General features: G+C 63.3%; 53 protein-coding genes and 1 pseudogene (2 of these 54 running past the window's edge). 38 read left to right on the top strand and 16 right to left on the bottom strand.

Annotation, left to right across the window (positions count from 1 at the left end):
• Window positions 1–813: the 5' portion of an NAD(P)/FAD-dependent oxidoreductase gene (locus tag G9Q80_RS03210; RefSeq protein ID WP_088716496.1), read on the bottom strand. The gene continues 387 nt to the left of window position 1, outside the view; the window shows 813 of its 1,200 coding nt (coding positions 1–813); it begins with the start codon at window positions 811–813; the stop codon falls past the left edge of the window.
• Window positions 814–904: 91 nt separating this feature from the next.
• On the opposite strand from G9Q80_RS03210, the gene G9Q80_RS03205 reads away from it, so the two are divergent.
• The 11 genes from G9Q80_RS03205 (at window position 905) to G9Q80_RS03155 (ending at window position 9,705) form a co-directional block, all read left to right on the top strand.
• On the top strand, window positions 905–1,876 hold the full coding sequence (locus G9Q80_RS03205; protein WP_198550031.1) for a creatininase family protein: 972 nt from the start codon (window positions 905–907) through the stop codon (window positions 1,874–1,876).
• 3 nt (window positions 1,877–1,879) lie between these two features.
• Entirely contained in the window at window positions 1,880–2,686 is an 807-nt protein-coding gene (locus G9Q80_RS03200) for an ABC transporter ATP-binding protein (protein WP_069211757.1), read from the top strand.
• Entirely contained in the window at window positions 2,667–3,530 is an 864-nt protein-coding gene (locus tag G9Q80_RS03195) for an ABC transporter permease (protein ID WP_088672476.1), read from the top strand. The genes G9Q80_RS03200 and G9Q80_RS03195 overlap by 20 nt, the downstream gene beginning before the upstream one ends.
• A gap of 5 nt (window positions 3,531–3,535) precedes the next feature.
• Window positions 3,536–4,726, top strand: coding sequence for an amidohydrolase family protein (locus tag G9Q80_RS03190; RefSeq protein WP_088716542.1), 1,191 nt, complete (start codon window positions 3,536–3,538; stop codon window positions 4,724–4,726).
• Window positions 4,723–6,087 carry an FAD-binding oxidoreductase gene (locus G9Q80_RS03185; protein WP_088716498.1) on the top strand — a complete coding sequence of 455 codons (1,365 nt, stop codon included), beginning with the start codon at window positions 4,723–4,725 and terminating at the stop codon, window positions 6,085–6,087. Before G9Q80_RS03190 ends, G9Q80_RS03185 begins: the two co-directional genes overlap by 4 nt.
• Before the next feature lie 22 nt (window positions 6,088–6,109).
• Window positions 6,110–7,120 carry an ABC transporter substrate-binding protein gene (locus G9Q80_RS03180; protein WP_088716499.1) on the top strand — a complete coding sequence of 337 codons (1,011 nt, stop codon included), beginning with the start codon at window positions 6,110–6,112 and terminating at the stop codon, window positions 7,118–7,120.
• Between the two features lie 22 nt (window positions 7,121–7,142).
• Window positions 7,143–7,736, top strand: a complete 594-nt coding sequence (locus G9Q80_RS03175; RefSeq protein ID WP_088716500.1) for an NAD(P)H-dependent oxidoreductase — start codon at window positions 7,143–7,145, stop codon at window positions 7,734–7,736.
• A 25-nt stretch (window positions 7,737–7,761) separates the two neighbouring features.
• Entirely contained in the window at window positions 7,762–8,391 is a 630-nt protein-coding gene (locus G9Q80_RS03170) for a TetR family transcriptional regulator C-terminal domain-containing protein (RefSeq protein ID WP_069211760.1), read from the top strand.
• Complete coding sequence (locus G9Q80_RS03165) at window positions 8,388–8,780, top strand: RidA family protein (protein ID WP_043144469.1); 393 nt, start codon at window positions 8,388–8,390, stop codon at window positions 8,778–8,780. The genes G9Q80_RS03170 and G9Q80_RS03165 overlap by 4 nt, the downstream gene beginning before the upstream one ends.
• A 12-nt stretch (window positions 8,781–8,792) precedes the next feature.
• A complete protein-coding gene (locus tag G9Q80_RS03160; RefSeq protein ID WP_043144468.1) occupies window positions 8,793–9,116 on the top strand; it encodes a 2Fe-2S iron-sulfur cluster-binding protein in 324 nt (107 codons plus the stop codon).
• Window positions 9,117–9,429: 313 nt separating this feature from the next.
• Window positions 9,430–9,705 carry a hypothetical protein gene (locus G9Q80_RS03155; protein ID WP_133065825.1) on the top strand — a complete coding sequence of 92 codons (276 nt, stop codon included), beginning with the start codon at window positions 9,430–9,432 and terminating at the stop codon, window positions 9,703–9,705.
• On the opposite strand, the gene G9Q80_RS03150 is transcribed toward G9Q80_RS03155, so the two are convergent.
• Window positions 9,702–10,439 (bottom strand): GntR family transcriptional regulator, encoded by a 738-nt coding sequence (locus tag G9Q80_RS03150; RefSeq protein ID WP_069086710.1) that lies wholly within the window; start codon window positions 10,437–10,439, stop codon window positions 9,702–9,704. The genes G9Q80_RS03155 and G9Q80_RS03150 overlap by 4 nt on opposite strands.
• Window positions 10,440–10,571: 132 nt before the next feature.
• Here G9Q80_RS03150 and G9Q80_RS03145 point away from each other — a divergent pair, with 132 nt between their 5' ends.
• The 14 genes from G9Q80_RS03145 (at window position 10,572) to aptA (ending at window position 25,407) form a co-directional block, all read left to right on the top strand.
• Entirely contained in the window at window positions 10,572–11,609 is a 1,038-nt protein-coding gene (locus G9Q80_RS03145) for a transporter substrate-binding domain-containing protein (protein ID WP_043144467.1), read from the top strand.
• A gap of 87 nt (window positions 11,610–11,696) precedes the next feature.
• Window positions 11,697–12,863, top strand: coding sequence for an amino acid ABC transporter permease (locus G9Q80_RS03140; protein ID WP_088670940.1), 1,167 nt, complete (start codon window positions 11,697–11,699; stop codon window positions 12,861–12,863).
• Between the two features lie 4 nt (window positions 12,864–12,867).
• The gene (locus G9Q80_RS03135; RefSeq protein ID WP_043144465.1) at window positions 12,868–13,953 is read left to right on the top strand and encodes an amino acid ABC transporter permease; all 1,086 of its coding nucleotides are present in this window, start codon (window positions 12,868–12,870) and stop codon (window positions 13,951–13,953) included.
• A gap of 11 nt (window positions 13,954–13,964) precedes the next feature.
• The gene (locus G9Q80_RS03130; RefSeq protein WP_088716501.1) at window positions 13,965–14,705 is read left to right on the top strand and encodes an amino acid ABC transporter ATP-binding protein; all 741 of its coding nucleotides are present in this window, start codon (window positions 13,965–13,967) and stop codon (window positions 14,703–14,705) included.
• A gap of 9 nt (window positions 14,706–14,714) precedes the next feature.
• The gene (locus G9Q80_RS03125) at window positions 14,715–15,647 is read left to right on the top strand and encodes an aminotransferase class IV (protein WP_379862608.1); all 933 of its coding nucleotides are present in this window, start codon (window positions 14,715–14,717) and stop codon (window positions 15,645–15,647) included.
• The gene (gene betC / locus G9Q80_RS03120; RefSeq protein ID WP_088716502.1) at window positions 15,644–17,182 is read left to right on the top strand and encodes a choline-sulfatase; all 1,539 of its coding nucleotides are present in this window, start codon (window positions 15,644–15,646) and stop codon (window positions 17,180–17,182) included. The genes G9Q80_RS03125 and betC overlap by 4 nt, the downstream gene beginning before the upstream one ends.
• Window positions 17,179–18,069: a dihydrodipicolinate synthase family protein gene (locus G9Q80_RS03115; RefSeq protein ID WP_088702402.1), complete on the top strand. Its 891-nt coding sequence runs from the start codon at window positions 17,179–17,181 to the stop codon at window positions 18,067–18,069. Before betC ends, G9Q80_RS03115 begins: the two co-directional genes overlap by 4 nt.
• Before the next feature lie 52 nt (window positions 18,070–18,121).
• Entirely contained in the window at window positions 18,122–19,360 is a 1,239-nt protein-coding gene (locus tag G9Q80_RS03110; protein ID WP_088670938.1) for an NAD(P)/FAD-dependent oxidoreductase, read from the top strand.
• A gap of 10 nt (window positions 19,361–19,370) precedes the next feature.
• Window positions 19,371–20,072 (top strand): SDR family oxidoreductase, encoded by a 702-nt coding sequence (locus tag G9Q80_RS03105; protein ID WP_088670937.1) that lies wholly within the window; start codon window positions 19,371–19,373, stop codon window positions 20,070–20,072.
• Between the two features lie 8 nt (window positions 20,073–20,080).
• Entirely contained in the window at window positions 20,081–21,553 is a 1,473-nt protein-coding gene (locus G9Q80_RS03100) for an aldehyde dehydrogenase family protein (RefSeq protein WP_088716503.1), read from the top strand.
• The gene (locus G9Q80_RS03095) at window positions 21,550–22,305 is read left to right on the top strand and encodes an SDR family NAD(P)-dependent oxidoreductase (protein ID WP_088716504.1); all 756 of its coding nucleotides are present in this window, start codon (window positions 21,550–21,552) and stop codon (window positions 22,303–22,305) included. The genes G9Q80_RS03100 and G9Q80_RS03095 overlap by 4 nt, the downstream gene beginning before the upstream one ends.
• Window positions 22,306–22,309: 4 nt before the next feature.
• The gene (locus G9Q80_RS03090) at window positions 22,310–23,044 is read left to right on the top strand and encodes an SDR family NAD(P)-dependent oxidoreductase (protein ID WP_088716505.1); all 735 of its coding nucleotides are present in this window, start codon (window positions 22,310–22,312) and stop codon (window positions 23,042–23,044) included.
• Window positions 23,045–23,053: 9 nt separating this feature from the next.
• On the top strand, window positions 23,054–24,067 hold the full coding sequence (locus G9Q80_RS03085) for a proline racemase family protein (RefSeq protein ID WP_088716506.1): 1,014 nt from the start codon (window positions 23,054–23,056) through the stop codon (window positions 24,065–24,067).
• Window positions 24,068–24,090: 23 nt separating this feature from the next.
• Entirely contained in the window at window positions 24,091–25,407 is a 1,317-nt protein-coding gene (gene aptA / locus G9Q80_RS03080) for an omega-aminotransferase AptA (protein WP_088670969.1), read from the top strand.
• A gap of 71 nt (window positions 25,408–25,478) precedes the next feature.
• Here aptA and G9Q80_RS03075 read toward each other — a convergent pair whose 3' ends face one another.
• The gene (locus tag G9Q80_RS03075) at window positions 25,479–26,354 is read right to left on the bottom strand and encodes a LysR family transcriptional regulator (RefSeq protein WP_246870456.1); all 876 of its coding nucleotides are present in this window, start codon (window positions 26,352–26,354) and stop codon (window positions 25,479–25,481) included.
• Window positions 26,355–26,505: 151 nt separating this feature from the next.
• Here G9Q80_RS03075 and G9Q80_RS03070 point away from each other — a divergent pair, with 151 nt between their 5' ends.
• The 5 genes from G9Q80_RS03070 to G9Q80_RS03050 are packed head-to-tail and all read left to right on the top strand — an operon-like array spanning window position 26,506 to window position 33,170.
• Window positions 26,506–27,660: a pyridoxal phosphate-dependent aminotransferase gene (locus G9Q80_RS03070; RefSeq protein WP_232788302.1), complete on the top strand. Its 1,155-nt coding sequence runs from the start codon at window positions 26,506–26,508 to the stop codon at window positions 27,658–27,660.
• Between the two features lie 12 nt (window positions 27,661–27,672).
• Window positions 27,673–29,175 (top strand): L-piperidine-6-carboxylate dehydrogenase, encoded by a 1,503-nt coding sequence (amaB, locus tag G9Q80_RS03065; protein ID WP_088716508.1) that lies wholly within the window; start codon window positions 27,673–27,675, stop codon window positions 29,173–29,175.
• On the top strand, window positions 29,175–30,440 hold the full coding sequence (locus G9Q80_RS03060) for an NAD(P)/FAD-dependent oxidoreductase (RefSeq protein WP_088716509.1): 1,266 nt from the start codon (window positions 29,175–29,177) through the stop codon (window positions 30,438–30,440). Before amaB ends, G9Q80_RS03060 begins: the two co-directional genes overlap by 1 nt.
• A gap of 19 nt (window positions 30,441–30,459) precedes the next feature.
• A complete protein-coding gene (gene hglS / locus G9Q80_RS03055; protein WP_088716510.1) occupies window positions 30,460–31,821 on the top strand; it encodes a 2-oxoadipate dioxygenase/decarboxylase HglS in 1,362 nt (453 codons plus the stop codon).
• The gene (locus G9Q80_RS03050) at window positions 31,818–33,170 is read left to right on the top strand and encodes an FAD-binding oxidoreductase (RefSeq protein WP_088716511.1); all 1,353 of its coding nucleotides are present in this window, start codon (window positions 31,818–31,820) and stop codon (window positions 33,168–33,170) included. Before hglS ends, G9Q80_RS03050 begins: the two co-directional genes overlap by 4 nt.
• Window positions 33,171–33,257: 87 nt before the next feature.
• Here G9Q80_RS03050 and G9Q80_RS03045 read toward each other — a convergent pair.
• Window positions 33,258–33,738: pseudogene (locus tag G9Q80_RS03045) on the bottom strand (ISKra4 family transposase); the annotation flags it as partial.
• A 138-nt stretch (window positions 33,739–33,876) separates the two neighbouring features.
• On the opposite strand from G9Q80_RS03045, the gene G9Q80_RS03040 reads away from it, so the two are divergent.
• The 3 genes from G9Q80_RS03040 to G9Q80_RS03030 all read left to right on the top strand — a co-directional run bounded on the left by G9Q80_RS03040 (window position 33,877) and on the right by G9Q80_RS03030 (window position 36,434).
• A complete protein-coding gene (locus tag G9Q80_RS03040) occupies window positions 33,877–34,368 on the top strand; it encodes a MarR family winged helix-turn-helix transcriptional regulator (RefSeq protein ID WP_088716512.1) in 492 nt (163 codons plus the stop codon).
• On the top strand, window positions 34,365–35,795 hold the full coding sequence (locus G9Q80_RS03035) for a sulfatase family protein (protein WP_088716513.1): 1,431 nt from the start codon (window positions 34,365–34,367) through the stop codon (window positions 35,793–35,795). The genes G9Q80_RS03040 and G9Q80_RS03035 overlap by 4 nt, the downstream gene beginning before the upstream one ends.
• Window positions 35,796–35,906: 111 nt before the next feature.
• Window positions 35,907–36,434 (top strand): HutD/Ves family protein, encoded by a 528-nt coding sequence (locus tag G9Q80_RS03030; RefSeq protein WP_088716514.1) that lies wholly within the window; start codon window positions 35,907–35,909, stop codon window positions 36,432–36,434.
• Window positions 36,435–36,545: 111 nt separating this feature from the next.
• Here the strand turns inward: G9Q80_RS03030 and hisC are convergent, their stop codons facing one another.
• Genes hisC through G9Q80_RS03015 form a run of 3 tightly spaced genes read right to left on the bottom strand, consistent with a single transcriptional unit; the run spans window position 36,546 to window position 40,671 of the window.
• A complete protein-coding gene (gene hisC, locus G9Q80_RS03025; protein ID WP_088716515.1) occupies window positions 36,546–37,655 on the bottom strand; it encodes a histidinol-phosphate transaminase in 1,110 nt (369 codons plus the stop codon).
• Between the two features lie 14 nt (window positions 37,656–37,669).
• On the bottom strand, window positions 37,670–39,055 hold the full coding sequence (locus G9Q80_RS03020; RefSeq protein ID WP_088716516.1) for an FAD-binding oxidoreductase: 1,386 nt from the start codon (window positions 39,053–39,055) through the stop codon (window positions 37,670–37,672).
• A 56-nt stretch (window positions 39,056–39,111) separates the two neighbouring features.
• Window positions 39,112–40,671, bottom strand: coding sequence for an ABC transporter substrate-binding protein (locus G9Q80_RS03015; protein WP_043144445.1), 1,560 nt, complete (start codon window positions 40,669–40,671; stop codon window positions 39,112–39,114).
• 156 nt (window positions 40,672–40,827) lie between these two features.
• Between G9Q80_RS03015 and G9Q80_RS03010 the strand changes: the two genes are divergently transcribed.
• The 3 genes from G9Q80_RS03010 (at window position 40,828) to G9Q80_RS03000 (ending at window position 44,056) form a co-directional block, all read left to right on the top strand.
• Window positions 40,828–41,754, top strand: coding sequence for a LysR substrate-binding domain-containing protein (locus G9Q80_RS03010; RefSeq protein ID WP_052244654.1), 927 nt, complete (start codon window positions 40,828–40,830; stop codon window positions 41,752–41,754).
• Window positions 41,755–41,838: 84 nt separating this feature from the next.
• Window positions 41,839–42,879, top strand: coding sequence for an aromatic ring-hydroxylating dioxygenase subunit alpha (locus G9Q80_RS03005; protein WP_043144443.1), 1,041 nt, complete (start codon window positions 41,839–41,841; stop codon window positions 42,877–42,879).
• A gap of 1 nt (window position 42,880) precedes the next feature.
• Complete coding sequence (locus G9Q80_RS03000) at window positions 42,881–44,056, top strand: 2Fe-2S iron-sulfur cluster-binding protein (protein ID WP_088716517.1); 1,176 nt, start codon at window positions 42,881–42,883, stop codon at window positions 44,054–44,056.
• Between the two features lie 35 nt (window positions 44,057–44,091).
• On the opposite strand, the gene G9Q80_RS02995 is transcribed toward G9Q80_RS03000, so the two are convergent.
• The 3 genes from G9Q80_RS02995 to G9Q80_RS02985 are packed head-to-tail and all read right to left on the bottom strand — an operon-like array spanning window position 44,092 to window position 47,539.
• On the bottom strand, window positions 44,092–45,717 hold the full coding sequence (locus G9Q80_RS02995; protein ID WP_043144441.1) for an ABC transporter ATP-binding protein: 1,626 nt from the start codon (window positions 45,715–45,717) through the stop codon (window positions 44,092–44,094).
• A gap of 2 nt (window positions 45,718–45,719) precedes the next feature.
• Window positions 45,720–46,577, bottom strand: a complete 858-nt coding sequence (locus G9Q80_RS02990) for an ABC transporter permease (RefSeq protein ID WP_043144440.1) — start codon at window positions 46,575–46,577, stop codon at window positions 45,720–45,722.
• Window positions 46,578–46,582: 5 nt separating this feature from the next.
• Entirely contained in the window at window positions 46,583–47,539 is a 957-nt protein-coding gene (locus tag G9Q80_RS02985) for an ABC transporter permease (RefSeq protein WP_043144439.1), read from the bottom strand.
• Between the two features lie 136 nt (window positions 47,540–47,675).
• Here G9Q80_RS02985 and hutC point away from each other — a divergent pair, with 136 nt between their 5' ends.
• Window positions 47,676–48,365 (top strand): histidine utilization transcriptional repressor HutC, encoded by a 690-nt coding sequence (gene hutC / locus G9Q80_RS02980; RefSeq protein ID WP_043144438.1) that lies wholly within the window; start codon window positions 47,676–47,678, stop codon window positions 48,363–48,365.
• A 42-nt stretch (window positions 48,366–48,407) separates the two neighbouring features.
• Here hutC and hutU read toward each other — a convergent pair whose 3' ends face one another.
• Genes hutU through hutI form a run of 4 tightly spaced genes read right to left on the bottom strand, consistent with a single transcriptional unit; the run spans window position 48,408 to window position 53,609 of the window.
• Window positions 48,408–50,072: a urocanate hydratase gene (hutU, locus tag G9Q80_RS02975; protein ID WP_043144437.1), complete on the bottom strand. Its 1,665-nt coding sequence runs from the start codon at window positions 50,070–50,072 to the stop codon at window positions 48,408–48,410.
• On the bottom strand, window positions 50,069–50,869 hold the full coding sequence (gene hutG / locus G9Q80_RS02970) for an N-formylglutamate deformylase (RefSeq protein WP_088716518.1): 801 nt from the start codon (window positions 50,867–50,869) through the stop codon (window positions 50,069–50,071). Before hutG ends, hutU begins: the two co-directional genes overlap by 4 nt.
• On the bottom strand, window positions 50,866–52,404 hold the full coding sequence (gene hutH / locus G9Q80_RS02965) for a histidine ammonia-lyase (RefSeq protein ID WP_088670916.1): 1,539 nt from the start codon (window positions 52,402–52,404) through the stop codon (window positions 50,866–50,868). Before hutH ends, hutG begins: the two co-directional genes overlap by 4 nt.
• Window positions 52,401–53,609 (bottom strand): imidazolonepropionase, encoded by a 1,209-nt coding sequence (gene hutI, locus G9Q80_RS02960; protein ID WP_088670915.1) that lies wholly within the window; start codon window positions 53,607–53,609, stop codon window positions 52,401–52,403. Before hutI ends, hutH begins: the two co-directional genes overlap by 4 nt.
• A 48-nt stretch (window positions 53,610–53,657) precedes the next feature.
• On the opposite strand from hutI, the gene G9Q80_RS02955 reads away from it, so the two are divergent.
• The gene (locus G9Q80_RS02955) at window positions 53,658–55,058 is read left to right on the top strand and encodes a formimidoylglutamate deiminase (protein ID WP_088670914.1); all 1,401 of its coding nucleotides are present in this window, start codon (window positions 53,658–53,660) and stop codon (window positions 55,056–55,058) included.
• 264 nt (window positions 55,059–55,322) lie between these two features.
• Here G9Q80_RS02955 and G9Q80_RS02950 read toward each other — a convergent pair whose 3' ends face one another.
• Together G9Q80_RS02950 and G9Q80_RS02945 are read right to left on the bottom strand one after the other, a co-directional pair.
• The gene (locus tag G9Q80_RS02950; protein WP_088716519.1) at window positions 55,323–56,222 is read right to left on the bottom strand and encodes a cupin domain-containing protein; all 900 of its coding nucleotides are present in this window, start codon (window positions 56,220–56,222) and stop codon (window positions 55,323–55,325) included.
• An 8-nt stretch (window positions 56,223–56,230) separates the two neighbouring features.
• Window positions 56,231–56,474 carry the 3' end of an HpcH/HpaI aldolase family protein gene (locus tag G9Q80_RS02945; RefSeq protein ID WP_088670913.1) on the bottom strand. Its footprint extends 536 nt past the window's final position, so 244 of the gene's 780 nt are visible here — the last part of the coding sequence; its start codon lies off the right edge, out of view — the gene reads right to left on this strand; the stop codon is at window positions 56,231–56,233.

The raw sequence follows: 56,474 nt of genomic DNA, 5'->3' as shown, positions 1-56,474 counted from the left end.
GGCCCAGATATTGCGGTCCGATGTTCGCCCGTACTTGTCCACTACAATGCCGCCATCACAGGGCAATCCTGCGTCCCGGGCCAAAGCGTCGTTGGGCTCGATGCCGATCCCGACGATGACGAAATCAACCTCCTGCGCTGTGCCATCCGAAAAGCGCGCGGTTATTGTCTTGTCGCGTTCAAGTCTGTCCAGTCCGATCCCTTCCCGGATATCGACCCCTCTGGTCTGATGCAGTGTCCGGAAGAAATCCGAGGTTTCGGGTGCCGCCACCCGTTGCAGGATGCGCGGTGCCATTTCGACCAATGTCACCGACAGGTCCGAATTCGCGGCAACGGCGGCCGCTTCGAGCCCGATATAGCCGCCGCCAATCACTAGAACCCTGCGCCCGGCCTGAAATTCTGGCGCCATGCGGTCCACATCCTGCACGTTGCGCAGATAGTAGACACCAGGCAAATCCCCACCGACTGCAGGCGGAAGGCGCCGTGGACGTGCGCCCGTGGTCAAGGCAAGCTGATCATATGCGAAGGCCTGGTTGTCGAGGAGGAGGCGCTTGGCGTCCCTGTCGATTTTCCTGGCCGAATGCCCACGGATCAAGGTGATACCCTGATCAGTGTAATAGCCCTCGGGCCTCAGGTAGAGCTGTTCGCGCGCCATTTCGTTTCGCAGGTATTTCTTGGACAAGGGCGGGCGTTGATAGGGAAGGTCCGGTTCTTCGCAGATCAGTGTGATCTCGCTGTCAGGGCACAGGCTTCGGGCCTTGGCCGCCAGTGCGAAGCCTGCCTGGCCGCCTCCGGCAATAACCAACTTCTGCATGTCTTCCTCCCGGGTGGTTTCCAGATTGGTTGCGTTCCGCTTTGCGCGGCATCGAGCCGCATGCGGAGCGTCGCGGAAATGGAAACCCGCAGTGATTCGCGGGTTTCGATGTTCATCATTCTGGAAAGATCTTTTATTTACAGAATGTTACATACCTTTACCAAATAGTTTGACCAATTGCTATGTTTTTCTCTACGCTTCGATGGAGGGAGGACAAAATGATCAAGATCAAACTGAGGCCTGTCAGACAGGGGTCCGCGAGATGAAGCGGTACTGGGCGGATTATTCCAGGCGCGCATTCGCGGAACTGGAACACGAACGCATCATCGCGGTTCAACCAATCGGGGCGATCGAGCAGCACGGCCCGCATCTGCCCATGTCCGTGGATGCCTGCACCGTCGATAACCTCGCAAAAAGACTGGCCCGGGCATTGCCGGATGACAGCCCGGTGCTGATCCTCCCGACACAGGCCGTCTGCAAGAGTGATGAGCATATCGACTTTCCAGGTACGCTGACCCTGACAGGCGAAACCTTTGGGCGTGTCCTGACCGAGATCGGGGCCAGCGTCGCACGCGCCGGAGTGCGCAAGATGGTCTTTCTCAACGGTCACGGCGGGAATATTCCTGCCATGGATCAGGCCGCGCGGGAGTTGCGCGTGTCGCAGGGGATGATGACCTTTTCATGCACCTGGGTCGGATTCGGAATGCCGGAGGGGATCTATTCCGCCGCAGAACGCGCCCACGGGATCCACGCGGGCGACATGGAAACATCGGTCATGCTGGCGCTTGACCCTGACAATGTGGACATGGGGCTTGCCCGTGATTTTCGGTCTCGCGGCCAGGATCTGGCTGAAAAGACTGACAATATCGGTCTTGGACGCGCTGTCAGGCCGGGTTGGAAAACACAGGACTTGAACACGGCAGGCGCCTGCGGCGAGGCACATCTCGCCACGGTCGAAAAGGGGGAGGCCACCCTTGATCACGCTGTGTCCGGTCTGGTCGCAGCAATGGCCGAGATCGACAGCATCCCGTTGTCCTGGCTGGACCGCAAACCGGAGACGTGAACGATGAATGACCTATCCAACCGGCCGGAAACGCCGGACCTGATCGATATCCGTGACGTGGACAAGACCTTTGGCAATGGCACCGTTGCCGTGCGGGACATGTCGCTGGGCATCAAGCAGGGCGAATTCGTCAGTTTTCTTGGCCCGTCGGGCTGCGGCAAGAGTACGGCGCTCAAGATGATCGCGGGGCTGTTGTCCGTGTCGGGCGGCAAGATCACCGTCAATGGGCATCCAGCCGGCCAAAGCAGCGACGGCAACGACATCGGTTTCGTCTTCCAGGAAGCAACTCTGATGCCCTGGGCGAACGTCTACGAAAATGTCTACCTGCCGCTGAAACTGCACGGGCTGAGCAAGTCCGAGGCACGCGAGCGGGTTGAAGAGGCGCTGTCGATGGTCGGGTTGGCCAACTTCGCCAAATCCTATCCGCGGGAACTGTCAGGCGGGATGCGGATGCGCGTGTCGATTGCGCGTGCAATGGTGACACGGCCCAAGCTGCTGTTGATGGATGAACCCTTTGCCGCGCTTGACGAGATGACCCGCGCAAAGCTGAACGACGAAGTTCTTGCCCTGTGGGAAAAGCACGGTCTGACAGTGATCTTCGTGACGCACTCGGTCTTTGAATCCGTCTACCTGTCCAGCCGCGTTGTCGTGATGGCGGCCCGGCCCGGGCGCGTGGTCCACGATATTCCATTGTCCGGCGGGTACCCGAGAAACGCGGAATACCGCATGACCACCGAATACACCGAGACCTGCAAGCGGGTCAGCAACGCCTTGGAAGGGACCATGACCAATGTCGATCTCAACCATTGATCCCCAGGCCGGCACCAAGCCGGTCAGCCCCGCCGTCGATCCGCGTGTCCTGCACGCGCGGCGCGAACGTCGCCTGCGGATCCTGTTACCGATCCTCGCGCTGACGCTGGCCATCGGCCTGTGGGAATTCCTGGTGTGGTACAACGAAGTGCCGCACTACCTGATCCCTGCGCCAAGCTTGATCGCCGAGACCCTGATCACCGACTGGGCATCTCTGATGCAAAGCGCGGCCTTCACCGTAAAGCTGACGCTGCTGTCTCTGGCGCTGGCCATTATTGGCGGCGTCAGTCTGGGTATGCTTTTTGCCCTGTCCCGACCGGTCGAGATGAGCCTGTTTCCCTTTGCGGTCATCCTGCAAGTGACGCCAGTCGTCGCGATCGCGCCGCTGATCCTGATCTATGTCAGCAACACTTTCGTCGCTTTGCTGATCTGTGCATGGATCGTCGCCTTTTTTCCGATCCTCTCGAACACAGCCATCGGGTTGCGCAGTGCCGACCACAACCTGCGTGACCTGTTCCGCCTTTACCAGGCCACGCCCTGGCAGCGGTTGCGGCATCTGCTGATCCCTTCGGCACTGCCCTATTTCATGGCCGCGCTGAAGATCGCGGGCGGCCTGTCCCTGATCGGCGCCGTGGTGGCAGAGTTTGTCGCGGGCACCGCCGGTCAGAACACCGGGCTGGCCTCACGTATCCTCGAATCCAGTTTCCGCAACGAGATTCCGCGGATGTTCGCGGCTCTCTTCCTCGTTTCCCTGCTGGGCGTCATCATCTTCCTGATCACCTCCTGGCTGTCCCGCGCCGTGCTGGGTCACTGGCACGAGAGCGAGATCAAGCGCGAAGGTTGATGGTGATGAATGCTCCTCAAATCCAGGGCGGAACCCTGACCGGCCTTTCGCTGGCCGGCAGGGACGGGACCTGGGACCTGACACACCAGGATGGCCGCATCGTCGTGCTACGGCCATCTACAACGACCGGCGGCGGCTTCGTGATGCCGCGCTTGGCGGACATTCACGTCCACCTCGACAAGACTTTTACCGCCGACCGGATGCCGCACCGCGCCCAGTCGCTGTTCGACGCCATCGACATGATGGCGGCTGATACGGCCAACTGGACGGTGGATGACCTGAAAAAACGGGCCGAAACCGGGCTGGCGCGGGCCTATGCCCATGGCACAGCGCTCATGCGCAGCCATGTAGACTGGCACGGCAAAGAGGCGCCCCTTGCCTGGAGCGTCCTGTCGGACATGGCACGGCAATGGCGCGGGCGGGTTGACCTGCAGCTGGCTTCGCTCACGCCGCTGGATGATCTGGTCGAGATCGGTGCGTCCGTGGCGAGGACCGTGCGAGAAGACGGCGGCGTTCTTGGCGCCTTTGTCTATCGCAACGAGGATCTTTGCCAAAAGATCCGCACGGTTTTCGACCTGGCCGAAAAACATGGACTCGATCTCGATTTCCACGTCGATGAAGGGTTGGAGCCTGAGGCGTGCGGCATTGATACGATCATCGCGGAAACGGCGCGGCGCAGCATGGCGGGGCATGTCTTGTGCGGACATGGATGCGCCCTGGCCGTGCGTGATCCGGATGAAGTGCGCCTCGTTCTGGAAAAGGGGGCCGAGGCCGGCGTTGGACTGACAGTTCTGCCCGGGGCCAACAGCTATCTTCAGGATGGCGGCCCAGGCCGGACGCCGCGCTTGCGCGGGCTGGCGCCCCTGCACGAGGCGAGGGCCGCCGGTATCCCGGTGATGATCGGTTCGGACAATGTGCGCGACGGTTTCTATCCCTATGGCGACTATGACCTCTGGGATGTCTACCGACTTGCGGTCCTGAACGGACACCTGCCGCATCACGACTGGCTGGAATCGATCAGTGCTGGGCCCGCCCGCTGGATGGGTCGCGATCTCGGTCTGCGCGAGGGCGCTCCGGCCTCGTTCATCCGGTTCGATGCACGCGGACCGGGCGACGCGTTGAGCCGGGCGGGCGCCAGGCGCGAGGTTTGGCAAAACGGCAGGCTGATTCCGGAATTTCAAGGAGATGACAGATGAACACGACCTGGGATCAGGCGGCTTTTGCAGCGGATCTGAACGGCATTCGCGCATACGACGATGAGAAATACCTAGCGGCGCGGTCGCATGACTATTTCTGGTACAGCCCAATCCTGAACGAGGAACTCAAGGACCTGCGGGGTGAGTTCCTGGTGATGCCGCAGACACTGGATGAGGTAATGCATGTCGCCTCTCTGGTGGCCCGGCACCGGGTGCCGCTGACTCTGCGCGGCGGCGGGACAGGGAATTATGGCCAATGCGTGCCGCTGGAAGGCGGCGTGATCATGGACCTGACACGCCTCGACAAGGTGATCGAGATCAAGCCCGGCCATGTCAGCGTGCAGGCGGGGGCTCGCATCTCGCGGCTGGACGATGCGGTACGTGAAACCGGGCAGGAACTGCTGATGTACCCCTCGACCCGGCAAATGGCGACAATCGGCGGCTTTCTCGCCGGCGGATCGGGCGGCATCGGATCCTTGCGGCACGGTATGCTGCGCGATCCCGGCAATGTCACCCACGTCAAGGTCGTCACGGTCGAACCTGAACCGCAGATCATCGAACTGCACGGTGACGAAATCCAGAAAGTGCAGCATGCCTATGGTACCAACGGCATCGTGGTCGAGATCGGCCTGGCCCTGACGGAGGCGACTGACTGGGTTCATACTGCCGCTCTCTTTGATGGCTATGACAAGGCGCTTGAATTTGCCACGAGGGCGCAGGGCGAAGGGTTCGATTGTTACCTGCTGACGGCGGTGGAGCGCCGGTTTGCCCCATATTACAAGAAGTTCGGCGATCTCTTTCCCGATGACCGCGATGCGATCTTTGCCATGGTTGCGCCAAGGGAAATGGCACGGTTCCAGGCCGAGGCCGAGCGCATGGGTGGGCGTATTTCCTTTGCCATGACCAAGCCCGAGATCCGCAAGGCCGGGCTGCAACCGGCCTATGAATGCGGCTGGAACCACACCACATTGCAGGCGCTCAAGGTCGACAAGGGGTGGACCTACCTGCAGGTCGCCTATCCGCGCCCCTTCGATCCGCAACTGGTGATGCGACAGATGGCACGCTACGGCGACGAGCTTTTCTGGCACCACGAAATGGCGCGCATGGACGGCGAGATCCAGATCTTTGCCCTGCCGCTGGTCCGCTATCGCGGCAAGGAAGAGACATACGAACTGATCCGGGAACTCGAGGAGATCGACGGTTGCACGATCTTCGATCCGCATGTCGTGACCATCGAGGACGGCGGCATGAAAGAGATCGACGACACGCAAATCGCCTTCAAGAAGCTGGCCGATCCCTACGGCCTGATGAACCCGGGCAAGACACGCGGCTGGAGCGCCGATATGGCGCGCGCCGACTGACAGGACCAACAAGGAGGAAACCATGAAAACGATGAAAACGGCCCTTGGAGCCCTATGCGGTATCCTGACGGCGGGCGCCGTCTGGGCAGACGATAAAGTGGTGTTTGGCACCAACTGGCTGGCGCAAGGTGGGCACGGTGGTTTCTACCAGGCCCTGGCCGACGGGACCTATGAGAAATACGGGCTCGACGTCGAGATCCGCCCGGGTGGTCCGCAGGTCAACAACCGCCCGATGCTGTCTGCCGGACGGCTGGATTTCTTGATGGCGGGCAACCTGCTCCTGTCTTTCGACAACGTGCGCAACGGCATTCCGACAACCGTCGTCGCGGCCTTTTTCCAGAAGGACCCGCAGGCGCTGATGGCCCATGCCGGGCAATACGAGGATTTCGCCGCGCTTGCGTCCGCGCCGACGGTTCTGGTTTCCAAGGACGGGCAGTTCAGCTTCTGGCAGTGGCTGGTCGACGAGCATGACTTCCAGGACGAACAGCTGCGTCCCTACGGCTTCAACCTGGCGCAGTTCCTCAATGACGAGGCGCTGGTACAGCAGGCCTACGGCACGGCAGAGCCGATCTATGCCGCCAATCAGGGGGCGGAGGTGGATACCTTCCTCCTCGCGGATCACGGCTGGAGCACTTACGCGACCACCATCGAGACCCGGCAGGAGCTTGTGGATGAGAACCCCGACCTGGTCCAGCGTTTCCTGGATGCCTCCATCGAAGGTTGGTACAACTACCTCTACGGGGATCGCACTGCGGCCTATGACGCCATCATCGCGGCCAACCCGGAAATGACCGTCGCCAAGTTGGACAAGGAAATGGCCCAATTCGACAAACTGGGCATCATTGATGTCGGCGAGGCGCTGGACCTGGGAATCGGTGCGTTGAGCTCCGAGCGGATTCAGGCCTTTCATGACCTCGCCGTGGAGTCGGGCATCATCGAAGCCGGAGCCGTGGATCTGTCAAAAGTGGCTGACACCAGTTTTGTCAACAAGGGCCATGGTCTGGACATCAAGTCCGCACTGACCGGCAACTGATCCACTCCGAGGAGCGCGGCCAATGCGGACACTCATCGTCTTTGCGCATCCAAGTGCCGAAAGCTTTGGTGCCGCGCTCCTCGACATGGCATGCTGGACGCTGGCGGGACAGGGGCACGACCTGCATGTGATTGACCTGTATCGCGAGGGGTTCGATCCGGTCCTGTCGACGGAGGACTGGTCGCTCTACCAATCACAGCCCGATCGCCTCGCCGACAAACTCCGCACACATGTCGACGCAATGCTTTGGGCTGAAAGCCTGGTATTGATCTATCCGACATGGATGTACGGCCCGCCCGCGATCCTCAAGGGCTGGCTGGAACGGGTCTGGCTGCCGGGCGTCGCTTTCGGCATTCCTTCGGCGAAAGGCAAGCGGCCCAGTGGCAATTTGCGGAATATCCGACGGTTCACTGTTGTCACAACCTCGGGGTCTCCCTGGTGGTGGCTGCGCATCATCCGTGACCCGAACAGATCGCTGATGATGCGGGGGTTCCGGATGTTGTTCAATCGCATGTGCCGGGTAACCTGGCTTCAATTGCATAGTATGAACCACAGGTCCAAATCTGACCGAGAGGCATTCCTGGGCCGGGTCGAACGTAAACTGGCGCGCATCTGATGCGCGCAAACCGAGGCGATAACAAATGAATGTCGCACAGAAAAAACGCACGCTGATGCGCGATACCATTCGCGACGCGGCCATTCGGGAATTTGCGCGCAACGGTCTGGCCGGCACGTCAACCCAGGCGATTGCCGATGCCGCGGGTATATCCAAGGCGCAACTGCACTACTACATTTCCAGCAAAGAAGACCTCTACCAGGAGGCTCTGGGGTACATCCTGTCCGAATGGCGCGAGATCTTCTTTTTGTCCTCCAGCCGCGACGATCCGGAAACAGCGATCCGAGCCTATATCGAACGCAAGATCAGGCATGCACTGGAGCATCCTGACAGTTCGCGGCTCTTTGCCAAGGAAATGGCACGCGGCGCACCGGAAATGGCCGACCACTGGCCCGGGTTGCGTGCGGCGGTCGACGACGCGTCGGATGTGATCCGGGCATGGATCGACGAGGGCAAGATTGCCCCGGTCGACCCCCTGCTGTTCCAGATCAACATGTGGGCGGTGACGCAGCACTATGCCGAATACGAGGTGCAGACACGTATGTTGATGGATGCCGAGCCGGATACACCTCTCGATGCGGACCGCATCGCAAATGAAGCCATCCAATTGTTCCTGACCCGCTGTGGTCTTGCTGAACCCGGAGAGAAAGAATGAAAGCACTTATCCCAGGAGCCCTGCCGTCGCCTTTCGGGGCCTATTCCCATGGTGCAGCGGAGGGGGGGCTGATCGTGACCTCCGGGCAATTGGCGCTGGCCAAGGATGGCACCATTCCGACGGATGTGCGGGCGCAGGCCGAGCTTTGTTTCGATTACATTGATGCGATCCTTGCCGAGGCAGGTGCCGATGTATCCCATGTGTTGCGGTTTTCCGCATTCGTGACACGGCGTGAGGACATGGCGGCCTATATGGAGGCACGCGATGCGCGGGTCGCGCATCTGCCCGTCAAACCGGCCTCTACCCTGGTGATCGTCAGCGGGTTTACCCGTCCGGAATTCCTGGTCGAGGTCGAGGCCCTGGCGCAACTCCCGGCCAAGTCGAGCTGAGGATTACAAAACATGGTTGAAGTGACCTTTGTCGAGGCCGATGGCAGCCGCAGGGTTGTCTCTGCAACAATTGGCCTGTCCTTGATGGAAGTGGCGCGAAATGACGGTGTTCGTGGAATCGAGGCGGAATGCGGTGGTGCCTGCGCCTGTTCGACCTGCCATGTCTATGTTGCCGGAGACTGGGTTGCTCGCATGCCAGAGCGCAGCCCGATCGAAGAGGATATGCTGGACTTTGCACATGAGCCGGACCCGACGACGTCAAGGCTGGCCTGCCAGATCCCGATTTCGGAAGATCTGGACGGCCTGATCATTTCGGTCCCGGAACGGCAATGCTGAACTGGACGCCATCGCGCCCAGGCGCCGATGGCGTCCAGTTTCCCTGAGTTGTGCGCCCGGGCCCGTTCTGCCCGGGTTCGCACGATGCGACGAGGAATGCAGGGCGGTGCCTGGTGCGATGTGAGTTGGCGGGATGCGCCTCACGTCTTGTGTCGGATCGGCGTCACGTGCGATTTGCCATCCGTGTTCCCGCGGCGCCGCTTGACATCCGCGAGCCTCGAAAGCGCATCAATCGCCTTGCCTTCATTGGAGTAGCCCCCTGAAAGTGGTCCACCAACTGGGATAGATTGTCCCGCGAAGTGGAGGATCAGCGATGGCTGGAAAGCGAGAAAAGCCCGAAGAGATTGTATCGAAGCTTCGGCAGGTTGAAGTTCTGCAAGGGCAAGGCGCGACGATCGCGGAGGCAGTGCGCCAGATCGGCGGTACGCCGCAAGCTGCCTATTGCTTGCGTGGTCATGGTGCCGGCGGTGTCCGCATCGGTTCCCAACAGGCAGGTTCGGATCGCTGGTGTCGCGAGCGATTATTCATCCAACCAGTGGCCGAAAGGCGTGCTGATCTTTCACGCATCGCCCGGACAATCCTTTTCTAGTCTTCAGAGCCTGAGATCGGCGTTTCGAGCTCGAATTCGAAGTCGTCGTCGTATCGGGCCCGCAGGAATTCCATGAATCTGTTGTGAAACTGGCGGGTGTGTTCGTGCGCCAGACGGTCCGCCAACGAGATGTCTCTTTTCTCGATCGCATCGATCATTTCGTAGTGTTCCGGGTTCAACAGGGCATCGGTGTCCGAGCGCCGGATATAGTCGAAATGCATGTGCAGAATCCGGCGCCCTTCATCGAGAAGTTGCCCATAACTGCGTGCCAGATAAAGGTTGCGGCCCGCATTCGCGATAGACATGTGAAAGTCGCGATTGGTTGCCGACATCGCGAGATAGTCATTGGCGCGGCAGGCGTCGTCGAACGCTTTTGCCAAGGCACGCATTTTCTTGATGTCGTCCGGGGTGGCATGCCGCGCTGCCAAGCGCGTGTTGATCCTTTGCAGGAAGTCCAATGCTTCGACATACCGTGGGAACTCGGCAAGGTTGATCGGGGCAACCAGCGTCGAGCGGTTTGACAGCATTTCCACCAACCCGTCGGCCGAAAGCCGGACAAGCGCTTCGCGGATCGGTGAACGGGACATGGCGAATCGCTGGCTGAGCGTGGTTTCGTCCAAAGGCGTACCCGGCTCCAGAGCCAGTGTGAGGATCTCTTTTTTGAGCGTCTCATAGACGTGACGTGCGCCGAGGCCCTTGGCCTGCTTTTGCGTCTTCACTTCAACCTTCGACATAACTTCACGTCCTCGCGTCGATTTTCAGCATCGCTATAGCGCTGCACCGTCATAATTTCAAAAGTATTGACATGTCGACAATGTGACGACAAGCTAACGTGCAGACACTATGTCGACAACAGGGAAGACAACATGAAAAGACTTTCACTGGGCCTGATGGCCACGACCATGCTGACCGCTGTTTCTGCACAGGCGCAGGTTGCCGAAGACAGCCGCCTGAAAACTGTTCTGGAGCGCGGCTCTCTCTTGTGTTCCGGCCACAACGGCTCGTTCCTGGGCTTTGCTGAGGTGGACGATCAGGGCAATTGGAAAGGCGTTGACATCGATCTTTGCCGCGCCCTGAGCGCAGGCCTGTTCGGCACCTCCGAGGGCAATCTGGAAATCGTGCCGATCAGCTGGGCGCAGCGTTGGCCCGCCCTGCAATCCGGCGATATCGACGTCGTCATCAAGGTTTCGGGCTGGACGCAAAGCCGCGATACGGAACTGAACCTTGCCTACTCGACGCCGTATTTCATCGGCGCGTTCCAAGCGATGGCCAAGGCGGATCTGGGTGCGGAAAGCATCGCCGATCTCGATGGCGGCACGCTGTGTGTCGGCGCAGGCACGTCGACCGAACGCGCCACGGCAACCTTCCTTGAAACGCACGATATCGAAGCCGAGCTTCTGACCTTCGAGAACGGCGATGAACTGCGCAAAGCCTATTATGACGGCCGCTGCGACGCACTGGTGGAATGGGCGCCGAGCCTTGCGGCTGGCCGGGTCGATGCGCCTGACGGTGCCGAGAACCACGTGATCCTGCCCGACGTCATCGCGCTCGAAGCCGAGGGCATCATCGTGCCCGAGGGCGACGCAGACTGGCTGGACGTCCAGAACTGGATGCTGTCGTCACTGTGGTTCGCCGAAATGGAAGGCATCACCTCGAAAAACGTGGACAAGTTCAAGGCAAACCCGCCGTCCGAAACCATCGCCAAGTTCCTGGGCAACACGCCGGGCTATGGCGACCGCCTGGGTCTGGACAACGATTGGGCCTACAACATGATCAAGGACGTCGGCAACATGGCCGAGATCTATGATCGCAACATCGGGTCCGGTTCGCCCTACGACCTGCCGCGCGGTATCAACGCGCTTTATAACGAAGGTGGCGTTTTCTACCCGTTCATCGTGGACTGATGATGCGCATTGTCCCGGCCGCCCCACTCCACGGCCGGGACGAACCCTTGAATTTTCGTCAAACAAACCCAGCCGAGGAAAAGCAGTATGGCTTCTTTCCTGAAGGACAAGCGCGTCCGCGATACAGGCTTTCAAGTCGCGTTCGTGGGCTCGATCATCGCCCTGGCGGTTGCCTTCGTCGTGGTCGGCAAGACCAACCTTGACGCGCAGGGAATGACCTCGGGCTTCGGCTTTCTGGAGCGCACGACCGGTTGGCGCATCAGCTTTTCGCTGATCGAGTATTCGACCTCGTCGCCGTATTGGAAGGCCATCCTTGTCGGTATTCTCAACTCGCTATTTCTTGGCGCATTGGCCCTGCCAATCGCGACAGTGATCGGGATCGCGGTGGGCGTGATGCGGACGTCAGGCAACGGCATGGCCGAACTGGTCGGCACCTGCTTTGTCGAGGTGTTCCGAAACGTGCCGCTGATCCTGCAACTGCTGTTCTGGTATACTGTGCTTCTGGGCCTGCCCGCGCCCCGGGACGTCGAACCCCTGCTGGGTGTTTTCGCCTTTACCGGGCGCGGCATCTACCTGCCGGGTCTGAACGTGACCGGCGGGTCCGTTGTGCTGGCCTTCTGCGCCCTTGCAGCCGCCTTTGGGGCGGCTCTGTGGCTGCGCAACGGACGCTGGTCGCAAGCCACGGTGGCGCAGGCGCGCAAGGAGCGCCTTGTGCTCTGGGGCCTCGCCGGTCTGGCTGCGGTGCTGTGCATGTGGCTGGGCCGCATTCCCGATACGCCGCTGGTCAACATTCCGGAACAACGGGGCCTGAACTACAAGGAAGGCATCCGCGTCTCGCCCGAGCTCATGGCCTGCGTGACGGCCATCGCCATCTATGGCGCCGCCTATATCGCCGAGATCGTGCGCGCGGGCTTCAACGCTGTACCGCGCGGTCAGACAGAGGCCGGGCATGCATTGGGTCTGACATCGTGGCAGATCTTCAGCCGCATCCGGATGCCGCTTGCCCTCCGTATCGTCATGCCAACGCTGATCAACCAGTATGTCTGGCTGTTCAAGGCGACCACGATCGGCATCGCCATCAGCTTCACCGATTTCTTCATGGTGATCTCCACAGCCATCAACCAGAGCGGCCAGACACTTGAACTGATCGCGATCCTGATGGGCGGCTTCCTGACCATCAACTACACGATTTCCTTTGTGCTCAATCGCGTGAACGACGCGATCAAGCTCAAGGGCACCCAGCTGAGGATCTGAGCGCATGACCGACGTGATCCCCGCCTCCGTCCCGCAGCCGTCGTTTGCCGAGTCCCTCAAGGGCCGGTACTTCTCCACCCGGCGCGATACCATCGTCAGCATCGTCTTCGCCACGCTCGCGCTGTGGCTGGGCTGGTCCCTGGTCAGCTGGGCCCTGGTCAACGCGACCTTCGGCGCAGGGCAGGGCGATGTCTGCCGGGAGAACATGCATGGCGGGGCCTGCTGGTCCATCGTGGCAGCCCGCTGGCGCATCGTGCTGTTCGGTCTGTACCCGTTCGAAGAGCAATGGCGCTCGGGACTGGCTTGCGCGATCATGGTGGTCGTGGCGATCCTGTCCTGCGTGCCCTGGTTCTGGTCGCCGCGCCGCTTGCCGGTTCTTTGGGTCGCCGGTTTTGCCGCCTTCTACATCCTGATGCGCGGCGGCCTGTTCGGCCTGCCCGAGGTGACGGAACAGAACTGGGGCGGCCTGGCCCTGACGGTGTTCATCTTTGCCGCCGTGGTTCTGCTGGGCATGCCGTTGGCCATCGTGTTCGCCCTGCTGCGCCGGTCTGAACTGCCGTGGATCGCCCGGACCATGGCGCTGGTGATCGACACGGTTCGCTCGCTGCCGCTGCTGTCGATCATGTTCACCTTTGCCATCGTGCTGCCCTTTGTCCTGCCGGGCTGGGCCATCGGGGACAAGCTTTACCGGGTCATCGTCGGCTATGCGCTGTTCTTTGCCTGCTATCAGGCCGAGATCATCCGGGGCGGCATGCAGGCCTTGCCGGCCGGGCAGGAAGAGGCCGCCAAGGCGCTTGGCATGACCTACTGGCAGCGCATCGGCTACATCATCCTGCCGCAGGCGTTCCGCAACGCCCTGCCGCCGACGATCAATCAGATCGTCATCACCTTCAAGGAGACCTCGCTGGTCACGATCATCGGCTTCTTCGATGTGATGGCGTCGGGGCGTGCGGCCTCCGGCACCGCCGAATGGAACTTTGCCACCATCGAAATGTACGTTTTCGTCGGGCTGATCTTCTTTGTCTTCGTCTTTTCCCTGTCGCGCTACGGCGCCTATCTCGAACGCCGCCTGCGCGTCGGGACCCGCTGAGGAGCCCTGAAATGAGCGAACCTGCCATCCGTATTTCCGCCATGAACAAGTTCTATGGCTCGTTCCACGCGCTGCATGACGTGGATCTTGAAATCGCCCGCGGCGAAAAGGTGGTGATCTGCGGCCCGTCGGGCTCTGGCAAATCGACCCTGATCCGCTGCATCAACCGGCTGGAGGAACACCAGTCCGGGCTGATCGAGGTCAACGGTACGCCGCTAGATGACGATCTCGATCATATCGACGAAATCCGCCGCGATGCGGGCATGGTGTTTCAGAACTTCAACCTGTTTCCACATATGACGGTGCTGGAAAACTGCACGCTGGCGCCCGTCCTGTCCGGTCGGCTGAACCGGACCGAGGCCGAAGAGACCGCCATGCGCCTGCTGGAGCGGGTGAAGATCCCCGAACAGGCGCACAAATACCCTGGCGAATTGTCTGGCGGTCAGCAACAGCGCGTGGCGATCGCCCGGGCGCTGTGTATGTCGCCGCAGATCATGTTGTTCGACGAGCCGACCTCGGCGCTGGACCCGGAAATGATTTCGGAAGTGCTGGACGTGATGGTGGGCCTCGCCGAGGAAGGCATGACCATGGTCTGCGTCACCCACGAGATGGGCTTTGCGCGGCGGGTTGCGGATCGCGTGATCTTCATGGCCGAAGGGCAGATCATCGAACAGGGTCCGCCCGACCAGTTCTTCGACAACCCTCAGAACGAGCGCACCAAGGCGTTCCTGAGCCAGATCGTCGCGCATTGAGGCATCGCCATGATGGATCGCCAGACCACCCACACAGCGGAAGAAGATCCGCGCAACGAGCAGCTGTTGATTCATGTCAACGGCCAGCTCGTGCCCAAGGACGAGGCCGTCGTTTCGGTCTACGACAGCGGCTTCATGCTGGGCGACGGCATGTGGGAGGGGATGCGCCTCTATGATGGCGAATGGGCGTTCTTTGACGCGCACATGGACCGGCTGTTCCAGTCCTGCAAGGCGGTCGCGCTGAATATCGGCCTGTCGCGGGATGACATCCGGGCGCTGCTGGATGACACCGCCCGCGCCAACGGCATGACCGGCGACGCGCATTGCCGGCTGATGATCACGCGGGGGCGCAAGGCCAAGCCGTTCCAGCATCCCTCGCTGTCGAAATGGGGGCCGACGATCGTTGCCATCGTCGAGCATTCGGTGCCCGCGTCGGGGTTGGCCAAGGGCATCCGGCTGGCCAGTGTCCCGCAGGTGCGCGGCCTGCCGCATGCGCAGGACCCGAAATTCAACAGCCATTCCAAGCTCAACTGCGTCATCGCCTGCCTTCAGGCCGAGGCGGCGGGCGCGGACGAAGGGCTGATGCTCGATCCACATGGCTTTGTGAACACCACCAACGCCTGCAACTTCTTTATCGTGCGGGACGGCGAGGTTTGGACCTCGACCGGCGATTACTGCATGAACGGTGTGACCCGCGCCAATGTGATCCGGATCTGCCGCGCAAACGGCATTCCGGTGAAGGAAAAGAACTTCTCGCTTTACGAGGCCTACGGCGCGGACGAGGCCTTTCTGACCGGAACCTTCGGGGCGCAGACCCGCGTGGCCAGCATCGACGGCAAGGACATCGGCGATGGCAGTTGCCCCGTGACCGAACGCATCCGGGCGCTTTACAAGGATCTCGTGGCGCGCACCGTGGCCGAGCAGAAGGCCGCGCGCCAATGACCCGCCCGAACATCCTTCTCTTCATGGTCGATCAGCTGACGTCCTTCGTGCTGAACGCCTATGGCGGCACGGTCTGCAAGACGCCCAATATCGACGCGCTGGCCGCGCGCGGCACGGTGTTCGAGAACGCCTATTGCCCCTATCCGCTCTGCGCGCCGTCGCGTTTCGGGATGATGGCGGGGCGGTTGCCGTCGCGTGTCGGAGCGTTCGACAACGGGGCCGAGTTCACCGCCTCGACGCCGACCTTTGCGCATTACCTGCGCCGGGCGGGCTATTACACCTGCATCTCCGGCAAGATGCATTTTGTCGGCCCCGACCAGTTCCACGGGTTCGAGGAACGGCTGACCACGGAAATCTATCCCGCCGACATGTCCTGGACGCCCGAGCCGCGTTTTGCCGATGTGGCCGAGGATGACGAGCGCGCCTATGAATTCGGCGTCTCGACCATCGACACGGTGCGTGACGCGGGGCCTGTGGCCCGCTCGATGCAGATCGACTACGACGAGGACGTGATCCACCACGCGGTGCGCGAGCTTTACGCTCGGGCACGCGGCGAGGATGACCGACCGTTCATGATGACGGTTTCGCTGACCCATCCGCACGATCCCTATGTCATTACGCCGGAGTTCTGGGATCTATACGACGCGGCCGAGATCGAGCCGCCGCGCGTGCCGGATATCGCCGTCGAAGACCGCGATCCGCACAGCCGGTCCCTGTACTACCACTACGGCCAGGACCGCTGCACCTTGACCGAGCAGGATTACATCCGGGCGCGGCGCGGCTATTACGGCATGATTTCCTATGTCGACGCCCTGTTCGGGCGCCTGATGACCGCGCTGGACGACAGCGGCTTTGCCGACAACACCGTGGTTCTTTTTGCCTCTGACCATGGCGACATGATCGGCGAGCGCGGCATGTGGTTCAAGAAGACGCTGTTCGAGCCCGCGGTTCGTGTGCCCCTGATCGTGGCGCATCCCGAACATGGCCCGAGCCGCGTTTCCGCGCCCGCAAGTCTTGTCGACATATTCCCGACACTGCTGGACATCGCCGGCATCGCCGATCAGATCGCGACGCCGCTCGACGGGCGCAGCCTGTTGTCGGCGGTGCGGGGCGAAGACGCCTCGGGGCCGGTGTTTGTGGAACATATCGACGGCGGCACGGCCGCGCCGCGCGTCTGCGTGCGCGATGGCGACATGAAACTGGTGATCTCGCGCGCCTACCCGCCGCAGCTTTATGACCTGGCCAGCGATCCGCTGGAACAGACCAACCTCGCAGGGCAGGGGCACGCGGAAGAGGCGCGGCTTGCCGACCTGGCCGAAGCGACATGGCCGCTGGACAGCCTGCCCGACACCGTGACCGCCAGCCAGCGCGCGCGCAAGATCGTAGATTCCGCGCTGGCAACAGGTCGCAGTGAGACGTGGGATTTCACCCCGCGTCCGCTGACCCAGAACACCAACTACGTGCGCCGGGGCGACGCCTTCCCGACCGTCGAACGGCGCGGTTACCTTCCCGTCAAGAAAAGGACAAACCCATGAGCTACAACGTCAAACTGTCGGGCGTCATGCCTGCGCTGGTCACGCCCTTCGACGCCGACAACAAGATCGACTTCGACGCGTTCGGCAAGCTGCTGACCCATTTCCGCGACAGCGGCGTGACCGGCTGGGTGCCCAACGGCTCCACCGGGGAATACTTCAGCCAGACCACCGAAGAGCGCCGCGCTGTCCTGCAATTCGTCAAGGATTTCGCCAATGACGACGAAATCCTGATCGCGGGCACCAACGCGCCCGCCACGCGCGAAGTGATCGAACAGACCGCGATGGCCAAGGAAATCGGCTATGACAACGTACTGCTCGCGCCGCCCTTCTACACCCGTCCGACGCAGGAAGAGCTGATCAAGCACTACGAGACGGTGCTGGCCGAGGTCGATGTGAACCTCGTGCTCTATAGCTACCCGGCGAAGGACGGCGACGACATCTCGTTCGAGTTGATGGATCACTTCGCGGACAACCCGCGTGTCATCGGGATCAAGGAATCCTCGGGGGTTCTGCAACGGGCCATCGATATCGTGTCGCGCTACGAGGGTAAGATTCAGTTGATCTCGGGTTCGGACGACATCGCGCTGGACTTCATGTTTTGGGGTGCGGAGTCCTGGATCTGCGGCCCGTCCAACTGCATGGCCAAGGCGTGCTGCGAACTGGACCGCCTTTACAAGGCCGGCGATCTGGTGGCGGCAAAGTCGCTGATGATGAAGCTCTACCGCGCGATGAACATCCTGGAATCCGGCAAATTCGTGCAAAAGATCAAATATGGCGCCGAACTTCAGGGCATGCCCGTGGGCGAATGCCGCGCGCCGCTCGGGCCGCTGACCGAGGCCGAAAAGGCCGAGTTCAAGGAAGCGATGGCGCCCATCCTCGCCATGTGACCAAGCTGGAGGGGCGCGGTCTTTGCGCCCCTCATTCCGCAAGAGATCGACCATGACCAAACCCACACTTGTGATCGGCGCCGGCGTCATCGGCGCGGCCATCGCACTGGACCTTCAGCGGCGCGGGCGCCGCGTGATCCTGATCGACCGGGACGCGCCGGGGCGCGGCGCGAGTTATGGCAACATGGCGTCGATCGCCGTGACCGAGTTCATGCCGGCCTCGCGCCCTTCCGTCTGGCGGCAGATCCCCGGCTGGCTGCTGGATCCCGAAGGACCGATCTGCGTGCGCCCGGCCTATATGCCGCGCCTCATCCCCTGGTTCTGGCGCTTCCTGCTGGCCTCGCGCCCGTCGAAGCTGCGCGACCTGGAAGCGCAGGGCGCGGCGCTGTGCGCGCGGGCTTTGGCGGACACGCAAGAGATGCTGCGCGACCTCGGCCTGTCCGATCACCTTTCCGACACCGGCTGCCTGTCGCTCTACGCGGATGAGACGGAGTTCGCGGCGGATCGCGAGCGGATCGAGATGCTTGACCGTTTCGGCTTTGACTACGAGGTGCTCGGGCACAACCAGCTGCATGATCTGGAACCCGAGATCGACGGGCGGATCAAGAAGGCGCTGCTCTTGCCCGACAACCGCACGGTGCGCGACCCGTTTCGCATCGTGACCGAACTGGTCAACAGGTTCGAGGCGGCAGGCGGCACGGTCGAGCGCGCCGAAGTGGCGGGCTTTGACCGGTCGGGCCGGATCGAGGCCGCCCTGCTGGCCGATGGCCGCCGGTTGGAGTGTCAGGAGGTTGTCCTGGCCGCGGGGGCGTTTACCGCGCGTATGGCGAAACAGCTGGGCGAGCCGATCCCGCTGGAAACCGAGCGCGGCTATCACACACAGATCATGGACCCGGGCGTCAGCCTGAGCCATTCGATCATCTGGCCGGCCAAGGCTTTCATGGTCTCGCCGACGGCGGGCGGCCTGCGCATCGGGGGCACCGTGGAAATGGCGGGCCTTGACACGCCGCCCGACTGGCGGCGCTCGAAGATCACCGTGCGCCGCGCGAAAGAGGCGCTGCCGGGCCTGCGGGTCAAGGACAGCACAGAGTGGATGGGCCACCGTCCGGCCATGGCCGACACCGTTCCCGTCATGTCTGCCAGCGCAAAGACGCCGGGCGTTTTCTATGCCACGGGACACGGCCATCTGGGCCTGACCTATGCCGCGACGACGGCAAAACTCATGGGGCAGCTGATCGCGGGCGAACGGCCCGACCTTGATCTGCACCCCTACCGTATCAATCGTTTCTAAGGAGAGGACCATGACCGAAAAGACATGCCTCATCATCGGTGGCGGGCGCGGCATGGGCGCCGCGACGGCCCGTGAAATGCACGCTCGCGGCTACAAGCTGGCGCTGATGTCGCCCTCGGAGAGCTGCGAAATCCTGGCCGCCGAACTGGGTGGTGTCGCCCATCGCGGCCGCGCCGAAACGGCGGCGGATACCCAGGCGGTGTTCGATCTGGCCATGTCCACCTATGGCCGCATCGATGCCTGCCTGATCCATGTGGGCGGCCCGCCCAAGGGCGACCTGCTGGACATCCCGGAAGAGGATTGGGATCGCGCCAACGAGATGGTGATCAAGCCCGTCCTGCGCATGGCCAAGCTGCTGACCCCGGTGATGGAGGCGCAGGGCGGCGGGTCGATCGTGAATATTACGACCTTTTCGGCCTTCGAGCCCTCGCTGATCTTTCCGACCTCCTCGGTCTACCGCGCCGGTGTCTCGTCCTTTACCAAGCTTTACTCGGATCGCTACGGCCCGGCGAATATCCGCATGAACTGCCTGCTGCCCGGCTTTACCGACAGTCTCGACCTGCCGCAGAAATACGCTGACATGTCCGCTCTGGGCCGCCTTGCCCGGGCCGAGGAACAGGCCAAGGTCGCGGCCTTCCTGCTTACAGACGACAGCAGCTACATCACCGGCCAATCCTTGCGCGTCGATGGCGGCGTGACGCGGCACATGTGAGGTTTCCCATGAAGACCCAGATTTTCATCGACGGCGCCTATGTCGCGCCGACCAGCGGCGCGACTTTCGATGCGGTCGATCCGTCGAACAATACGGTGTTCCACCAGGTGCCGCGCGGCGACGCCACGGATATCGACAAGGCGGTCAAGGCGGCGCGGCGCGCCTTTGACGAGGGGCCCTGGCCACGCATGAGCGGCGCGGAACGTGCCGCCTGCCTTCGCAGGATGGGCGACCTGATCGCGGCGCGCACCGATGCGCTGGCCCGGATCGAGGTTCAGGACAACGGCAAACCCCTGCCCGAAGCGGTCTGGGACATCGAGGACACCGCCGGGGTGTTCCATTTCTACGCCGATCTGGCCGAGGGTCTGGACGGTCACGAACAGAACGTGCCGCTGGGCATGGAGGGGTTTACCTCCAAGGCGGTCAAGGAACCCATCGGCGTGGCCGGGGCGATCATCCCGTGGAACTTCCCACTGCTGATGGCGTCGTGGAAGGTGGCCCCGGCGCTGGCGGCGGGCTGCTGCATGGTCCTGAAGCCATCGGAACTGACATCGGTCACGGCGCTGGAACTGGGCGAGATCGCCAATGAGGCGGGTCTGCCGCCGGGCGTGCTGAACATGGTCACAGGCTTTGGCCCCGAGGCCGGACAGCCGCTGACCGAACATCCGCTGGTCGACAAACTGGCATTCACCGGGTCGGTGCCGACCGGATCGCGGATCATGGCCGCCGCCGCCCGCGACATCAAGGCGGTCTCGCTGGAACTGGGCGGCAAGTCCCCGCTGGTGGTTTTTGCCGATACGCCGGTCGAGGAAGCGGTGGAGTGGATTCTGTTCGGCATCTTCTGGAACCAGGGCGAAGTCTGTTCCGCCACCTCGCGCGTCCTGATCGAGGACAGCGCCTATGAGGCGGTGATGGACCGGCTGGTGACCGAGGCGCGCAAAATCAAGATCGGGCATGGGCTGGAGGAGGGGGTCTTGCTTGGGCCGCTGGTCAGCAAGTCGCAGCACGAAAAGGTGCTGGACTGGATCGAAACCGGCAAGCGCGAGGCACGTCTTGTTTCCGGCGGCGGCATTCCCACAGGTCTCGAAGACGGCTGCTATGTCGAACCGACGATCTTTGCCGATGTTCCCGAGGACGCCACCATCTGGACCGAGGAAATCTTTGGCCCGGTGGTCTGTGTGAAACCCTTCAAGACCGAGGAAGAGGCCATCCGCCTTGCCAATGACACGCGCTTCGGCCTTGGCGCGGCGGTCATGTCCAAGGATCTGGAGCGCGCAGAGCGCGTTGCCCGTGCCTTTCGCGCCGGGATCGTCTGGGTCAACTGTTCCCAACCGACCTTCACCGAGGCGCCCTGGGGCGGCTACAAGCAGTCGGGTTTCGGTCGTGAACTGGGCGAATGGGGTCTGAACAACTACCTTGAGACCAAGCAGATCACGACCTGGGACGCGCATCGCCCCTGGGGCTGGTACATCAAGGAATGACCGCGCCCTTGTCAGACAAATGCGTGCTGGTGACGGGCGCGACCGGATCGATCGGTCGCGCCATCGCCCGCCAGCTGGCGCAGGACGGCGCACGCGTGGTCCTGCACTACGCGCGCAGCGGCGATGCCGCGCGGGCGCTGGCGTCGGACCTGGGCGATGCCATAGCCATTCAGGCCGACCTGTCGACGCCCGATGGGCCCACCGCCCTGTGGCGAGAGTCAGAGGCGCAGATGGGCCGCATCGACGCCCTGGTGAACAACGCGGGTCAGCTGACACCCTCGTCCGTCGATGACGCGCTGGACGACTGGCACAGGGTCTGGGCGTCCGACATCCAGCTGAACCTGATTGCGGCGGCGGACCTGTGCCGCGCGGCCATCGGACATTTCCGCACTCATGGCGGTGGCCGCATCGTCAACATCGCCTCGCGCGCGGGGCAGGGGGGGTACCGGGCCGAGGCCATGTCCTACGGTGCGACCAAGGCCGCGCTGATCAACCTGACGCAAAGCATCGCGCGCGGCTTTGGTCCGGACAACATTCAGGCCCTGGCCATCGCGCCGGGCTGGGTCAGGACAGCGATGTCAGAGGCTTATGTGGCGGAACACGGGGCGGCGGCGGCCTTGGCGGGCATCCCGACTGGCCGCATGGCGGAAACCGACGAGGTCGCGGAACTTGTCGCCTTTGTCCTGCGGCCCTCTCAGGTGTCGCTGTCGGGGGCGGTGCTGGATGTCAACGGCGCAAGCCAGATGAGATGAGGCGATGATGCGTTTCAAGGACAAGGTTGCCATTGTGACCGGCGGGGCCGGTGGTATTGGCGCGGCGATCTGCCGGCGGCTGGCCGCCGAGGGCGCGCTGGTGCGCATCGTGGACATGAACGGCGCGGCGGCGGAAAGCCTCGCGCAGGACATCGGCGGCACGGCACATGACGTCGATCTGACGAACCCCGCCGCCATTCGCGGCTTCGTCGAAGGCATCGCCCCCGACGGCATCCACGTGCTGTGCAACAACGCCGGTCTGATGCGGCGCGGCGCCCTGATGGAACTCACTGCGGACGACTGGCAGGCCTCTTTCGCGGTCAATGTCGATGCGCTGTTTCATATGTGTCAGGCCGTCATTCCGCAGATGCAGGCGCAGGACGGCGGGGCCATCGTCAACACCGCCAGCCAATGGGGCCTGCACCCGGCGCCGGGTCATATCGCCTACAATACGACCAAGGCGGCGGTGGTGGCCTTCACCCAGAACCTTGCGCGCGATTGCGCACCGGACAAGATCCGGGTCAATGCCGTTGCCCCCGGCGAAGTGCGCACGCCCATGCTTGAGAGTAACCTCGCGCGGTCGGGCCGCAGCATCGACGATCTCAATCGTCTGGTGCCCTATGGCCGGATCGGCGAGCCGGAAGAAATCGCCGCGCTGGTGGCTTTTCTCGCCAGCGACGAGGCGGGCTATCTGTGCGGATCGGTGGTCGAGATCACCGGCGCCCAGGCCGTGGCATAGGAGAGCGATATGCGTTGGACCCGAACCCTGCAAACCGTGGACGTGCATTGCGCGGGCGAGATTGGCCGCGTGATCACCGGGGGCGTGCTGAACATGCCCGGCTCTACCATGGCCGAGAAACTGCTGTATCTGAACACGGTGGATGACAGCCTGCGGCGATTTTTGTGCTCGGAACCGCGATCCGGCCCCGCCGGGTCGTTCTGCCTGCTGACGCCCGCCTGCGATCCTGCGGCGGATGTGGGGCTGATCATCCTTCAGCCCGATCAGGCGCACGCCATGTCCGGCTCGAATGCCATGTGCGCCACGACCGCGCTGCTGGAAACCGGCATGATCCCGATGGTCGAGCCCGAAACTATCGTGACCTTCGACACCGCCGCAGGGCTGGTGCGCGCGGTGGCAAGCTGCGAGGCGGGCAAGGTCACGCAGGTCGCCCTCGACATGCCCGCATCGTTTCTGGCCAGGCCCGGCAAGGTCGACGCCGCCGAGCATGGCACAATCGACTACGATCTCTGTTTCGGCGGGGTCTTCTATGCGCTGGTGGACGTGGCCCAGGTCGGATTGACCATCGCCCCGGAAAATGCCCGTGCATTGGCAACCGTCGGCGTGGCGCTGCGCAATCGCATCGCCGAACAGGAACCCGCCCCGCATCCGACAACCCCGGCCCTGAGTGGGCTGGCCTATGTCATGTTCCGCGACACCGACCCCGACGGCGCCCTGCGGACCTGCACGACGCTGCGCCCGGGCCGCGCGGATCGGTCGCCCTGCGGTACCGGCTCGAATGCCAACATGGCCGTGCAGAATGCCCATGGCCGGGTCAGCCCGGGCGACGTGGTCGTTTCGCGTTCGATCATCGGCGGTGAATTCCGGACCGAATTCCTGGGTGCAGCAGAAGTGGGCCCCTATGCCGCCACCCGCAACCGGATCTCTGGCCAATGCTGGATCTACGGCATGACGCAGATCGGCCTCGACCCCACGGACCCGTTCCCACTGGGGTTCACGCTTTCGGACACATGGGGCGGCTGACGCCCTTTCTTCAGGAGACCACGATGCTCGACACAAAACCGAACAATATGAATGCCTTCTGGATGCCGTTCACGGCAAACCGCCAGTTCAAGGCCAATCCGCGCATGTTTACCGCCGCCAAGGACATGCATTACACCACCTCGGATGGCCGCCAGGTGCTGGATGGCACCGCCGGTCTGTGGTGCTGCAATGCGGGCCACTGCCGGCCCAGGATCACCGAGGCCGTTCAGCGCCAGGTGGCCGAACTGGACTATGCGCCGGCCTTCCAGATGGGGCACCCGCTGGCCTTCGAACTGGCAAATCGGCTGGTCGATCTTGCACCAGATGGGATCGACCATGTGTTCTATACCAACTCTGGCTCGGAATCCGTCGAAACGGCGCTGAAGATCGCGCTGGCCTATCACAGGGCGCGCGGCGAGGGGCAGCGCACCCGGCTGATCGGGCGGGAACGCGGATATCATGGCGTCAATTTCGGCGGCATCTCGGTGGGCGGAATTGTCAACAACCGCAAGGTCTTTGGGTCGCTCCTGGCCGGGGTCGATCATCTGCCGCACACGCACATTCCCGAAAACCGCATGAGCCGTGGCCAGCCAGAACACGGCGCCCATCTGGCGGACGAACTGGAACGCATCATCGCGCTGCACGGGGCCGAAACGATTGCCGCCGTGATCGTCGAGCCGATGGCCGGATCGACGGGCGTCCTCTTGCCGCCCAAGGGCTATCTGCAACGCCTGCGCGAGATCACCGCAAAGCACGGCATCCTGCTGATCTTCGACGAGGTCATCACTGGTTTTGGCCGTCTTGGCAGCACCTTTGCGGCACAGCACTACGGCGTGACGCCCGACATGATGACCACGGCTAAAGGGCTGACAAACGGCGTGATCCCGATGGGGGCGGTCTTCGCCTCTGGCGCGATCCACGATGCCTTCATGCAGGGACCCGAGCATCTGATCGAGCTCTTCCACGGCTATACCTATTCCGGCAACCCGATCGCGGCGGCGGCGGGTATCGCCACGCTGGACACCTACCGCGAAGAGGGCCTCTTTGCGCGCTGCGCCGAACTGGCGCCCTATTGGCAAGAGGCGCTGCACAGCCTGGCCGACGCGCGCCATGTCATCGACATTCGCAACGAGGGGCTGATCGGCGCGGTCGAGTTGGAACCGATTGCCGGACAACCGACGAAACGCGCGTTTGACGCGTTTCTCAAGGCCTATGACAAGGGGATTCTGATCCGGACGACGGGTGACATCATCGCAATGTCCCCGCCGCTGATCATTTCCAGGGAGCAGATCGACCAGTTGGTCGACACCCTGCGCGATGTACTGAATTCGCTGGACTGACGGCGCGGCAAGCGTGCATCCCCGCCGGTCGATCTGTCCGGTCGGGGGTGCCGCAAAATGCACCGCAACGATCAGTCGATGCCGAGCCCGGTGTCTCTGGCGTTGCTCAGCCAATCCACAAACATATTCCGTGGATGGTAATCGATGTCGTCCTTGGGCCAGACGAAATAGTACGTGCCGATGCTGACCGAACTCTCGGGCCAAAGCGCGACAAGGCGACCTTCCTCAAGTTCGCGCTCGATCAGGAAGGTCGGAACCAGCGCGGCCCCCATGTCGTGCAGGGCGGCCTGGATCATGGAGGCGAACTGGTCGAACAGCATACCGACCGGGCTTTGCAGCGGGTGGCCCAGAAGCCGCGCCCATTTTTCCCAGGCATCCGGCCGCGTATCGAGATGCAAGAGCGGCAGCTGGAAAAGATCGCTCAACGCATCGCCCTTGCGCGCGGCGGCCCGTTTTGGCGAGGCCACCGGCACGACATATTCGCGCATCAGTTCCAGATAGCAGACGTCGGCCCAGTCGCGTTCGCCGAAATGCACCGCACCGTGAAACGGCTCTGTCGCAAAATCGAAAGGCCTCAGGCGGGTGCTGAGGTTCACCGTCACTTCGGGGTGCTGCGCGACAAAATCCGGCAGGCGCGGTGCCAGCCAACGCACGCCAAAGGCCGGCAACATCGCGATGTTCAGCTGCCCGCCGCCCGGGTTTGCCTTCAGGCGCAGGCTGGCGGTTCCGATCTTGTCGAGGGCGCTTCTGATCTGGGTGCAATAGTCCCGCGCCGCCGGGGTCAGCGTGATGCTTTTCCTGTCGCGCAGGAACAACGAGGTTCCAAGGTAATCCTCCAGCACCTTGAGTTGTCGGCTCACCGCGCTTTGCGAGACGCCGATTTCATGCCCGGTCTCGGTCACGTTGCCGGTGCGCTCAAAGGATTCCAGCGCACGCAAGGCCGTCATCGGTGGAAGGAAGCGTTTGGGATGGCGCATAGGTATGAGGCTTTTGCATGATGTATTTGATAAAGGCGTTTCTCATGGCTCGCGGCGATGTGTCAAATGCACAGAACTCACGAGGGCCGAAATGCTAAGAAAATCAAGCAGAATAGATGGTATGGCGCTGTCCGAGATCGTCGCGATTTCGGAAGCGGCTGCGCGCCTGCGCGCCTCGGGTCATGATGTTTTGGCATTAAGCACGGGTGAACCGGACTTCCCGACCCCACCCCATGTGCGCAAGGCGGCAACCCTGGCAATGCAGAACGGCGTCACGCGCTATATGCCCACGTCCGGAATGCCGGCGCTGCGCAAGGCGGTCGCCGATACGGCGGGCGTCGCGCCGGCGAATGTCATCGTCTCGACCGGCGCAAAGCAGGTTCTGGCGAACATGTTCCTGGCCACGCTCGACCCCGGTGACGAGGTTGTGGTGCCCGCGCCCTGCTGGAGCAGCTATTTCGACATGGTCGCATTGGCAGGTGGCGAAACGGTCAAGCTGCGCTGCGGCGCCGAGGCCGGGTTCAAGATGACGCCCGAGCAGCTGGAGGCCGCGATCACGCCGCGCACGCGCTGGCTGCTGTTGAATTCGCCCTCCAACCCCACCGGCGCCGTCTACACCGCGGCAGAGCTGGCGGCACTGGGCGCGGTCCTGACGCGCCACCCCCATGTCTGGATCGCCTCGGACGAGATCTATGACCTGATCTGCTATGCGCCGTTCACGTCCTTCCGGCAGGCCTGCCCGGAGCTTGCGGATCGCACCATGCTCATCAATGGTGTCTCCAAGGCGCACGCCATGACCGGATGGCGGATCGGCTGGGGCATTGCCCCGCCCGCATTGATCGACGCGATGACGGCGGTCCAGGGGCAGGTCACCTCGGGGGCCTGTTCCATCGCGCAGGCCGCAGCCGTTGCCGCCGTGACCGGGGACATGCAGCATATCGACGACCGCCGCACCGCTTTCCGCGCTCGCCGGGACTATGTGGTCGACGCGCTGAACGCCATTCCCGGCATCGACTGCCCGGTGCCCGATGGGGCGTTCTACGTCTTTCCGTCCTGCGCCGGTGTGCTGGGGCACAAGACACCGGACGGCACCGTGCTGGAAACCGATGCCGACTTTTGCGCCCACGTCCTTGCCTCTGCCGGGCTTGCCATCGTTCCCGGGCGTGCCTTTGGCTTGCCGGGCCATTTCCGACTTTCCTACGCCTATGCGCGTTCCGACCTCGAAGAGGGTTGCGCCCGCCTGTTGCGGGCCGTGGCCGTTCTGACACCCAACTGACGGAGTCCCGACATGACTTACCAGGATATTCTAGATGCGTGCGGCCTGACGGCCGCCGAAACCACCGGCGGAACCCTGTCCGTCACCACCCCCGTCGACGGCAGCGAGATCGCCCGGGTGCCCATGCACTCCATCGCCGATGCCGAGGCGGCGATTGCCACCGGCGTGCGTGCCTTCGAGGCATGGCGCAAGGTGCCCGCTCCGCGCCGCGGCGAACTGGTTCGCCTGCTCGGCGAAGAGCTGCGCCGTGAAAAAGAAAACCTTGGTCGCCTCGTGACACTGGAATGCGGCAAGATCTACCAGGAGGGCCTCGGCGAAGTGCAGGAGATGATCGACATCTGCGATTTCGCCGTGGGCCTGTCGCGGCAGTTGTATGGCCTGACCATCGCCTCGGAACGTCCGGGCCATTCCATGCGCGAGACATGGCACCCGATCGGCATCTGCGGCATCATCACGGCGTTCAACTTTCCGGCGGCGCCCTGGTGCTGGAACGCGGCGCTGGCGCTGGTCTGCGGCGACCCGGTGATCGCCAAGCCCTCGGAAAAGACGCCGCTGACTCAGCTGGCCATCCAGAAGATCTGCGACCGCGCCATGGCGGCCTTTGGCGACGATGCTCCCAAAGGGCTGATCCAGACGCTGATCGGCGAACGCGATCTGGGCGAGGTGCTGACGGCATCGCGCGACGTGGCGCTGATCTCGGCCACCGGCTCCGTGCCCATGGGCAAGGCCGTGGCGGCCGACATGTCCAAGCGGCTCGGCAAGACCATCCTGGAGCTGGGCGGCAACAACGCGATGATCGTCGCGCCGTCGGCCGATCTGGAGATGGCCGTGCGCGCCATCGTCTTCTCGGCGGTCGGGACGGCGGGGCAGCGTTGCACCTCGCTGCGCCGTCTGATCGTGCACGAAGATGTTTACGACCAGCTGGTTCCGCGCCTTGCCAAGGTCTATGAGGGCCTCGCCATCGGCAACCCGCTGGAGGCAGGCACGCTGGTCGGCCCGCTGATCGACGCGGGCGCACTGTCCGCGATGGACAAGGCGTTGGAACAGGCCCGGGCAGAGGGCGGCACCGTGCATGGCGGCGGTCGTGCCCTGACCGACCAATTCCCCGATGCGGCCTATGTCAGCCCGGCGATTGTCGAGATGCCTGCGCAATCCGACGTGGTCCACACCGAGACCTTCGCCCCGATCCTCTATGCGATGAAATACTCGGACCTCGACGAGGCCATCGCCCTGCAAAACGCCGTCCCGCAGGGGCTGTCGTCCTGCATCTTCTCGACGGATGTGCGCGAGACCGAGTATTTCCTGTCCGCCCAAGGGTCTGACTGTGGCATTGCCAACGTCAATATCGGTCCCTCGGGGGCCGAGATCGGTGGCGCCTTCGGCGGTGAAAAGGAGACCGGCGGCGGGCGCGAAAGCGGCTCGGATGCATGGCGCGCCTATATGCGCCGCCAGACCAGCACCGTGAACTACTCGCGCGAGCTGCCGCTGGCGCAGGGCATTTCCTTTGAAATCTGATGGGAGACGCGGCGCTCGATAACCTCTGGTCGCGGACCGCGGCGGAACGCCACCAATGGTCGCCCCTGTCCGGGGCGATCGAGGTGGATGTTGTTGTCATCGGCGGCGGGTTCACCGGCGTCTCGGCGGCCTATCATCTGGTCGCCGCCGGGGCGTCCGTTGCGCTGCTTGAGGCGCGCAGAATCGGCTACGGTGGGTCCGGCCGCAATGTCGGACTGGTGAATGCCGGGCTTTGGACGCCCCCGGACCAGGTCGAGGAAAAGCTTGGCCAAACGGCGGGCGCGGCCTTGAATGCAACGCTTGCCGAGGGGCCGGCGCTGGTCTTTGGCCTGATCGAGCAACACCAGATCCGTTGTGAGGCCACCCGCAAGGGCACCCTGCATTGCGCCCATTCCGCAGCCGGAATGCGCGATCTCGAAAACCGCTTTGCCCAACAGGAAAGGCGCGGCGCCCCGGTCAGGCTGCTGGATGCGGCGGAAACCGCCCGGCGCACGGGCAGCCGGGCCTATCACGGGGCGCTCTGGGACGCGCGCGCCGGAACGATTCAGCCTCTGGCCTATGTGCAGGGGCTGGCGCGCGCTGCCGCCGCGCAGGGGGCCGCCCTTTTTGAGCGCTCCGGCGCGCTGGCAATCGACGAGACGGACAAGGGCTGGATCGTCCGCACCGCTGAAGGCGAGGTGCGCGCGGCCAAGCTGATCCAGGCGGTCAACGGCTATGGCATCGGGGCCGCAGACGACAATGCCGTGATCCCGGCGCATTTCTTTCAGCTGGCGACGCCCCCCCTGCCACAGGACCTCCGGCGCGACATCCTGGGCGGCGGTGAGGGGTGCTGGGACACGGCGCTTGTCATGTCGTCTTTCCGGCTGGATCAGTCCGGTCGGATGATCTTTGGCGCGCTCGGCAACCTCGACGGCTTTGGCGGGGCGCTGCATCGCGGCTGGGCCGAACGGAAACTGGCAAAGCTGTTCCCGCAGCTTGCGGGCATCCCGTTCGAGCAGGACTGGACGGGGCGCATCGCCATGACCGGCACCTACCTGCCCCGCGTGGAACGCCGGGGCCGCAACGGCATCTCGATCCTCGGCTATAGCGGGCGGGGTATCGGGCCCGGCACGGTCTTTGGCAAGGCGGCGGCGGGCTGGGCGCTTGGCACCGGCGATCTGCCGCTGGGCCTTGTCGATCCGCTGGCTGAAAAACACGCCTCCGCCAAGGGGCTTTACTACGAGCTGGGTGCAACACTGACCCATTTTGCAAACGGGCGCTTCTAGGCGCCAAGGGACCGAACCCATGAAAGTATCCGCAAACAAGATCCGTGCCGATTTCTCGGCTGCCATGTCGCTGATGTACCGCAAGGAGGTTCCGGCCTACGGGACATTGGTCGAGATCGTCGAAGAGGTGAATGCCGGGGTGCTGGACAGGTCCGGCAACACGCTGGCGCTGACCCCGGGCGAGGACACCGCGCGCATCAGCGCCGAACGCCACGGCGCGATCCGGCTGGGCACCGAGGCCGAACTGGCCATGATGGCGCGCGTCTTTGCCGTGATGGGCATGGAGCCGGTGGGCTATTACGACCTGTCGATTGCCTCTGTTCCGGTCCATTCCACCGCCTTCCGCCCCGTCGCGCGGGCGGATCTGGCGGAAAATCCCTTCCGGGTGTTCACCTCGCTCCTGCGGCTGGAACTGATCGCGGACGAGGCCCTGCGCCAAAAGGCCGCCGAGACGCTGGCGCGCCGCAAGATCTTTACCGACGGTGCCGTCGCGCTGACCGAAAAGGCCGAGGCACAGGGCGGGCTGGACGAGGCCGACGCGAAACGCTTCGTTGCCGAGGTGCTGGAAACCTTCCGCTGGCATTCGGACGCCTGTGTCGATGCCGCGACCTTTGGTGCGCTGATCGACGCGCACCGGCTGATCGCCGACGTGGTGTCGTTCAAGGGGCCGCACATCAACCATCTGACGCCGCGCACGCTGGATATCGACGCGGCACAGGCGGGTATGGTCGCCCGGGGCCTGCCCGCCAAGGCCGTCGTCGAAGGCCCGCCGCGCCGCAGCTGCCCGATCCTGCTGCGGCAAACGGCCTTCAAGGCGCTGAACGAGGCCGTGCGCTTTCCCGAGGGGGCGGGCTGGACAGAGGGGCACCACACCGCCCGCTTTGGTGAGATCGAACAACGCGGCGCGGCGCTGACGCCCAAGGGCCGGGCGCTGTATGATCAATTGCTGGCCGAGGTGCGTGCCGCGATCCTCCCGGCGGCGGATGGCTCGAACGCCGAAGAGTACGTCGCGAAACTGCAAGAGGTCTTTGCCGCCTTCCCCGACACTTGGCGCGACCTGCACGATCAGGGGCTGGCCTATTTCAAATACGGCCGGGGCGAAGCGCCCGCGACGGGTACGGATGTGTCGGCGCTGCTGGACGCGGGCGCCCTGACGCTGAGCCCGATCATCTACGAGGACTTCCTGCCGGTCAGCGCGGCGGGGATCTTTCAATCCAACCTCGGGGACGAGGCCCGGAGCGAGACGCAGGCCGCCTCCAACCGTGCCAGCTTCGAGGCTGCGCTCGGCAAGTCGGTCGCCGACGAATTCGCGCTGTACGAGGCGATGCAATCGGACTCGCTGGCCGCGGCCCTGAACCAGTTGAAGGTCAGCGCCGCATGACGGGGCCCGCCGGGATAAGGACGCTGACCGAACCGCAGGATATGGCGGCCTATCTTCAGGGCGTGCGCGGCGAGGTTGGCCGTAGCCCCGTGGTGTTCCTGCCGGAAACGACGGATCAGGTGGCGGACTGCATTCGCCATTGTGGTCGGGCGGGCAGGCCGTTTGTCGCCCAATCCGGCAATACCGGGCTGGTCGGCGCCTCTGTGCCTGATGATGTCGGCGATACGGCGGTGCTCAGCCTGTCGCGCCTGCGCGAGACGTTTGAACTGGACCTGGCCAATCGGTCGCTTCGGGTCAGCGCGGGGTTCCGGCTGTCCGAGGTCAATGACCGGCTGGCGGAACATGGGCTGTTCTTTCCCATCGACCTTGGGTCGGACCCGATGATCGGCGGAATGGTGGCAACCAATACCGGCGGCGGCCGTTTCCTGCGCTACGGGGATGTGCGGCGCAACACGCTGGGCCTGACCGTCGTTCTGGACGATGGCGAGGTGCTGCGGCTGGGGTCGCCGGTGCGAAAGGACAATACCGGCCCGGACTGGAAGCATCTGCATATCGGGTCCTCCGGCTGGTTCGGTACGATCACGGAGGCGATCCTCAACCTCGAACCGGTGGTGGCGGAGCAGGCGACCGCACTTGTCATTCCAAGCAGCGATGAGGCGATGCTGACCCTTCTGCGGCATCTGGAAACCCGCGCCGGGCCGCTTTTGTCTGCGTTCGAGTTCATGTCGCGCGCTGCAATGGGGTATGCGTTTCGCCACGCCGCGTCGCTGAAGAACCCGTTCCCACGGGGGGAAATTCCCGAAACGGCGCTGTTGATCGAACTGTCGCGTCCGACGAGCGCACCTTGGGATACGCCGCTCCAGGACGTTCTCGAAGCCGTGCTGGCCGAGGCTTGGGACCTTGCGGATGCGCCGGTCGCGGATGCCTTCTTTGGGCGCCCGCAGGAAATCTGGGCCTTGCGCCACGCCTTGTCCGAGGGGGTCAAGGCCGCGGGTCCGTTGATTGCCTTCGACCTTGGGTTTACACGCGACAAGGTCATCGCCTTTCGGACCGCCATGACTGGGCTGCTTGCGCAGAACTTTCCGATGGTCGAAATCTGCGATTTTGGCCATTTGGGCGACGGAGGCTTGCACTTCAACCTCGTCAAGAGGGACGGCCCACTTGACGATGAGTTCGAACGCAGCTTGCGCGATTGCGTCATGGATCAGGCGGTGCGGGCTTTCGGCGGCTCGTTCAGCGCAGAACATGGCATAGGCCCAAAGAACGACAGGTATTTTCGGATGTTCGGACAGCAATCCACCGAATTGTTGGAGCAGTCTATGCGGGCTGTTCAACGGCGGCATCTCTAGACGACCAACCGGGCGCAGCACTCAACATATGCATGCGGCGCGTAGCTCTACGTCGACCTCGCGCGCCAGCACCTTGGCGAATTCGGCCTTGTTCGCACACGGCAGGAAAGTTTCCAGGATACGCGCCGCTTCCCGGAAGGAATGGCGCGCTCCAAGTTCGGACTGAAGGCGCCGCAGTTCCGGGGGCGACCGATCCGGGAAAAGTGAGCGAGAGGCGAAAGCGGCCCGCCCAGGGCGACGTTGGATTTGCCATTGCAGGCCCAGCGGCGAATGCGCGGAGCCTTTATACGAAACCTGCCGAAGTGCCTGTCCAGCACCCTCGACCGATCATCATGGATGGCTCGCACCGTGCCGCAGTCAGGACAGATCTCGCCGGCTTCGGAAATTTCCTCGATCTGGTCGAGCAGCATCGCATTCTGCAATTGTCCCAGGATCGTCTTGGCATCTTCGAGCAACAACCTGAGCCCCTCAGGTTGCGCATGCCGAAACAGGCGGGACAAACGACCGAGACGACGCCTCTTCGTGGTTCCGTTCTCACGGTCGTCTCGAAAATAATCCGCACGTCCATGGCAGTTCCCCGCTTAATGAACCACCAGCATACACATACACCCCCGAGTTTTGCCCACTCCCCCGGAAGAACGGCAGGTTATTTGGTTGAATTATCCACCAGATTGGTGCAGCAAAGTCCGCAGAAAGGTGGTGCGGCATGGGCACGCAAAACGACGACACGACGGCGGCCTCCCGGGTCCGGGACGCCTTTCCGGTGAGCTTCCTGATTCATCAGTTGGAACAGAAGCTCTCCGCGCAGGGCCGCGCCCTGATCGCGCGCCACAGCGATCTGACGCTGCCGCAATGGCGCATCATTCGCGTCGTAGGCCTGGGCGTGGCCGAGGGGTCGACCGCGCTTCGCAAGGTGCTCGGTTTCGACAAGAGCCAGTTTTCCAAAACCGTGAACCAGCTGCAGGCACGGGGCCTCGTGTCGCTGTCGACGCACCCCCGGGACGGACGCCAGTTTTGTCTGTCCCTTACCGAGGCGGGGCGCGAAACGCTGCACCGGCTGGCGCCGGTTCTCGACGCCCGCAACGCATTCCTGATGCAGGCGCTTTCGGAAGACGAGCGTAATGTCATCCGCACCATGCTGCTGAAACTGACCCGCGCTGCCGAGGTCTCTGAACTCCCCGATGGACTGGACACATGACCCGATCAAAAAATCTTCTCGTGATCCTTTCGGATGAACACCAGGCGCGGGCGCTGTCCTGCGCCGGGCACCCGCTGGTCAAGACGCCCAACCTCGACCGGCTGGCCGCGCGGGGCATCCGGTTCACTGATGCCTACACGCCCTGTCCGATCTGTGTGCCGGCCCGCGCGGCCTTTGCCACCGGGCGCCACGTGCACGACATCCGGCTCTGGGACAACGCCATGCCCTACGCCGGTGAACCGCGCGGCTGGGGTCACGCGTTGCAGGCAAAAGGCGTCCGCGTCGAATCCATCGGCAAGCTGCACTACCGCAGCAACGAAGACCCGGCGGGCTTCGACGTGGAGCATATCCCGATGCAGGTCGCCGACGGTGTCGGTATGGTCTGGGCCTCCATGCGCCGGGAAGAAGAGCGCGTGAACAAGGATGTCCGAATGCTCGGCCCATACATCGGCCCCGGTGACAGCAACTATACCCGATACGACAGGGCGGTCGTCTCCCGGACGGCGGACTGGCTGAAGGACGCCGCAACGCGCCCCGATCCCTGGTGCCTCTATGTGGGCCTCGTCGCGCCGCATTTCCCGCTGATCGTGCCGCAGGAATACCTCGACATGTACCCGCTCGACAGCCTGCCGCCCTTCAAGCTGCACACGATGGACGGGTTCGAGAACCACCCATGGGTCGACAAGCAGAACAGCGCGCTGATCGTCGACAACGGTTTCCGCGACCATGACGAACGGCGGCTGGCGGCGGCCTGCTACTTTGCGCTGTGCACTTTCCTGGACGACAACATCGGCAAGTTGATGGATGCGCTCGAGGCCAATGGTCAACTTGAGGACACGACGGTGATTTACAGTTCGGACCACGGCGACAACGTCGGGGCGCGCGGGCTTTGGGGCAAAGGCAACATGTACGAGGAATCGGTCGCCGTGCCCCTCATTGTCGCAGGACCCGGCATCACGCCCGGCACCTGCGCCACACCCGTCAGCCTGCTGGACATCTCAGAGACCATCATCGATCATTTCGACGCAACCCTGGAAGGAAAGCGCCCCGGCGAGAGCCTCTACGACATCGCCGAGCGCCCGGAAAAGCCGGAACGCGTCATTTTCTCGGAGTATCACGCCATCGGGGCGGTCTCCGGGGCCTTCATGCTGCGCAAGGGGCGGTGGAAGCTGATCCACTACCAAGGCTTCGAGCCGGAACTCTTCGATCTGGAGGCCGACCCGGAAGAGACGACCGACCGTGCCGCCGATCCCGCCTGCGCAAACGTGCTCGCCGATCTCATGGACGAGCTTTACGCGATCTGCGACCCGGCCGAGGTGAACGCTCTGGCGTTTGCCGATCAGGATGCGATGATCGCGGGATATGGCGGGCCGGAGATGGCCAAGACCATGGGCGCGCCCGCCGCGACCCCGCCGCCGGAAACCTGAACGCACCCGGACGCCTTGCTTGCTTCTTTCTCAGGGGCAGGCATTTCACTTACGACCCCGGACCCCGCGCCAGCGCATCAGCCCCGGCCGAAAACAAAGGAGCGCCCCGTCATGTTCCGCATCGTGACGCCCGATGACTTCAAAACGACGGCCTGGAAGAACGGCGGCGGCGTCACGCACGAGATCCTGCGCGACGAGGGCGAGCCATGGCGGTGGCGCATCAGCATCGCCGAAGTCTCGACGGATGGGTCCTTTTCGGCCTTCGAGGGGCAGACCCGGATCCTGACGGTGATCGAGGGGGAAGGGCTGGACCTGCACGCGCCGGGGGGCGTGCTTCGGGCACGACCGTTCCGGCCGTTGACCTTTTCCGGCGATGCGCCAGTCGACAGCCACATGGTAAATGGACCAGTGCGCAATCTGAACCTGATCTACGATCCCCGGTATGTGAAGGCGTCGGTCGAGGTGATCGACGGTCCGGCAATGATCGAAAGTGGCCCGGGGCAGACCGGGGTTCTGTGCATGGACGGACGTGTCACATTGGCAGAAGACGCGTTGCCGTGCGGGGCCTTCGGGTTGGGGCAGGGAGGTTGCATCGACGTCGGGCAGAAGGGGCGTTGCGTGGTGGTGCGGCTGGCGTGACGGTCGCACCCGACCGTCCTTTCCGGGCCGGGCGGCCCGGCACAAGGCCCGTGCACCTGGATCTGCCGGCCCATGATTTGGACACGGGCTGGCAGGCTGGCCTGGTTGCCGTCAGGCGGGGCAACGCATGGATGCGACCGCGTCCAGGAAATACTGGTTTTCCCATGCCGTACCGACCGTCACCCGGGCCCAGCTGGTGTAAGGCTGTTCGAGCCAGGGCTTGATCAGCACACCCTTGTGACGCAGGGCTTCGGCGAATTCGGTGGCCGTCTGCCCGGTATCGAAGAACACGAAGTTGGTCTGGCTCGGGGCGCAGGCAAAGCCAGTTTGCGTCAGTCCGGCGGTCAGGGCAGCGCGGCCCTCGATGGCGGATTGCACCGACTGGGCGAGGTAGTCGGGATCGCGCAGCGCTGCCCGCGCGGCGGCGACCGCCAGCGCATTGACGCCAAACGGATTGCGGGCCTTCATCATCTGCGCGACGAGTTCTGGGGCGCAGGCGATGCCATAGCCGACCCGTATCCCGGCAAGGCCGTAGGCCTTGGAAAACGTACGCAGCACGATCCACGGGTTGGGTCCGGCCGCCAGCCGGCCCATGGCATCGAACCGGGCGTCGGCGTCGAGGTATTCCAGATAGGCTTCGTCGAAGACAACCAGTGTCTCGGGCGGTGTCGCCTTCAGGACAGCGTCGAAGTCTGACGGCGAAATTGCCGGTCCGGCCGGGTTGCTGGGCGAGGAAAAGATCAGCACGCGCGGGGCCTCTTTGGACATCGCGTGGATCAAGCCGTCGATCGGGAAGGACCAGTCCGCTTCGAAAGGCACCTTGGTGACATGGGCGCCGCAGGCCAGCGCGCCGAATTCATGCAGGCCGAAACTGGGGCAGATCGTGACGACATGATCGCCGGGGCGCAGCACCGTGCGAAAAAGTGCGCCGATCAGGTCCTCGGACCCGTTGCCGACAATGATCCGGTCGGGGGATGCGCCGGTCGCGTCGGCAAGGTCCCCGCGCAGGTCGGCGTTGCCCGCATCCGGATATCGAGAAATGCCCGTGGCTTCTTCGCGGATCGCCTCCACGACACCCGGGCAGGGGCCCGCGGGGTTCTCGTTGCTGTCCAGTTTGGCCTGGCAGTCGATGCCGTAATGCGCGCGGAACCGGTCGAGTGCGAGACCGGCGTTATAAGTCGGCAGGGCCGCGATCTCGGGGCGGATCAGGTCGGGGTTCATTGGCGTTCCTTTGGTCACAGATCGAAGATCTTGCCGGGATTCATGATATTGGCCGGATCGATACAGCGTTTGAGATCGCGCATCAGGTCCAGCGCGGTGCCGTGTTCAGCGGCCATGTAGCCTTTCTTTCCCAGCCCAACGCCATGCTCACCGGTCGAGGTGCCACCAAGAGACAGGGCCAGCTCGATCAACTTGCTATTGATATGGCGTGCCTCGGCAGTTTCGTTGGGGTCTTCGGGGTCGAACAGCAGCACCATGTGAAAGTTGCCGTCGCCCACATGGCCAATCAGGGGCGCTTGGATGCTGGTCGACCGGACCACCTCCGTGATGCCCTCGATGCAGGCGGGCAGGGCGGAGACCGGGACGCAAACGTCAGTCGACAGGCCCTTGATCCCGGGCCGCAGCGCACGGGAGGCGTAGAGCGCCGAATGCCGGATGCGCCAGAGCGCGGCGGCGGCCTCCGCGTTCTTGGCTTGCTCCATGCCGGTGGCGCCGGCGTCCTGAACCAGGTCCCGCAGTACGTCGGCATCATGGTCCACCGTGGCTGCCGACCCCGCCAGCTCGATCCACAACGTCGGGGCTTCGGGCAGGGTCGACCCGCCATGAGCATTGATCGCGGCCATCTGAACGGCGTCCGCCAGTTCTATCCGGTTCAGGCAAAGCCCGAATTGCAGCGCAGTGACCACGGCGGCAGTCGCCGCACCGATATTGTCGAAGCTGCACATCAGGGTGCTGGTCGCCTCGGGGACGCCCGCCAGCCGCAGGGTCAGTTCGGTGATGACGCCAAGCGTGCCCTCTGCGCCGACGAAAAGATGGGTCAGGTCATAGCCAGCCGCCGATTTGCGGGCCCTGCCGCCGGTCCTCACGATGCGGCCATCCGGCAGCACCACGGTCAGACCCAGAACCAGTTCGCGCATCGAGCCGTAGCGCACGGTCGTCGTGCCCGAGGCACGGGTCGCCGCCATGCCGCCCAGAGTCGCATGGGCGCCAAGGTCCACGGGAAAGAACAGGCCGGATGCGCGCAGATCCTCGTTCAGGCGCTGCCGGATGACGCCGCATTGCACGGTGCAATCCATGTCTTCGGCATTGACGGACAGCACCTTGTCCATGCCCGACAGATCCAGGCTGATCCCGCCCTGCGGCGCGTTGACCTGGCCTTCCATTGACGACCCCGCGCCGAAGGGCACGACGGGCACGCCATGCGCGTTGCACAGCTTCAGCACCTCGGCCACCTCTTCGGTGCTGCGCACCATGACGACGGCATCGGGCGCATCGGGCGGCAACCAGCTTTCCAGCGCCGTATGCTGGTCCCGGACCGCCTGGGTCGTGGACAGCCTGTCACCGAAGACCGGTGCGAGAGCGGAGAGAACCGTGTCGTGCGGGCGGGCGGGCTGTGTCATCTGTCCTCGCTTGCAATGGGGTGGCGGGCCGGGGAGTGGCGGCCCGCCGGTCGGGATCAGGCGGCGAACCACCAACGCTCGGATGCGCGGTTGCCGTCCATGTCCCAATCACTGGCGACCTGATCGCCTGTGGCGACCTTGCTCGACTTCGCATCGAGAATGTCAGCCCAGATCGGCGCAATCATGCCGCCGTCTTCGTGGATGAGGCGCTGGCATTCCCAGTACAGCTCCTTGCGCTTGGCCTCGTCCTTTTCACCCCGCGCGGCGATCAGCGCAGTGTTGAAGGCGTCGTTGTCCCAGTGGGTCGCGTTCCAGCTGCCCAGGCTGGCGCGCGAATAGGCCTGCGTCAGCATCAGGTCTTCGTTGGCGCGGCCCGACCAGCGCGAAGCAAAAAACGGCGTCTTGCCCCAGATGTTGGACCAGTAGCCGTCCTCGGGTTCGCGCGATACCTCGATGTCGATGCCCGCAGCCGCGGCGTGCCGGCTGAAAAGCTGCGCGGCATCCACCGCGCCCGCAAACGGCGTCTCAGATGCGTGCAGGACGTGCTTGTGACCTTCGACACCCGCTTTCTTCATCAGCGCCCGGGCCTGTTCCGGGTCGTAGCTGTGTTGCGGCAGAGTGGGATTGTGGTTCGGGTAGGCGCTCGAGATCGGCTGATCGTTGGCGACCGATCCGAAACCGCCGAGGATCTTGTTCACCATGTCCTCGCGGTCGATCGCCAGTTTCATGGCAAGACGCACGTCGGGGTCCTGATAGGGGGTTTCGGACAAGTTCATGCTGAAGCAGTAGTGCATCTTGCCCTGCACCTGGATCAGGTCGATCCCGGGCATCGCCTTGATCAGCTGGGCGGTGGTGGCATCGACAGCGTTCATCGCGTCGACCTCGCCGGTGCGCAGCGCAGTGGTGCGTGCGTTCACGTCCCGGATCGCCAGGATTTCCACCGCGTCGAAATGCGCCCGGCCCTCTTTCCAGTAGTTCGGGTTCTTCGTCACCCGCGCCTTCACGCCGGGTTCGTAGCTTTCCAGGATGTAGCCGCCGGTTCCGATACCTTCGTCGAAATTCGTGGTGCCCGCCGGTACCACGATCGTGGCTGCCATGGACAGGACGGCCGGGAAGCCGCTGTTCGGGCCTTCCAGCGTGATGGTCATCTCGTGCGGGCCGGTGGCCTTGACATCGGTCACGCCGGCCATCAGCGCCTTGACCACCGAGATGGTCTTTTCGCCACGGTGCAGATTCACCGAGAAGACCGCGTCTTCGGCGGTGAAGGGCTGGCCATTGTGGAATTCAACCCCTTCGCGCAACTTGAAGGTCCAGACCGTCGAATCATCATTGCTCGACCATTCGGTTGCCAGTTCCGGCATCAGTACGCCGCCTGGTCCGACTTCGATCAGCGCATTGCGGATCTGGTATTGCAAATTCTGCATGAATTTGCTTTCGTTGACCTGCGGATCCAGCGTTTCGCCGCTGTCGAAGTCATTGATAGCAAGGCGGAAAGTTCCCCCCTGTTTTGGCGTGGACTGCGCCTGCACGGGCTGGCCGTGAAGACCGAGAAGGCCCAGCGTGCCGACGGCCGCTGCACTCTGAAGCAATGTGCGTCGGTGGATGGATGTGGTCATTTTTCTCTCCCTGCAGAGAAGGTTTTGGATCTGCGTCCGTCAATATGTCTATTCATAATATCGTATGAGGTGACATAAGGCCGGGACAACTCAGTATTCCTGTCATACTGTGTAGTGCAGCTAACATGAGTCGGATTCTTCTGGAGGAAGACCATAGTGAAATCCTATCTGCCCCCTTTGCGCGCCTTGCAGGCATTCGAGGCTTTCGGACGTCTTGGATCTGTTGGCGGGGCTGCGCAGGAGCTTGGTGTAACATCCGGTGCGATCAGTCAGCAACTCAAGGTGCTCGAAGAATACCTGTCGATGAAGGTGATCAACAAGGACGGTCGGCGCGCGGCGCTGTCAGACGAGGCGCTGGCCTATCACCGGCTGGTCACCGAGGGTTTCGACCGTTTGCGAATGGCCCAGACCCTGGTTCAGCGTGCCAAGATGGGGGCGGACCTGAAGGTATCGGGCCTGCCGACGCTGCTACTGAAATGGCTCAACCCGCTATTGCACGACATCCAGTCCCATCTCGGCGACGTGCCGCTGCGTCTGGAGGCAACACATCTTGAACCTGACCCCGACATGACGGCCGAAATGTTCCGGCTGACATACGGTAACATCGCGCAGAGATTTCCCCATGCCCGGAAACTGTTCACGGATGTTTGCTTCCCCGCCTGTTCGCCGGCCCTGCTGAAAGAACATCCCGAGGCGCGGTCCGTCGAGGGCCTGCTTCACATGCCCTTGATTGATATCGACTGGGGCCCGGCCTACCGCACGGTTCCACGCTGGGCCGACTGGTTTTCGGCGCACGGGCTAGAGGAAGCCGCCTTCAAACCGGTGGCGGTGCACTCGTTGTCGAGTTCCGCACTCGAGGCGGCGGCTGGTGGACAGGGCGTTGTCCTCGCGCAGCAGTCCTTTGCCCGTTTCGACCTGGAACTCGGGCGGCTGGTGCGGCTAGCGGAGGACAGCTTGCCGATGCCCGAACCGTATTATGTCTGCTGGGGCGAGACGACGTTGCATCAGCCCAAAGCACGAGAATTTCTGAACTGGTTGATGGCAATGGGCCGTGATGTCTCGACCGACATGCAGGATATCTAAAGTATCCTCGATCATTTCTGCCTGTTATTGGCCTCTTGATCAGACATATTGCGAATAACGCCAATCTAATGGACGAGGTCGCCAATGTTTCTACGCAATGCATGGTATGTCGCTGCCTGGAGCGCCGAGGTTACGCGGGATCTCCAGCAGATCAAGGTACTGGGTGAAAAGATCTGTGTCTTCCGCACCGAAGAGAATGAAGTCATCGCGCTGGAAGACGCCTGCCCGCACCGCAAGCTGCCGCTTTCCAAGGGGCGGATCAAGGGAAATACGGTCGAATGCGGCTATCACGGTCTGACATTCGATTGCGCCGGTCAATGCGTCTGGGCGCCCGGAGGCGGCCGCATCCCCTCGGCGGCGAAAGTGCGGCCCTATCCCGTCCACGAGAAATACGGGCTTGTCTGGATCTGGATGGGCAACGCCGCCATGGCTGACCCAGAGGAAATCATCGACATCCCGAATTTCGACAGTCCCGACTGGGGCATCAATTCCGGCGATGCGATGGAGCTCGAGTGCAACTACCTGCTGATGTGCGATAACCTGCTGGATCCCAGCCATGTGGCCTGGGTGCACGAAAGCTCGTTCGCCGCGCCCGCGACCAAGGACACGCCGCTGCGCGTCACCAAGACGGAAAACGGCGTGATCGTGCATCGCTGGATGATGGATCACGAACCCGCACCCTTCTACAAGAAGGTGGTGGAGTTCGAGGGCAATTGCGACCGCCTCCAGCATTACGAGGTGCGGTATCCCTCGCACGCGCTGATCCGCGCGGTCTTTACCCCGGCGGGGACGGGCGGGCCGGACGGGCCGCTGCACGAAAAGACCTTTGTCATGGACAGCTACAATTTCATGACGCCGACCTCGGAAACGGAAACGCGCTATTACTGGTTCCAGCTGCGCAATGTCCGCCCCGATGACGAAGAGCTGTCGAAAATGATGGCCGCCGATGTGCGCGGTGCCTTTGAAGAGGATCGCGCCGTCCTGCACGAGGTCCAGATCGGCATGACCGAAAAGCAATCGCCCCATATCGACCTGAGCATCGACGCGGGTCAGTTGCGCTTCCGCCGTCAGCTTGAGGCGATGATCGCCGAAGAGCGGATGGTCGACGCCAAGATGGACGCGTGACATGGCTGATGCGTTCCGCAAATTCCGGGTCATCGCCCGGGTGCGTGAAAGCGAGATCATTACCTCGTTTCATCTAAAGCCAATCGACGGCGGCCCGCTCTGGCAGGCGCAGCCCGGGCAATACCTGACCCTACGGGTGCCGACCGACGAGGGATCGGTCCTCAAGACCTATTCGCTGTCGGGCGACGTGCAGCAGGACGATTTCCACCGCATCTCCGTCAAACGGGAATGCGCACCCGATGGCAGCGAGGTGCCGGACGGGGTCGGGTCGTGCTGGCTGCACGACCATGTTCAGGAAAGCGAGGAGATCGAGATCGCCCCGCCGCGCGGCGGCTTTGTCCTGGATCAGCAAAGCGAGCGTCCGGTTCTGCTGCTGGCTGGCGGTGTGGGGCTGACCCCGCTTCTGGCGATGGCAAAGGTGCTGGCCCGCAGCAAGCGGCGGGTCTGGATCTTCCATGCCTGCGAAAACGGCGATGTTCAGGCCCTGGGCGATGAGTTGCGCGCCCTTTCTGACGCTTCCGATGGCCGGATCACGTTGCATGTGGCGCATCGCCAGCCCACGGATCGCGACCGGGCAGAGCGCCGTTTCGACAGTGAGGGACTGATCGACAAGGTGCTGTTGCAATCGCTGCTGCCGCTGGACGACTACGAGGTCTACATGTGCGGGCCGACACCCTTCATGGTGGCGATGTACCGTTTATTGTCGGACCTCGGCATTGCCCGGTCCCGTGTGTCCTACGAATTCTTCGGCACCGCGACCTCGCTGGAAAAGATGGCGGCGGAACGAGCGCCTGCGGCAAAAGCGGCTGTCAGCGCGCCAAAGGCGCTTGCGAACCTGGTCAATCTGACCGATCCGGACGCTTGGGCCGTGACAGAAGCCACCGTGCCGATGGCCGCCGAAAGCGACGAAGCCCCGAAAGGCGCAAACACGGTCGTCTTCTCGAAATCCGGTGCATCCGCAGACATGGGCAGCGATACCCGGACCATTCTCGAACTGGCTGAGGAAGCCGGGCTCGAACCAGCGTTTTCCTGCCGTTCGGGCATCTGCAACACCTGCCGCTGCACCCTCGTGGAGGGCAAGGTGTCTTATGTCGAAGAGCCGCTGCAGGCCCCGGATGCGGGAGAAGTCCTGATCTGCTGTGCGCGGCCCGAAGGCCGCGTCGTCGTTGACATCTGAAGACCAGACAATCCGAAAGAACCGTCGCGCGGCCGTTACTCGGCCGCGCGTCTTTCGTTGAGGACACCGTCCAGCCAGTCCGGATCCATTTCGGGAACCGACGACAGCAGAAGTTCTGTATAGGGGTGGTGTGGCGGCTGGAACATCTCGTCCTTTGGACCTTGTTCGACGATCCGCCCCTTCTGCATCACGACAACCCAGTCGGCAATTGACCGAACGGTGGCGAGGTCGTGGGTGATGAACAGATAGGTCAGCCCCATTTCGCGCTGCAGCCGGTCGAGAAGGCGCAGGATGCCTTCGGCGACGATCTGGTCCAGCGCCGAAGTCACCTCATCGCAGATGATGAAGTCCGGCTCGGCAGCCAGTGCGCGCGCGATGCAGACCCGCTGTTTCTGGCCGCCGGACAGCTCCGATGGAAAGCGGTCGATGAAGGCGTCGGGGTCGAGTTCGATCAACGAGAGCAGCTCCCGGATGCGTGCTTCCTTGGCCGCGCCCTTCATGCCCAGGAAGAACTCCAGCGGGCGGCCAAGCACTTCGCGGATGCGATGCTTCGGGTTCAACGCGGTGTCGGCCATCTGGTGGATCATCTGGACCCGGCGCTGGACGTCCTTCGGCCGTTGGCGGTTGAGCGGAGGCAGCGCCGCGCCTTCCAGATCGACGTCGCCTGCATCGGGAGACAGCAAACCCATGATCACCCGGGCGAGGGTCGATTTGCCGGAGCCGCTCTCTCCGACGACGGCCATCGTCTGGCCGCGGTCGACGGCAAGGTCGATTCCTTCCAGGACCTTGTGCGTGCCATAGGACGCATCTACTCCGCGTATCTTCAGGATTGGGCCGGCTTCGGGAACCGGGGATTTCGGAGCGCGGCGGAAATCCCGGACGGCCCAGAGCGACCGCGTGTAGTCTTCACGCGGGTCAGAGAGCATCGCCCTTGTCTCGGCCTCTTCGACCTCGTCACCCCTGAGCAGCACTTTGACCCGGTCTGCCATTTGCGCGACCACGGCAAGGTCGTGCGTGATGTAGATCGCCGCTGTGTGATGTTCGCGAACCACCTTTCGGATGGCGGCCAGAACTTCGATCTGTGTGGTCACGTCCAGAGCTGTCGTCGGTTCGTCGAAGATGATCAGGTCCGGGCGACAGGACATGGCCATTGCGGTCATTGCCCGCTGCAACTGTCCGCCCGAGACCTGATGGGGATAGCGGAACCCGATTTCGTCCGGATTGGGCAATTGCATCTCGCGGTATAGCGCGATCGCATCGCGTTCGGCCTCCTGCCGGGACATGACATTGTGCTTTACCGGGGCTTCGCTGTATTGCCGGATCAGGCGGTATGCCGGGTTGAAGGCGGCCGCCGCGGATTGCGCCACATAGGCGATCCTCTTACCGCGCAACTGGCGCAGGCGTTCGGCGGGAGCGCCGACAAGCTCTTGCCCGTCGAGTTTCACCGATCCGCCGGCGATCCGGCAACCGGACTTGGTATAGCCCATGGCCGCGAGTCCCAGCGTGGATTTGCCCGCGCCGCTTTCCCCGATCAGGCCCAGGATCTCTCCGCGTTTCAGCGTCAGGCCGACCCCCTTGACGATGGGTTGCCAGTCGCCGCCCGAACGGCCCTCGATCTTCAGGTCGCGGATATCGAGCAAAAGGTCCGACGTGTCTGTCATGGTCAATCCTCCAGGCCGCTGGCCAGATGCAGCACCCAATCGACAATCAGGTTTACGGATACGGTCAGCAGCGCAATGGCGCCCGCGGGCAGCAGCGGCGCCAATCCGAAGGTGGCCGTCTGCCAAGTGGAAAAATCCGCGAACGAGATCAGCTTGGCGCTTTCGCGCACCATCGCGCCCCAGTCCGCGATAGGCGGTTGCAGCCCCAGTCCCAAAAAGGACAGGGCCGAGATGAACAGGAAGACAAAGCAGAACCGCAGCCCGAACTCGGCGATCAACGGTGCTGCGGCATTGGGCAGCACCTCGCGCCGTATGATCCAGAACAGCCCTTCACCGCGCATCCGGGCGACTTCGACATAGTCCATCGTCAGGATGCCCTGCGCCACTGCACGCGACAGGCGGTAGACGCGGGTGCTGTCCAACACCGCGATCACCAGGATAAGGGCAAAAACGGAGGTGCCCGTGATCGTCAGAACCAGTAGGGCGAAGATCAGCGCGGGGATGGCCATAAGCACATCGACCACGCGGCTTGCGATCATGTCGAACCAGCCGCCCAGGGTTGCCGCCAGCAATCCGAAGGTTGCGCCCAGCAGAAAGGCCAGCGCCGTGGTCAGAAGCGCGATGCCTACGGTGTTGCGCGCGCCATAGATCATTCGTGACAGTACATCCCGCCCCAGCGCATCCGTGCCCAGGTAATGGGGCGCCGCCCATGGGCTGTATTGCGGACCCACGACCTCAACCTCGGGGAAGGGCGCAAGCAGCGGTGCGAAAATTGCGGTCAGGGCGATCAGCGTGACGATCACGATCCCGATCCAAGCGGACAGCGGGGCGTCGCCCAGTCTGGTCATCAGCTTGGTCATGTCGGTTACCTCGGATGCAGAAGACGGGGGTTGGCGATAATCGACAGAATGTCGGCGGTCATGTTCAGCAGGATATAAGTGGCCGCGAAGATCAGGCAGGCCGCCTGCACGATCGGCACATCGCGGTTTGACACCGCATCCACGAGAAGCTGCCCGAGTCCCGGATAGACAAAAACCACTTCGACCAGAACGACACCCACCACCAAATAGGCAAGGTTCAGCGCGACGACGTTGATGATCGGTGCCACGGCGTTGGGGAGGGCATGCACCGCTATGACCCGCCAGCGCCGCATCCCCTTGAGATGCGCCATCTCGATATAGGGTAGGGCCAGAAGGTTGATGATCGCGGCGCGGGTCATGCGCATCATGTGCGCGACCACAATCAACGTCAGGGTCAGAGCGGGCAGAAAGGTGCGGTAGAGCCTTTCACCGAGCCCCGTAGACGCATCGACGTTGGCGAGACTGGGAAACCAGCCGAAGATGACTGAAAACAGCAGGACGAGGATGTAGGCCACGAAAAACTCGGGAAAGGAAATCGCGGCGAGAGTGGCTCCCGATACGCCTTTGTCGAAGGCCGAGTTTCGATAGAGTGCGGCCATCATCCCCAGCACGATCGCCAGCGGTACCGCGATCAACGCGGCATAGGCAGCCAGGAAAAAGGTGTTCCCGGCGCGTGCGGCAATCAGTTCGGAGATCGGACGCTGGTTGGCAAGGGACACGCCGAAATCGCCTTGCACCGCGTCACGCAGCCAATAGAGATAGCGCAGGTGGACCGGGTCGTTCAGGTTGAAGCGTTCCCGGAACGCGGCGATGGTTTCTTCCGTGGCGGACTGGCCAAGAGTTTCCGTCGCGATGTCTCCGGGCAGCAGTTCGATGGCTGAAAAGATCAGCACGCTCACGATCAGCAGCGTCAGAACACCCATGGCCAGACGGGACAGTATGATCTTCAGGATTGGCGACACGATCCGGTCCTATTGTCTACTCTTATTTCATTATGTATATCATTATCGAGGTCTACAGTAATCTGTATACCCGAAGATCAGATAGTTAGGTTGGTCTATTGGTTAGATTGGCTGAAGTGATAAAGGGGCATTGCCAATGACCGTGACCTTCAAGGATGTCAAAGCGGACCTTCTCGATCAAATCGCGCGTGGCGTGATGCGACCCGGCAGCCTGATGCCGAACGAGATGGACTTGGCGGAAAAATACGGCTGCGCCCGTGCCACGGTCAATCGAGCGATGCGCGAATTGGCGGACGAGGGCATCATCGAGCGCAAACGGAAGGCAGGCACGCGTGTCCGGATGGCACCGATCCGCCAGGCGAGGTTTTCGATTCCGATCGTACGCGAGGAAATCGAGGCGCAAGGAGCGGAATACCGCTATGCGCTGATCGACCGGACGCTGCAGGAGGTGCCGGACTGGTTGAGGGGGCGTTTGTCCTTGGCGCAGGGCCAGCAAGTGGTGCGTGTCGTTTGTATGCATTGGGCAGACGGGATCCCCTACCAGCACGAAGAGCGCTGGATAAACCCCGAAATCGTGCCCAGCGTGTTGACGGCGGATTTTTCGAAAAGCGGCCCGAATGAGTGGCTCTTGTCGGAGATTCCATTCTCCAATGCCGAGATCAGCTTCATGGCTATCGAAGCGACCCAGGATCTTGCCGATCACCTGGGCTGTTTTGCAGGCAATGCCTTGTTTCGCACCGAACGCACGACCTGGTTGCAGGGTGAGGCGATCACGCTGGTTCGGCTGACCCATCGGCGCGGCCACAGAATGACCACGAAGTACTGAGCATCGCCGCGATCGGCTGACCGCGGCGATGCGGGTTTGGCGTCAGAGGATGCCGGGCAGGTTCAGCCCGTGCTCCTTCGCGCAATCCTTGGCGATATCATAGCCTGCATCGGCGTGGCGCATGACGCCGGTGGCCGGATCGTTCCACAGCACGTTGGCAAGCCGGCGATCAGCGTCTTCGGAACCATCGCAACAGATCACCATGCCGGAATGCTGGCTGAAGCCCATACCGACTCCCCCGCCGTGGTGCAACGAAACCCATGTCGCGCCCGAAGCGGTATTCAGCAGCGCGTTCAGGAGCGGCCAGTCGGATACTGCGTCGCTGCCGTCCTTCATCGCCTCCGTCTCGCGGTTGGGCGAGGCGACCGAGCCGCTGTCGAGGTGGTCGCGGCCGATCACGACCGGGGCCTTCAGTTCGCCGTTGCGCACCATCTCGTTGAAGGCGAGACCCAGCTTGTGCCGCACACCCAGGCCAACCCAGCAGATCCGCGCGGGCAGACCCTGGAAGCTGATGCGTTCGCGCGCCATGTCAAGCCAGTTGTGCAGGTGCGGGTCATCCACCAGCTCTTTCACTTTGGCGTCGGTCTTGTAGATATCTTCCGGGTCACCCGACAGTGCGGCCCAACGGAACGGTCCGATGCCTTTGCAGAACAGCGGGCGAATATAGGCTGGGACGAAACCGGGGAAGGCAAAGGCGTTCTCCAGCCCTTCCTCCAGCGCCACCTGCCGAATGTTGTTGCCGTAATCCAGCGTCGGCACGCCGGCGTTCCAGAAGTCGACCATCGCCGCCACATGCACCTTCATGGATGCGCGCGCGGCCTTTTCCACGGCTTCCGGGTCGCTTTCCTGTTTTTGCCGCCATTCAGCGACGGTCCAGCCCTGCGGCAGGTAGCCGTGGATCGGGTCGTGGGCCGAGGTCTGGTCTGTCACGATATCGGGACGCACGCCACGCTTGACCAGCTCCGGAAAGACATCCGCCGCGTTGCCGATCAGGGCCACGGACTTGGCCTCGCCGGCCTTGGTCCATCGGTCGATCATCTCCAGCGCCTCATCGAGGCTGTGAGTCTTGGCATCCACATAGCGGGTGCGCAGGCGGAAATCGGCGCGGGTCTCGTCGCATTCAACGGCAAGACAGCAGGCCCCTGCCATGACGGCGGCAAGCGGCTGTGCGCCCCCCATGCCACCAAGGCCCCCGGTCAGGATCCAGCGCCCGGTCAGATTGCCGTCGTAGTGCTGACGCCCGGCCTCGACGAAGGTTTCATAGGTGCCCTGAACGATGCCCTGAGAGCCGATATAGATCCACGAGCCGGCGGTCATCTGACCGTACATTGCCAGGCCCTTCTTGTCCAACTCGTTGAAATGTTTCCAGTTTGCCCAGTTCGGAACGAGGTTCGAATTGGCGATGAGGACGCGGGGCGCATCCTTGTGGGTGCGAAAGACGCCAACAGGCTTGCCGGATTGAACCAGAAGCGTCTGATCGTCCTCCAGATCCTTGAGGCTGGCGACGATCATGTCAAAATCCGCCCAGGTGCGCGCAGCGCGGCCGATCCCGCCATAGACCACCAGTTCGTGCGGGTTTTCCGCCACGTCGGGGTGCAGGTTGTTCATAAGCATCCGCATCGGCGCTTCGGTCAGCCAGCTTTTCGCGGTGATCTCGGGGCCGGTGGCGGGAAAGACGTCGCGGATGTTGTGACGAGGATTGGTCATCGTTTGCCTCCAAGGGTCGGGGCCAGATCGGCCAGTGATGTCAGAATTTCGGACAGGGGAACGCGAAGCTTTTCGGCCTTGGCCGGGTCGAGACTCCAGGGCGGGGCTTCTGCGGTCAGGTGCGTTGATTGCGCCAGTTCCATCTGAATGGCGTGATAGCCGTCTGCGGGGCGGCCGTAGTGCCGCGTGGTCCAGCCGCCCTTGAACCGTCCGTTGAGGACCGAGGTGTAGCCTTCCGCACGATCGCAGATGCCCGTCACCGCGGCTTCGATGGACGGATCGCAAGTTACGCCCGAATTCGTCCCGATGTTGAAGTCCGGCAGGATCCCGTCGAACAGGAAGGGGATGTGGCTGCGGATCGAATGGCAATCGTAGAGGATTGCAACACCATGTTCGGCGCGTACCCGGTCCAGTTCGGCCTGCAAGGCGGCGTGGTACGGCGCGTGGAACGCCAGCCGCCGAGCCTCGATGTCGGCTTCGGAAGGTTCCATGTGCCAGATCGACTGCCCGTCAAAATCGGTCAGCGGCACGAGGCCGGTGGTGTTCTGACCGGGATACAGGCTCTGCCCAGAGGGATCGCGGTTGGCGTCGATGACATAGCGGTGGAAAGTGGCACGCACAGTGGTGACGCCGGGAAGCAGGTCGTCGTAGAGCGTGTGGATATGCCAATCCGTGTCGTCCAGACCGCGTCCGCGGTCGTTCAGACTCTTCAGCACGTCGTCCGGCACCCAGGTTCCGGTATGCGGCAGGCCAAGGACGATGGGGCCTGCGCCGCGGGTGATCTCGACGGGGGTCATGCGCCCAACTCCGGCATTGTCGTTTGCGCAGCTTGTTGCAAGGCGCCGGAGCGCACCAGATCGGCTGCGCGTTCCAGGTCGGGGGCCATGTAACGGTCGTCGGTCAGTGCTGGGACGGTCTGGCGCAACCGATCCAGCACCGCCGTCAGCGGAGCGCTCGTCCGCAAAGGGGCACGGAATTCGATGCCCTGACCGGCACACAGCAGTTCGACGCCCAGGATGCGGTCGAGGTTGGCAACCATCCGACCGAGCCGCACCGCGCCATGAGCCGCCATGCTGACATGATCTTCCTGGTTGGCCGACGTCGGGGTCGAATCTGTTACGCACGGATTGGCGAGATGCTTGTTCTCGCTCATCAGGGCGGCCGTCGTCACCTCGGCGATCATCAGGCCCGAGTTCAGCCCCGGATTCGGCGTCAGGAACGGCGGCAGGTCGAAGCTCAGCGTCGGGTCCACGATCAGCGCGATGCGACGCTGTGCGATGGCCCCGATCTCGGCCACCGCGAGCGCGATCATATCGGCTGCAAAGCCAACCGGCTCGGCATGGAAATTTCCGCCCGACACGATCAGCCCGGCCTCGGTCAGCACAAGTGGGTTATCGGTTGCGGCGTTGGCCTCGATTTCCAACGTGCGTCCGGCCATGCGCAGCATGTCCATGGCGGCACCCGTCACCTGCGGTTGGCAGCGAATGCAATAGGGGTCCTGCACGCGGGTGTCGCCTTCGCGGTGACTCTCGCGGATCTCGGAGTTTTCGAGAAGCGCACGCATGGTTGCCGCCGCCTCGATCTGTCCGGAATGGCCGCGCAGGGTGTGGATCTCTGGTTGCAGAGGTGCGGTCGACCCCATGATCGCATCCGTGGACATGGCCGAGGTCACAAGCGCGGCTTGCATCGCCCGCCAGGCGTCGAACAGCCCTGCCAGCGCAAAGGCGGTGGAAAACTGTGTGCCGTTGATCAGCGCCAGCCCTTCCTTGGCCCCCAGTTCCACCGGGGTCAGCCCGGCGCGCTTCAGCGCCTCGCCACCGGCCAGGGTCTCTCCCTCGTATTCGGCTTCGGCATGGCCCATCATGACGGCGGCCATATGGGCGAGGGGCGCCAGATCGCCCGAGGCCCCGACAGAGCCTTGGGTCGGAATCACCGGTGTGACGCCGCGCGCCAGCATTTCTTCGATCAGCGTGATCAGTTCCGGCCGCACGCCCGAGGCGCCGCGCCCGAGGGACAGCAGCTTGAGTGCCATCATCAACCGCGCGTGGCGCCGCGAGATCGGAGCACCGACGCCGCAGCAATGCGACAGGATCAGGTTCCGTTGCAGGGTCGCGGTATCCGATGCCGCTATCTTGACAGAGGCGAGCTTGCCGAAACCGGTGTTCACGCCATAGACCGCCTCGTCGCCATTGGCCGCCGCGTCGATCCGTGCCGCGGCGCGCGCGACGCCGGCGTGGCAGGTCGGATCGAGCCGCACGCTGGCTTCATCGTGGTAGACCCGGGCCAAGTCGACCAAGGTCGCGACTCCGGGGGTCAGGGTCATGCTTGTCATGCAAGGTCTCCGAAAATGCGGGAATGCAGTGGGTTGAAACCGATGCGATAGGAAAGCTCTGCGGGATGCGCGATATCCCACACCGCCAGTTCGGCGCGTTGCCCCGCCGTGATGGTCCCCACATCGGAAAGCCCCAGCGCCCGGGCGGCGTTTACCGTGGCGCCGCGCAGCGCCTCTTCCGGTGTCAGGCGGAACAATGTGCAGCCCATATTCAGGGTCAGCAGCAAGGACGTCAGCGGCGAGGAGCCGGGGTTGGCGTCGGTGGCCAGGGCGATGGGAACATGATGATCGCGCAGGGCCTGCACCGGCGGCATCTGTGTTTCGTGAAGCGTGTAGAAGGCGCCGGGCAGCAGCACTGCGACCGTACCGGCCTTGGCCATTGCGGCCACGCCGGCTTCGTCGAGATATTCTATGTGATCGGCAGACAGTGCGCCGTAGCCTGCCGCCATCGCCGCACCACCAAGGTTGGACAGCTGTTCGGCATGGAGTTTCACGGGGATATTCAATGTTTGGGCGACATCGAAAACGCGCGCGATCTGCGCGGGCGAGAAGGCAATGCCTTCGCAGAACCCATCGACCGCATCGACAAGCCCCTCGGCATGGGCGTCCCGCAATGCAGGGATACAGACCTCGTCGATATAGGCATCGGCGCGGTCCATGTACTCTGCGGGGACGGCGTGGGCGCCCAGGAAAGATGTCTTTACCCGCACCGGTCGATTGGCCATGACCGCACGCGCCACCCGCAGCATCCGGAGTTCCGTTTCGACATCCAGCCCGTAGCCCGACTTGATCTCGAGCGTGGTCACCCCTTCGGCGATCAACGTATCGACCCGGCGCAGGGCATCTTGCAGCAAGGCGTCTTCGCTAGCCTCCCGGGTGGCCTTGACGGTGGAAACGATGCCACCCCCGGCGCGCGCGACCTCTTCGTAGCTTGCTCCGTTCAGACGCATCTCGAATTCCGCAGCACGGTTGCCACCGTGCACAAGATGCGTGTGGCAGTCGATCAACCCCGGTGTAACCAGCCGCCCGCCCATGTCGACGGCCTTGGCCCCGGCCAGCTCTGACGGCAGGTCGCCACGCGGCCCGACCCAGCGGATGCGCCCACCTTCAAGCGCGATGGCAGCATCCTGGATCAATCCATAGGGGGCGTCGCCGACCAGCGTGGCGGCGGTCAGGTTGGTCATCAGCTTGGTTGCTTCAGTCATCCGGGATACCTCCAAATTCTGCTTTTCTCCTAGCGTTGCCCCGTTTATATGTCTAGACATAAAATATATAAGCGTGGAGATAAGGTCGTGATACATGCAAAGCAGGCGCTCCTGGCTGAGGGCTGGGCTACTGATGTCCGGTTGACTGTCGAAGGCGGGACAATTGTCCGGGTGGAGACAGAGGTGCGGCCCGAAGCCGATGACTCCTGCGTCGACACGCTTTTGCCTGCGCTCGCCAACCTGCACAGCCATGCCTTCCAGCGTGCCATGGCGGGGATGACGGAATTCCGACAGGCGGGGCGCGACAGCTTCTGGACATGGCGCGACCTGATGTATCGCTTCATGGACCGCATGACGCCCGACCAGATCGAGGCCATCGCCGCGCAGGTCCACGTCGAGATGCTGGAAGCCGGTTATGCCAGCGTGGGCGAGTTCCACTATGTTCACCACCAGCCCGGCGGCGCACCCTACGACAATATCGCCGAGCTGTCGGAGCGGATCTTCGCCGCGGCCTCCCGCACCGGGATCGGTCTCACACACCTGCCCGTGCTGTACACATTCGGTGGTGCGGGGCAGGTGGAGCTGGCGGCCGGACAGCGACGCTTCGGCAACGACGTCGACAGGTTCCTGCGCCTGACGGAACGCGCCGCAACCGCCCTTCGCGGCCTGCCCACCGACGCGCGGATCGGCATCGCGCCCCATTCTCTGCGCGCCACCTGTCCCGAGGACCTGGCCCGTGTCGTCGGAGTGCACGGTCAGGGGCCGATCCATATCCACATCGCCGAACAGCCGCGCGAAGTCAGCGACATCGAGGCCTGGCTTGGCGCGCGGCCGGTGGCCTGGCTGCTCGACAACCAGCCGGTCGATGAACGCTGGTGCCTGATCCACGCGACCCATATGACTTCGGCCGAGACGCGGGACATGGCCGCGACGCATGCCGTCGCGGGGCTTTGCCCAATTACGGAGGCCAACCTCGGAGACGGGCCGTTTAACGGCCCGGAGTACATCGCGGCCGGTGGCCGCTTCGGAATTGGCTCGGACTCCAATATCAACATCTCGCTGACAGAGGAGTTGCGCACGCTGGAATACTCGCAGCGGCTGCGCGACACAGGCCGCAACGTGATGATCGCCGGACAGGGCTCGGTCGGAGAGTTCCTCTACCAAAGCGCGGCCCGGGGTGGAGCGCAGGCCCTGGACCGCAACGGCGGAGAGATCGCCCCCGGTCGCATTGCCGACCTCGTGGCGGTCGACAGCCAGCGCCCGGCGTTGTGCACCCTGTCGCGGCACGCCCTGATCGACGGCCTCGCCTTCGCCGCAAAGGATGACGTCGTCACCGATGTCTGGTCCGCAGGACGACACATGGTCACGGAAGGACAGCACCGAGAACGGGACGCGATCTTTGCGGGCTACCGCGCGGCAGTCCAACAGTTGCTGGACAGCCTGGCCTGACGGGCACGACGCCCTGGCGGAACGTCAATTCTGCCGACGGACCGGTCACGAAGCCGATGAGGAAGGTAACTAACGAGTAGTCCGCTTCTTGGCGAAGAATCCGAAGACGGAAAGGCGACGCGTCCCATTGCATCGAGGGATCAAGTCAGACGGACAGCGATCCGTGCCGCCCGTGGGCTGCTTTGGTATTTGCCAGATGCCGGCGCCGATCGGAAAGCCAGGGTCGATTGCGCGGGGCGCAACACGTCCCTGGCGAACGCTGTGTCAGGCGTCTTGGTCGACCGGGTAATCCGCGGCGTTGAGCACCCAACCCGGTTTGGCGCTGAAATCCTCGCGCGGCGGGCAGAAGACATCGATGAGCTTGTTGGTCCCGGCACCGCAGGCGCGGCTCGTGTGGATGACGGGCGGCGGGATGACCAGAGCCGAGGGCGCGCCGACGTGATGGGTCTTGTCCTCGCGCCAGTCGGCCATGTCGGTTGTCCAAGGCCAGCGCAGGTGATGATCGTACTCTCCTTCGATCAGGATCGAGAACTGTTCGAAATCGTCGTGGTGGTGCGGCGACATCTTGGACGGATCACGCGGGCCATCGTAGGGGTATAGCATGTTCAGCATGAAGGTGGTGCAGCGGAAGATGCGCCCAAAGCGACCGTCCTCGGCAGGCACGTCATAGGAATAGGTGCGCAGGGTCAGGCCTTCGGGCGGTTCCGGCCAGGGGGCGAAGTCGGGCACATGGGTCCGGGGCGTATCATAGGCGTGCGCATTGGGGCAGAGATCGACGAGATCCTGCGACCGGGTGGTGAAGAGCCGGTATACTGGTCCGCCCTCGGGCAGGGTGATCGCGCTGTCGCCCGGCGGTATCATGGCAAGGCTCAGGGGCGCGACGCGGGCGGAAGTGTCTGCCTCGATCGCCGCGCCGGCGGTGGGGAAGATCGCGACGTATTCGTCGGCCTGGCCGGTACGCCGCAACGTGGCGCCGGGCTGTGCCTCGGTATAGGCCAGGACGAAGTTGTGGCCGCGCAGGAACCAGGTCTTGCCCGTCTCGTCGTTGATCTGCGGCTCCTCTTGGTAGAAGAGGCCGAGTTGTTCCTCGGCGATCAGGCCGGTCTTCGGCTTGGCCGAAGCGGAAGAGGCGAGGGTCGAACGGGGGTCTTTCTTGTCGTACATGTCGGGCCTCAGGTGCTTGCAAGGGCGGCGCGGGCCTCTTCGAGGCCCTGTGCCGCAGCGGATTTCAGAAGGGTCTGGTCGGAAGAGGTGATGAAGGCGGTCGCTCCCTGCGCCGCGAGCGACCGCATGTCGGAGGCGCTGGAGGACATCACGCAGATTGCCTTGCCGGCGCGGCGGGCGGCGTCGGTGATCATGCCCACGGCCTCCACCACGGGGGCGGCGGTTCCGGAGCTTTGGCCCATGGCGACGGTC

The organism is Mameliella sp. LZ-28, assembly GCF_012274245.1.
Taxonomy (GTDB): Bacteria; Pseudomonadota; Alphaproteobacteria; order Rhodobacterales; family Rhodobacteraceae; genus Antarctobacter; species Antarctobacter albus.
Note: the sequence above shows the minus strand (reverse complement) of the source record. Positions and strands in the feature narration are given on the sequence as shown.

Bases quoted from the DNA above. Each gene is read 5' to 3' on its own strand.
- G9Q80_RS03200 (WP_069211757.1), top strand. From the start codon at position 1,880: ATGAATGACCTATCCAACCGGCCGGAAACGCCGGACCTGATCGATATC.
- G9Q80_RS03195 (WP_088672476.1), top strand. From the start codon at position 2,667: ATGTCGATCTCAACCATTGATCCCCAGGCCGGCACCAAGCCGGTCAGC.
- G9Q80_RS03190 (WP_088716542.1), top strand. From the start codon at position 3,536: ATGAATGCTCCTCAAATCCAGGGCGGAACCCTGACCGGCCTTTCGCTG.
- G9Q80_RS03185 (WP_088716498.1), top strand. From the start codon at position 4,723: ATGAACACGACCTGGGATCAGGCGGCTTTTGCAGCGGATCTGAACGGC.
- G9Q80_RS03180 (WP_088716499.1), top strand. From the start codon at position 6,110: ATGAAAACGATGAAAACGGCCCTTGGAGCCCTATGCGGTATCCTGACG.
- G9Q80_RS03175 (WP_088716500.1), top strand. From the start codon at position 7,143: ATGCGGACACTCATCGTCTTTGCGCATCCAAGTGCCGAAAGCTTTGGT.
- G9Q80_RS03170 (WP_069211760.1), top strand. From the start codon at position 7,762: ATGAATGTCGCACAGAAAAAACGCACGCTGATGCGCGATACCATTCGC.
- G9Q80_RS03165 (WP_043144469.1), top strand. From the start codon at position 8,388: ATGAAAGCACTTATCCCAGGAGCCCTGCCGTCGCCTTTCGGGGCCTAT.
- G9Q80_RS03160 (WP_043144468.1), top strand. From the start codon at position 8,793: ATGGTTGAAGTGACCTTTGTCGAGGCCGATGGCAGCCGCAGGGTTGTC.
- G9Q80_RS03155 (WP_133065825.1), top strand. From the start codon at position 9,430: ATGGCTGGAAAGCGAGAAAAGCCCGAAGAGATTGTATCGAAGCTTCGG.
- G9Q80_RS03150 (WP_069086710.1), bottom strand. From the start codon at position 10,439: ATGTCGAAGGTTGAAGTGAAGACGCAAAAGCAGGCCAAGGGCCTCGGC.
- G9Q80_RS03145 (WP_043144467.1), top strand. From the start codon at position 10,572: ATGAAAAGACTTTCACTGGGCCTGATGGCCACGACCATGCTGACCGCT.
- G9Q80_RS03140 (WP_088670940.1), top strand. From the start codon at position 11,697: ATGGCTTCTTTCCTGAAGGACAAGCGCGTCCGCGATACAGGCTTTCAA.
- G9Q80_RS03135 (WP_043144465.1), top strand. From the start codon at position 12,868: ATGACCGACGTGATCCCCGCCTCCGTCCCGCAGCCGTCGTTTGCCGAG.
- G9Q80_RS03130 (WP_088716501.1), top strand. From the start codon at position 13,965: ATGAGCGAACCTGCCATCCGTATTTCCGCCATGAACAAGTTCTATGGC.
- G9Q80_RS03125 (WP_379862608.1), top strand. From the start codon at position 14,715: ATGATGGATCGCCAGACCACCCACACAGCGGAAGAAGATCCGCGCAAC.
- betC (WP_088716502.1), top strand. From the start codon at position 15,644: ATGACCCGCCCGAACATCCTTCTCTTCATGGTCGATCAGCTGACGTCC.
- G9Q80_RS03115 (WP_088702402.1), top strand. From the start codon at position 17,179: ATGAGCTACAACGTCAAACTGTCGGGCGTCATGCCTGCGCTGGTCACG.
- G9Q80_RS03110 (WP_088670938.1), top strand. From the start codon at position 18,122: ATGACCAAACCCACACTTGTGATCGGCGCCGGCGTCATCGGCGCGGCC.
- G9Q80_RS03105 (WP_088670937.1), top strand. From the start codon at position 19,371: ATGACCGAAAAGACATGCCTCATCATCGGTGGCGGGCGCGGCATGGGC.
- G9Q80_RS03100 (WP_088716503.1), top strand. From the start codon at position 20,081: ATGAAGACCCAGATTTTCATCGACGGCGCCTATGTCGCGCCGACCAGC.
- G9Q80_RS03095 (WP_088716504.1), top strand. From the start codon at position 21,550: ATGACCGCGCCCTTGTCAGACAAATGCGTGCTGGTGACGGGCGCGACC.
- G9Q80_RS03090 (WP_088716505.1), top strand. From the start codon at position 22,310: ATGATGCGTTTCAAGGACAAGGTTGCCATTGTGACCGGCGGGGCCGGT.
- G9Q80_RS03085 (WP_088716506.1), top strand. From the start codon at position 23,054: ATGCGTTGGACCCGAACCCTGCAAACCGTGGACGTGCATTGCGCGGGC.
- aptA (WP_088670969.1), top strand. From the start codon at position 24,091: ATGCTCGACACAAAACCGAACAATATGAATGCCTTCTGGATGCCGTTC.
- G9Q80_RS03075 (WP_246870456.1), bottom strand. From the start codon at position 26,354: ATGACGGCCTTGCGTGCGCTGGAATCCTTTGAGCGCACCGGCAACGTG.
- G9Q80_RS03070 (WP_232788302.1), top strand. From the start codon at position 26,506: ATGGCGCTGTCCGAGATCGTCGCGATTTCGGAAGCGGCTGCGCGCCTG.
- amaB (WP_088716508.1), top strand. From the start codon at position 27,673: ATGACTTACCAGGATATTCTAGATGCGTGCGGCCTGACGGCCGCCGAA.
- G9Q80_RS03060 (WP_088716509.1), top strand. From the start codon at position 29,175: ATGGGAGACGCGGCGCTCGATAACCTCTGGTCGCGGACCGCGGCGGAA.
- hglS (WP_088716510.1), top strand. From the start codon at position 30,460: ATGAAAGTATCCGCAAACAAGATCCGTGCCGATTTCTCGGCTGCCATG.
- G9Q80_RS03050 (WP_088716511.1), top strand. From the start codon at position 31,818: ATGACGGGGCCCGCCGGGATAAGGACGCTGACCGAACCGCAGGATATG.
- G9Q80_RS03040 (WP_088716512.1), top strand. From the start codon at position 33,877: ATGGGCACGCAAAACGACGACACGACGGCGGCCTCCCGGGTCCGGGAC.
- G9Q80_RS03035 (WP_088716513.1), top strand. From the start codon at position 34,365: ATGACCCGATCAAAAAATCTTCTCGTGATCCTTTCGGATGAACACCAG.
- G9Q80_RS03030 (WP_088716514.1), top strand. From the start codon at position 35,907: ATGTTCCGCATCGTGACGCCCGATGACTTCAAAACGACGGCCTGGAAG.
- hisC (WP_088716515.1), bottom strand. From the start codon at position 37,655: ATGAACCCCGACCTGATCCGCCCCGAGATCGCGGCCCTGCCGACTTAT.
- G9Q80_RS03020 (WP_088716516.1), bottom strand. From the start codon at position 39,055: ATGACACAGCCCGCCCGCCCGCACGACACGGTTCTCTCCGCTCTCGCA.
- G9Q80_RS03015 (WP_043144445.1), bottom strand. From the start codon at position 40,671: ATGACCACATCCATCCACCGACGCACATTGCTTCAGAGTGCAGCGGCC.
- G9Q80_RS03005 (WP_043144443.1), top strand. From the start codon at position 41,839: ATGTTTCTACGCAATGCATGGTATGTCGCTGCCTGGAGCGCCGAGGTT.
- G9Q80_RS03000 (WP_088716517.1), top strand. From the start codon at position 42,881: ATGGCTGATGCGTTCCGCAAATTCCGGGTCATCGCCCGGGTGCGTGAA.
- G9Q80_RS02995 (WP_043144441.1), bottom strand. From the start codon at position 45,717: ATGACAGACACGTCGGACCTTTTGCTCGATATCCGCGACCTGAAGATC.
- G9Q80_RS02990 (WP_043144440.1), bottom strand. From the start codon at position 46,577: ATGACCAAGCTGATGACCAGACTGGGCGACGCCCCGCTGTCCGCTTGG.
- hutC (WP_043144438.1), top strand. From the start codon at position 47,676: ATGACCGTGACCTTCAAGGATGTCAAAGCGGACCTTCTCGATCAAATC.
- hutU (WP_043144437.1), bottom strand. From the start codon at position 50,072: ATGACCAATCCTCGTCACAACATCCGCGACGTCTTTCCCGCCACCGGC.
- hutG (WP_088716518.1), bottom strand. From the start codon at position 50,869: ATGACCCCCGTCGAGATCACCCGCGGCGCAGGCCCCATCGTCCTTGGC.
- hutH (WP_088670916.1), bottom strand. From the start codon at position 52,404: ATGACAAGCATGACCCTGACCCCCGGAGTCGCGACCTTGGTCGACTTG.
- hutI (WP_088670915.1), bottom strand. From the start codon at position 53,609: ATGACTGAAGCAACCAAGCTGATGACCAACCTGACCGCCGCCACGCTG.
- G9Q80_RS02955 (WP_088670914.1), top strand. From the start codon at position 53,658: ATGTCTAGACATAAAATATATAAGCGTGGAGATAAGGTCGTGATACAT.
- G9Q80_RS02950 (WP_088716519.1), bottom strand. From the start codon at position 56,222: ATGTACGACAAGAAAGACCCCCGTTCGACCCTCGCCTCTTCCGCTTCG.